Genomic DNA, 54723 nt, shown 5'->3' on the forward strand with positions numbered 1-54723 from the left:
TTTACCAGCGCATGGGTGCCGCACTGCCGCCGGCACCGGCGGAAAAAGCCTATACCGGCACCGTGGACGATGCCTACGGGGCATACCAGCGCGGAATGTATGTGACGGCGCTCGACAAGGCGCTGACCCGGGCCGGGGCCGGCGATGCGGCGGCGCAGACGCTGGTCGCGGAAATGATGACCAAGGGGCTTGGCATCAAGCGCGACGCCAAGACCGCGGCATTCTGGTATCAGAAGGCGGCGGAGGGCGGCGATCCGGCCGCCATGTTCCAATACGCGCTCTTGCTGATGACCGGGCGCGACGTGGCCCGCGACAAGACGAAGGCCGACGATTTCATGCGCAGGGCCGCCGAAGCGGGCAACGCCTCGGCGCAATTCAACTGGGCGCAGATCCTGGTCTCCGAAAATCCGGGCGACAAGGGCCTGCATCTGGCACTGCCCTTCTACGAGAAATCCGCACGGCAGGGCGTGGCCGACAGCCAATATGCGGTGGCGCAGCTCTATGTGACGCTGAAGGACCTGCCGGCGGACAAGAAGGCGCGGGCCCGCGAATGGCTGGAACGTGCCGCAGATGCCGGGTTCGACACCGCACAGCTCGACATGGGCCTCTGGCTTGTCAATGGCGTTGCGGGAGACCGCAACTACGAAAAGGGTTTCGAGTGGCTGCGGATCGCCGCCCATCGCGGCAATGTGGTGGCCCAGAACAAGCTAGCCCATCTCTATGTCAACGCGCTCGGCACTCGGCCTGATCCGGTAGAAGCGGCAAAGTGGTACGTGCTGTCGCGCCGCGCCGGCCTTCAGGACCCGGAGCTCGAGGATTTCTATCTCGGGATCAACGAGGATCAGCAGCGCCGCGCGATCGATGCGGCGAACAAATTCCGACGTGGGTGAGGCGCGGTCCGGCTCGGTTGCAGGGACCAGGAGGGGGCGGGCTTGGACCAGATCGAGTTTTTCGCACGTGTCGGGCTGGCGATCGCCATCGGTGCCGCCGTTGGCGTGGAGCGTCACTGGCGCGAACGGGACGAACCGCCGGGAGCTCGGGCGGCCGGCATCCGCACCTTCACGATGATCGGCATGCTCGGCGGCGTTGCCGGCTTGATCGAGCGGAGCCTCGCTCCGGCATCTGCCTATCCGGGCATCGTGACCGTCGGTTTTCTGATCGCCGTCACGGTCGTCCTGACCCTGTTCGAGCTGCACCAGGCGATCGCTGAGGAGAGTTTCAGCGCCACCTCGGTCATTACCGCCCTCCTCACATTCGGTCTTGGCGTGCTGGCCGTTACCCATGACATGGTGCTGGCTTCGGCGGCCGGAGCCACGCTTGTCTCGATCCTTGCAGGCCGCGAATTTCTGCACGGGGCGATCCGCCGCATGCAATGGGTGGAATTGCGTTCCGCCGTCATCCTGCTTGCCATGACTTTCGTGCTCCTGCCGATCATCCCGGCCGATCCGCTCGGTCCGTTCGGCGGCATCTCGCCGCGAAGCCTCGTCCTGCTGGTCATCACGCTCGCCTCGATCTCCTTTGCCGGTTATATCGCGGTCCGGTTGCTCGGGACCTCGCGAGGCGACGTGGTCGCCGGCGGGATCGGCGGCCTCGTTTCCTCGACCGGCACGACCATCACGTTTGCGAGGCGCAGCCGGGAAGGTGCGAACGAGACGTCGCTTGCCGCCGGCGCCATCGGCGCCGGTGCCGTGTCACTCCTGCGGGTCGCTTTCCTGATCGGAATGCTGGCGGCCAGCCTGCTGCCGACCCTGCTGCTGCCGCTCTGCGTCGGTGCTTTGGTCATGCTGGGTTACGCCGCATTCCTTGCTTTCGGGAAGCAGGCTGGGGTAGGCGAAAGCTTTCCCGGCAACCCGTTCGAACTTCCCGCGATTGCCAAGATGGCAGTCCTGCTTGCCGCCGTGGCATTTTTCGCCCGTGCCGCGACCCTCTATTTCGGTGATCGCGGTCTCCTTGCCGCCTCGGCGCTTTCCGCGCTTGCCGATGTCGATGCCGCGACCGTCACGGTGGCGGGCATGCTGCCGGGACTCGATGCAAACCTTGCCGTGCGCGCCATAGGCATCGGAGTGCTCGTCAACATGGTGGTCAAGGCGGTCTACTCGGTGATTTTTGGCACTCGCAGTTTTGCCATCCATCTGTGGTCGGCCACGCTGCTGTCGGTTGGCGCCGGACTTGCCGCGGATTGGCTGCAGGGTTGAGCGTCGGATGCTTCGCGGCCGAGAGAATAGCCGCTCTGCCGGCGCCATGACTTGAATTTCCCGCGGTTTTGTGGTCTTGAACCCGCCCATCAATAAAAACCGAAAAAAACGCCGTCCCGTCCAGACGACAAGTCAGGACAACCCCAAGGATTTCCCGCATGGCCCGCTCCGCCCTTCTCAACGTCATGGTTCAGGCTGCCCTCAAGGCAGGCAAGTCGCTTTCGCGAGATTTCGGCGAGGTGCAGAACCTGCAGGTTTCGGTGAAGGGCCCGAGCGATTTCGTCTCCCAGGCAGATCTGAAGGCGGAAAAGATCGTCCGCGACGAGCTGCTGAAATCGCGTCCGACCTATGGTTTCGTCGGCGAGGAAAGCGAAGAGCTGAAGGGTACCGACGGCGCGCATCGCTGGATCGTCGATCCGCTCGACGGCACCACCAACTTCCTGCACGGCATTCCGCAGTTCGCCGTCTCGATTGCGCTTGAGCGCAACGGCGAAGTGGTTGCCGGCGTCGTTTTCAATCCGGCGACGGACGAGCTGTTCACCGCCGAAAAGGGCGGCGGCGCGTTCATGAACGACCGCCGCATCCGGGTCGCCGCCCGCCGCGTGCTGTCCGACTGCGTGATCGGCTGTGGCATGCCGCATCTCGGCCGCGGCAATCACGGCAAATTCCTGGTCGAACTGCGCCACGTGATGGGTGAAGTCGCCGGCATGCGCCGGTTCGGCGCGGCTGCGCTCGACCTTGCCTATGTGGCTGCCGGCCGGCTCGACGGCTTCTGGGAAACCGACCTTATGCCCTGGGACATGGCGGCCGGCCTGATCCTGATCCGCGAGGCGGGCGGGTTCGTCTCCGACATGAAGGGCACGACCGACATCTTCGGCAGCGGCAATGTCGTTGCCGGCAACGAGCTCATTCAGAAGGCGCTGATCGAAGTCGTCAACCGGCCCATTCCGACCCGTTGACCGACCCGCTGAGGCATTTTTGCGCCACCGCCCGGCTTAGAGCTCAAGTACTGGATAGCTGACTGTTTTCCTAAGCTTCTGCACTTCAATTCGTCGCAATTTTCAACTAGCCTCCGGCGCGTAAGACTACCGGAGGCGAAGCATATTATGGCGAATGCGACAGTGGACGATTTGGACGCGTCTGAAACGGGCCGCGGCGGTTATGCCTACAAACTTTCCAATCCTGCCTCGTTTTTATGGACGATGCTGATCTTCCTGATCATCGTCGGTTTCGTCGCTTCCATCCTCTACCGCCAGGCCGCCCACGCCTTCCAGACCAATCCGGGCCTGAACGGCCTCATTCTCGGCGTTCTCCTGATCGGCGTGATCCTGGTTTTCAACCAGGTGATCGCCCTGATGCCGGAAGTGCGCTGGTTCAATTCCTTCCGCGCCGCCGGCAGCGCCGACAAGGTCGGCCGCGAACCGCGCCTGCTGGCGCCGATGCGCACCCTGATCGGCAGCCGCCGCAAGATGGCGCTGTCGACCAATGCCTTCCGTTCCATCCTCGACACGATCGGCACGCGCCTCGACGAATCACGCGACACGTCCCGCTATCTCATCGGCCTTCTCGTCTTTCTCGGCCTGCTCGGCACGTTCTGGGGCCTGATCCAAACCATCGGCTCGATCAGCAACGTGATTGGCGCGCTCGACCCGAATTCCGGCAGTTCCAACGACGTGCTGGCCGCCATCAAGAGCGGTCTTGCCCAGCCGCTCGCCGGCATGGGCACAGCGTTCTCGTCGTCGCTGCTCGGCCTCTCCGGCTCGCTGATATTGGGCTTTCTCGACCTGCAGGCCGGCCGCGCCCAGAACCGCTTCTATACGGAACTCGAAAACTGGCTGTCTTCGGTGACCGATCTCGGGTCGGACATGCCGCCTGCCATCGCCGAAACGATCGCGAGCGGTTCCTCCGAAGATTTGAGGGCGCTGACCGAACAGCTACGGGCGCTCGCCTCCGCCCAGACCAAGGGGCCGGTCGATGCTCATCAGAACGAGCGGTCTCTGTCGGCCATGGCCAATCTCGCCGAAGGCATCCAGGGTCTGGTCAAGAACATGCGCAACGAACAGCAGATGCTGCGCGACTGGATCGAGGCGCAGCAGGAAGAATCAAAGGCGCTCCGCCGAACGCTCGACCGGCTTTCCGACAAGATCGGGGGGAAGTAAGCGATGGCGCTTGGCAAGAGCCGCCGTCGCGAGCGGGGTGTCGATTATTGGCCGGGTTTCGTGGATGCGCTTTCCACGCTGCTGCTCGCCATCATGTTCCTGCTCACCGTCTTCGTGCTCGCGCAGTTCCTGCTCAGTCGCGAAATCACCGGCCGGGACGAGGTGCTGAACCGGCTGAACAGCCAGATCGCCGAACTGACGGAACTCTTGGCGCTCGAAAAGGGCAATACCCAGGATGTCGAGGACCAGCTTGCCAACCTGCAATCCTCGCTCGCGACTGCCGAGGCAGACCGCTCGCGCCTGCAGCAGTTGCTGAGCCAGGGGAGCGGCAGCAGCAGCGCCGCCAATGCCCGCATCGGCGACCTTACCAACCAGCTCAACCAGGAACAGCAGCTGAGTGCCCGCGCCGCAAGCCAGGTGGAGCTGCTCAACCAGCAGATCGCCGCGCTGCGTGCCCAGATCGCCGCCATCGAACAGGCGCTGCAGGCCTCGGAAGCCAAGGACGCTTCCTCGCAGGCGCAGATCTCCGATCTCGGCCGGCGCCTCAACGTGGCGCTGGCGCAGCGCGTCCAGGAATTGAACCGTTACCGCTCCGACTTCTTCGGCCGGCTGCGGGAGATCCTCTCGGACCGCGAGAACATCCGCATCGTCGGCGACCGTTTCGTGTTCCAGTCGGAAGTGCTCTTCCCCGTCGGCGGCAACGAGCTTGACCCGGCCGGACGGGTGGAGATGGACAAGCTTGCAGCGGCGCTTCTCGATCTCGCCAAGGAAATCCCGGCCGAGATCAACTGGGTGCTGCGCGTCGATGGGCATACGGACAATTCGCCGCTTTCCGGTTCCGGCCGTTACCGCGACAACTGGGAGCTTTCCTCGGCCCGCGCCACTTCGGTGGTCAAATACCTGATTTCCAAGGGCGTGCCGGCCAACCGACTCGTCGCTGCCGGCTTCGGCGAATTCCAGCCGATCGCGCAAGGCGATACGCCGGACGCCCGCTCCCAGAACCGCCGCATCGAGCTGAAACTCACCGAGCGGTAAGCCCGGCACTGTCCGTATTCATTAAAGGCCGTTAAGCCCAGGCGGCGGGGAAAAATTGAGTGATGGCCGGAGACAAGCCGGATATGGACGCCCTTATAAAGGCGGTCGCCGAAAGCCCCAAGCGCGACAACAGCGTCTATCACAAGGCTATCGCCGAGGCGCGCCAGGCCTTCGAAGACGCCGAAGCCGCTCTCGGCGGACCGGTCGAGGTGCGGACCAAGAGCAAGGTGAAGCGCAACGGCGACTACGTGGTGAAGTGGACGTTCAGGCGGTTGGAGTAGGCGTGTCCGCCGCGATGGAATGGGTGGTCGAGGTGAAGCCCAGCCGCTCCAGGCCGCGACGAACCTCAGGCGCATTCATGAACAGGCGCCACAGCAGGCCGGACCGAAAGTTTTCGATCATGGCGATGATCGGGCCCTGGTCGATCGCCAGATATGTGCCCGCCACCCAATCGGTTTTCGGCGCGAAGGAATCGGCAAAGCCGAATGGGCCGAGCAGTCTGCCATCCTCGTAGTGAAGCAATGCGCGCATGGCACTTTCCGCCTCGGCGGGCAGGAAGGGGAAGCTCGACAGGGCCGCCGTCGGGGCGATGACGCCGCGATCGAATGTCGGCGAATGGGCACCGTAACCCTGCGGTCCGTCGGATGCGCTGAGGCCCCAGACCCCGGCATTCGCATAGTCGGGCACGGTCATGCAGTAGTCGTGGTTGATGCGCGTATGCGCCACGGCCTGGTCATGGTAGTTGCCGCAATAGCGGTCGCTCAGGCCCCTGGGATCCAGCGCGCAGAACGAATAATGCGAGATGAACAGCGGGCCGCCAAAAGGCTCGCCGAGCGGGAGCTTGGTTCCGAGATAGATCTCGCCGTTCAGCATGGCGCCCGACCGCGCCCAGCCTGCATGATAGCTTACCGGCTTGATCGGATGGGTGTCGGAGCCGGCCGCCAGGACGTAACAGGACAAGGCTTCATTCCAGCCGCGGATCGGCAGGTTCATGGCCCACTCGTAGTTCGGGCTCCAGTGCCAGTAGAGAGCCTCATCCTTGCCGCGGGTGAACCAGTTCCATTCCACCTCGTCGAACAATCGCGTAATGTCTGCCCGCAATTTCTCTTCCCGGGCGGTCTCTCCGGCGAAATATTCCCGGGCGCAGATCAGGCCCTGCATCAGCAGCGTCGTTTCGACGAGGTCGCCGCCGTCGTCACGTCCGGAGAAGCGGATGACGTCGCTCGTTGCTCCGTCGATGAAATGCGCGAATGCCCCGTGGAATGTCGGCGAATGCCTCAGGCGATCGATGATGGTGGATATGCGCGCCAGTGCCTGCGAACGGGTGATCCACTGGCGTTCGCAGGCGACGATGATGGCGAGAACACCGAAGCCGACGCCGCTGACCGACACCATGTTCGGGGAAGGCGCGCCCGAGACGAAGCATTTGTCGAACGGCAGCCCCGATTCGGGATGGGCACCATCCCAGAAGAACCGGAAGGTCCGGGACTGTATCTTGTCCAGGCAATCATCGAGGGAGAGGCTGGGCGGCAGTTGACTGAAATTCATGGACCTCGAGCTTCTGGCGGCAATGGTATCTGCGATACTAGCAGGTCTGCGGTAAGTAGGCACTCGGCGCGCCCGGTTCACGTCCAGTTTAGACCAAGCGAAACACGTTGGCGTGAAGGATCACAGCGCGGTGGCGTTCTGCCGTTCGATGTCGTGGAACTGCAGCCGCGCGAGCTTGGCGTAGAGGCCGCCGTCAGCGATCAGGCTCTGGTGGGTGCCTTCCTCGACGATCCGCCCGTCTTCCAGCACGAGGATGCGGTCCGCCTTCAGCACGGTCGCCAGCCGATGGGCGATGACCAGCGTGGTGCGGTTCTTCATCAGCCCGTCGAGCGCCTTCTGGACCAGCGTTTCGCTTTCCGCATCGAGCGCCGAGGTCGCCTCGTCGAGCAGCAGGACCGGGGCGTCCTTGAGGATGGCGCGGGCGACCGCGATGCGCTGGCGCTGGCCGCCGGAGAGGGTGATGCCGCGCTCGCCGGCCATGGTGTCGTAGCCGTTATCAAGCTTCGAGATGAACTCGTCGGCCTGAGCGGCGATCGCCGCGGCGCGGACCGCCTCGCGGCTGGCATCCGGGACGCTGAAGGCGATGTTGTCGTGGATCGAGGCGGCGAAGATGGTGACGTCCTGGGGGACTATCGCCATACGGGAGCGCAGCTCGGCAAGCCTTGCCTGGCGCAGGTCGATGCCGTCGAGCTTTACCGAGCCGGCGGAGGGGTCGTAGAAGCGCAGCAGCAGCGAGAAGATCGTGCTCTTGCCGGCACCGGAGGGACCGACGATCGCCACTGTTTCCCCCGATCTCACCTTGAAGGAGAGCGAGTTCAGCGTGATGGCGCTGACCCGGGCGGGATAAGCGAAGGAGACGGTCTCGAACTCGACCTCGCCATGCGGCGGGGAGGGGAGGGCGACCGGGTTTTCGGCGTCGCGAATGGCCGGGACTTCGTGCAGCAGTTCGGTCAGCCGTTCGGCGGCACCGCCGGCTGCGGAAAGCTCGCCCCAGACTTCCGAGAGCTGGCCGAGCGAGCTCGCCGCGATCACTGAATAGAGCACGAACTGGCCGAGCGTACCGGCGGTCATCGTGCCGGCCAGCACGCTCTGGGCGCCGTACCACAGCACGCCGACGATGCTACCGAAAACGAGGAGGATGCCGAAGCCGGTCAGCAACGCGCGGGCCTTGATCGCTGCGCGGGCGGCGTCATAGGCGCTTTCCACCGTGCTGCCGTAGCGGCCGTTGGCGGTTTTTTCGCCGCCAAAGGCCTGGACGGTGCGGGTGGCGCCGATCACTTCGGAGGCGAAGGCCGAGGTCTGGGCAAGCGTATCCTGGGCGGCGCGGGAGCGTTTCCTGACCGAGCGCCCGAAACCGACCAGCGGAAAGACGATCAGCGGGATGGCGCCGAGCACCAGCGCGGAGAGCCGCGGGCTCGTATAGATCATCATGCCCATGGCGCCGAGACAGAGAATGGTGTTGCGCAAAGCCTGGGAGGCTGCGGAACCGAAGGCGGACTTGATCTGGGTCGTGTCGGCCGTCAGTCGCGAGACGATCTCACCCGACTGGTTGACGTCGAAGAAGGACGGCGACAGCGACGTCACATGCGAGAACACCTCGCGGCGCAGGTCGGCGACGACCCGCTCGCCGATGGTGATGACGTAGTAGTAGCGCATGGCGCTGGCGACGGCGAGCAGCGCTGCCAATGCCAGCAGCATTCCAAAATAGTTGTTGATGAAATGGCCGTCGGAAGAGGCAAAGCCATGGTCGACCATGCGGCGCACGGCCAGCGGCAGGGCGAGCGTCGTGGCTGCGGCGAGAACGAGGAAAACGATTGCCGCGGCGACCATCGAACGATAACGGGCAAGATAGGGAAGGAGCCTTGCGAGCGGTCTTAAGGCTTTGCCTCTCGGCTGGTTTTCTCGGGCGTCTGCCACGTCATCTCCATAGGCTCGAAAGGCTCAATTCTCGGCCTTACGGGTACTTGTACTTCCGGCGACCTTCCTGTATAGGCTCCGCATCGAATTGGGAAGCCGTGACCAGACCGGTCTGCGGCTTCATTTATTAAAGAGGCCTCTCGCTCGCAATTGCGACAAATGGACCTCGCAGAGCAGGAATATCGACATGAAGGCTGGCATCCATCCGCAGTATCACGTGATCAAAGTGGTCATGACCGACGGCACCGAATACGAAACCCGCTCGACCTGGGGTTCGGAAGGCGCGACCATGAACCTGGAAATCGACCCCAACTCGCATCCGGCCTGGACGGGCGGCAACCAGCAGCTCATGGACCGCGGCGGCCGCGTTTCCAAGTTCAACAAGCGTTTCGGCGGCCTCGGCCTCTAATACGCTTCTTGGCACACGAGTTACGAAGAGCCTGGCGGACGCCGGGCTTTTTTCGTTTTGCGGTGTTTGACGGGGAGGAGCCGTTGAAAGAGCAATCCGATATTCCAGCCGCATACCGGCGGATCGTGATCATGGGGAACGGCGGGTCCGGCAAGACCTGGCTGGCGCCAAGGCTGGCAGAGCCGCTTGGCTTGCCGCTCGTTCACCTCGACGACGTGCATTGGGAACCGGGTCGCTACGGGATTGCACGCGACAGGGCGGTCGTGCACGAGGATGTTCGGACGATAGCATCGGGTGAAACGTGGCTGATCGAAGGCGTCTATGGCCTCTACGTCGGCATCGCCCTGCCGAGGACAACGACGCTGATCTGGCTCGATCTGAGCGAGGACGAATGCGTGGCGAATATCATGCGCCGCGGCATCCAGGGCGGCGAGAGCCAGGAGTCATTCGACGGGCTGGTCAAATGGGTGTCGGAATACAGAGTTCGAAAGAACAACTGGAATTCGTTCGACGCTCACCTGAAGCTTTATGAAAGCTTCTCAGGCCAGAAGGCGCGGCTGACGAGCCGAAACGAGATCGACGCCTATATGGAGAGCTTCCTGCCGATGTCGGCCGATCAACATGATTGGCTGAAAGCGGCGGCGCAGCGGGCCCACTCCACGGCCGATGCGTTCAATGTCGCAATCGAGGCAGTGGAGCGCGCCGAGATGGACCCGGACTTTCGAAGGCGCTGACCAAAATGAAAAGGGCCGATGCTTGCGCACGGCCCTCTGGTTCGATCAGATGTATTTGCTTTGCGCTATGGCAATCAGTTGCCGAAGGCGGTGCGCAGCAGGTTGAGCTGGGCGCGGACGCTGTTTTCGTTGTCCGGCAGCACGGCGGGGTCGGCCGGGCGGTAGATCTCGCGGTCGAGAATGGCGACACGGTTCTGGAGGCGCAGCGAACGTTCGACGAGATCACGGAAACCCTCCGGCAGATCGAGCCAGCCCGGGGCATTGCGGTCGACGTTGAAGCCGTCGAGGCGGACCTTGCTCTTTTCCGACATGACCTGTTCGCGGCTCATCTCGCCATTGTTGACGGCGCGCTGCAGAAGCAGCCAGGAGGCCATCTGCATGAGGCGGGTGGTCAGCCGCATGGACTCGGCCGCATAAAGAACCGATGCCATGCGCGGCAGAACCTTCGAAGCGGCGCGGCCCGTACCGTCAAGATAGCTCGCGGTCTCCTCGACCAGCGACATACCTTCGGAGTAGAGCGCCTTGAACTGCGAAGAGGCAGCGGCACGGCCTGCAAAACTTACGGTATTCAATCCCTGTTCGGACATCGAAATCATCCTGCTCAACGCAATCACATTCAGGCAATGACAACGGCGGATAAAAGTTCCCATGCCGTTCTGACTGACCTGAACATGATACTTATAATGGAAATCCGCAAGACGTTTCTTAAGGAAAGGTTAATACCCACAAGAAGTGGTAAACAGCGGCCATGTTCCTGAAATGAGACGTATTTTGGCGTCCAATACAACAGTTTGTTTCTGTGGAAAAGCCGGCTGAAACCGTCGCCACGGCGGTGTCGAAGGCCAGGAGCCTGAGCGGGGTCGGTGCCGCCCTAAAAAGAAGAGCCGCGGAAAGGCGGCTCTCAAGGTAAAACAGGGAGAAATCAGACCATTCGCCGAATGGTGAAACTGTCTGAGTCCAGGAAGCCTGAACATCTCTATATTCTGCGTTAATGATTAATATAGTCTTAAATCTAAGCGGAAATACTTAGGATTCTTGCCGGAGCCCGACGTTCAGGAACGGAACAGACTGTCGGCCGCGCGCCGTCCTGCGGCCTTTGCCTCCTTCTCGGCCTCGAGCCGGGCGATCTCCTGCCTCAGCAGATCGATTCGCGATTCGAGCTCGTTGACCGAGAGCATGGAGAGGTCGCAGCCGAGTTCGTGGGTCTTCGGTTTCTTCGGCCGTTCGTCATCGAGAAAGCTCATGATGCCTCCTTTCTGGCATTCGTATCTGCTTTGGCATTCACATCCGGTGCCGAACCGGCGGTGCGGGAGCGCGGGTCGAGCGACAGGCTTTCCGGCGTCGAAAGCTGGGAGCTGCCGCCTGACGCCGTCGTATAGGCGTCGCGCTCGGCGACCGGTATCGGCGCCCGCTGGCGGATGCGGATGATCGCATAGGCGGTTACCAGAAGATGCGCGCACGCCGTCACCGCAAACAGGGCATGCGGGCCGGCCCAGCTCATCACAGGGCCACCGAGCGTCGGTCCGATGATCGTGCCGATACCATAGAGCAGAAGCAGGCCGCCGGAGACTTTGACGAAATCCTCCGGCGCGGCGAAGTCGTTGGCGTGGGCAACCGCGATCGGATAGAGCGCGTTGGCGGCGGCGCCGTAGATCGCTACCAGCACGACGATCTCATAGGTGCCGGTCGGGTGGATCACCAGGATTGCCAGGCCCGCAAGCGCTGCTGCGGCCGAGAGGCCGGCCAGCACATGGCGGCGGTCCATCCGGTCGGACAGCCGGCCCGCCGGAAACTGCATGATCGCGCCGGCAAAGATGGTGATGCTGACCATTGCCGCGACCGCGCCCTGGTCGAGGCCGGCGCGCGTGCCGAACACCGCGCCGAGCGTGCCATAGGCACCGTTGGCGACGCCGATCAGGAGGATGCCGATGCAGGAGATCGGCGAATTGCGGAAGAGGGCAGGCAGGTCGAGCCGCGCCCGTTTCAGCGGCTGCGGCGAGGCGGCCTTGGACAAGGTCGTCGGCAGGGCGGCGAGGCTGTAGAGGATGCCGCAGATCATGAACAATGTCGGCGTCGCGATATTCGCGAAAGGCACCATCAACTGGCCGCCGACGACACCGAAAAGGGTGATCGAGATATAGAGGGAAAAGATGGTTCCGCGGCTCTCGCTGGTGGCGCGCTCGTTGAGCCAGCTTTCGATGATCATCGAGGTGCCGGCGGTGCAGAAGCCGGTGATGGCGCGCAGAACCAGCCAGGTGTTCTGGTCGACCAGCAGCCCGGTCAAAAGCACGTTCAGGCAGATCAGCGACAGGAAGCCGGAAAAGGCGCGCACGTGGCCGATGCGACGCACTACGTTCGGCGCCACGAAGCAGCCGATGACGAAGCCGGAGGCCCAGGTGGTGCCGAGCAGGCCGAGCACTTCGTTGGAATAACCCTCCTGCGCACCGCGCACGGGCAGAAGCAGGCTCTGCAGGCCGTTGCCCAGGAAGAGGAGAAGCGTACCGCAAAGGAGGGCGAGGATTGGAAGGAGGTTTCGTCTCATCTTTGCTACTGTCAGCTCTTTGCGCGAATGCGATCAATCACGGCTTCGCCTGCAAGCATTGTTGCATGCCGATGAACCGGGCGTTAACGAAAGCGAAGCGGATTAGCTATTCCTCGAATCCCCTCCACATCTATCTGTGGTGGAGCGCAAAAATGTCCAGCCTGTGGCGGACGAGATCGGCAAAGCGTAGATGACAAAGACAATCGCGGTTCTTCTGATCTTCGCCATGCTGGTGCAGATCATCAAGCCGCTCGATCTTCCGGGCTTGCGGCGCCGGGGGGATTTCTGGAAGCTGGCGATCGTCGCCTTCGCGGTCTGGAGCGCCGCGCTGATCCTGCGCGAATTCACCACGCTGTAGAGTTTATATCGCTAGACGTCGATCGAGCCGCGCATGACGGGCACGCAGCGGCCGGTGATGGTGACGTCGGTGACGGTTCCGACCTTCTTCACCACATCGAGTTCGATGATGCTGCGGCGTCCCATCTCGACGCCCTGTTCGATCGTCACGTGGACCTCGGCATCCATTTCCGGGGCACGCGTCACCAGGAAGGCGGAGAGGGCGGCCGAGGCGCTGCCGGTCGCCGGATCCTCCATGATGTTGTCGAGCGGCGCGAACATGCGGGCACGTATGGCGAACGGGTTTTCCGGGCTACGCACGTAGAGGAAGATCGGAAAATCGCCGTCGGCGCCTTGGTGTTTTGCAGCTGCCTCCCGGAAGACCGTGATGTTCGGCCGGGCGGCGGCAAGTGCTTCGAGGCCATCGAGCTCGGCGATCGCAAAGGCGAGGCCGACCGAGGCGAAGACCGGGTCATGGGCTGTGGTACGGACGTGCTTCACGTCGATCGAAACGCAAGCGGCGATCAATCCGGGCTCGATTTCGGCACCGATCTCCAGCGGACGCGGTGCGCGGATCGTGGCGCCGATCACGCCGGCCGCCTCCCGCAGCAGCCTGATTTCCACCAGGCCGGCGACCTCCTCGAACCGGAGCGTGTCGGCGACGGGCTTGCCGAACAGATCCGCATGCTGGCCGAGCACATAGGCGGTGCCGACATTGGGATGGCCGGCAAAGGGGATTTCCATCGTCGGGGTAAAGATGCGCACCCGGGCGCTGTTTTCCGGATTTTCCGGCGGCAGGACGAAGGTGCTTTCAGCATAACCGAATTCGATGGCGATCCGCTGCATCTGCTGATCGGTCAAGTTCCGCGCATCCGGCACCACGGCGAGCGGGTTGCCGGCGAAACGTTCTGTCGTGAAAACATCGACGGTGACGAAATCGGCGGTCGGCATGGTGAAATTCTCCGGAAGCGATGCCGGATTTAAAAGCCTCATTGGCGGCCATTACCAGCCAATGTTTTTGATAGCGGTCATCAAAGGAATGAAAGCGGCCGGCATCATCGGCTCAGGCAAGACCGTGGTCACGCATCGCCTTCTCCTCGTCGCCGGTGATATAGGCGAAAATCCGGGGGTCGCCATCGGCGATCGTCACCAGATAGAAGTTGGTGAACCGGACATTGCCGGCCTCGCCCGCCTTGTTGACGTAGGAAAAATCCCATCCGACTTCCGCAAGCGCATGAAGATCGTTGAGGCAGGTGATCGTGACGCCGGTAATGTCCATCCGCTTGCCGCCGGCATCGCGATATCGGGCGAAGCCTTGCGGGATCACGTCCCGGAATGCCGCGTCATTGGCTCCGCCGAACACCGCCTGCGGCGTCGAGCCGACGAAATAGGGCGCGAAGAACGCCGCGACGCCGGAGACATTCACCGACGCCGCGTCCTTCAGGGCGTCATTGCTGGTTCGGCCGTATTCGTCGAAAAGCCTGCGGACCTTTTCTTCAATTTCCGTCATGGGCAAACCTCCATCATGCAATGAACGTCGTTTTGCCCGTTCGGTTCAAGGTCGCAGCAAACAGAAAGGCCGCTCCGTTGCCGGGGCGGCCTTCTTCCTCCTCCTTGAAAAGGCGCTCCTCAAGCGGCCTTTTCGAGATCCTTCTTCCAGCTTCCGTCGCATGCCGCCTGAAAACAGCGACACGCTCCACGGCCGATATCAGGATCGCATCAGGACTTATTGACGCTTGCGGCGTAGATCTGATCGATCGTTTCGGCCAGGCTCGCATTGAAGTCCGCGTCACTCATCGAAACGCGGAGGTTTTCCGCCAGAGCGCGCGAAAAACTGGCGATCATGCCGTGGTTATGGCTGAGCTTTTCGCAGGCGTCCGCAGTGCTGTAGCCGCCGGAAAGGGCGACGACGCGGACGACCGATTTGCGGGCGACCAGCGGAGCATAGAAATCGGCGACCGTCGGGATCGTCAATTTGAGCATGACCGTCTCGCCTGCGGGAAGCTTGTCGAGCTGCTGCGCGATCTCGTCGCGCAAGATCGCTTCAGCCTGTTCCTTTGTCGGGCTTTTGATGGAGACTTCAGGCTCGATGATCGGCATGAGGCCCTGGCCGATGATTTGACGTGCAACCTCGAACTGCTGCTTTACGACGGCAGCGATGCCGGCCTTGTCGGCATGGCCGATCACCGATCGCATCTTGGTCCCGAATATCCCCTTTTCGCGACCGCGGATCAGCAGAGCGTCCAGCTCGGGCATCGGCTTCATCGTCTGGACGCCGTTTTCCTCGGCATTCAGGCCCTTGTCGACTTTGAGAAAGGGCACGACTCCGCGCTTTTCCCAGAGATAGGACGGAACGGCCTCTCCCTCGACGTCGCCGTCCATGGTCCGTTCGAACAGGATAGCGCCGATAACCTTTTCGCCCGAAAAGGCGGGTGCGCTCATGATGCGGACGCGCATGGCATGCACCAGGCGAAACATCTCCTCATCACCCTGATAGTCGGTTTCGGAGACGCCATAAAGACGCAACGCTCCAGGTGTTGAACCACCGCTTTGATCCAGCGCCGCAATAAATCCGGGCGCAGAACTCATCTTGTTCAACATCTTGGCGTCCACCATACTACACTCCTGTCCCTAAGTTGGCGCGATACGCGCTCATTCTCCCTAAGTCGTCAGTCGCCGATAACAGAAGTTATTTTAAAGGGAAATCCACCCTTAAGCTATTGAAACGTTTGAATTCATTTCAATCGTTTAAAACATCTAAAATATTTTAAACCCGTTAACTTCAGAGCGCGCCGCCCTATATGCGCGCGCTCTGATTCCGAGAGATGACAGATCAGGCCGTCTTGATCAGCACCGAGACGCCCGGCAGTTCCTTGCCTTCCATCCATTCCAGGAACGCGCCGCCGGCGGTCGAGACATAGGAGAAGTCGTCGGCGGCGCCTGCGTGATTGAGGGCCGCGACCGTATCGCCGCCGCCTGCCACGGAGGTGAGCTTGCCGGCCTTGGTCTGCTCTGCCGCATGCTTGGCGGCAGCGACCGTCGCCTTGTCGAAGGGTTCGATCTCGAAGGCGCCGAGCGGGCCGTTCCAGACGAGCGTCGAGGCCCTGGAGATCCATTCGTTGACGGCTGCCACCGACTTCGGCCCGACGTCGAGCATCATGGCATCCGCCGGGATCGCGTTGATATCCACCACTTCATTGGCGGCACCGGCCTTGAACTCGCGGGCGACGACGCCATCGACCGGCAGCACGATGGCGCAATTGGACGCTTTCGCTTCCGCCATGATCTTGCGGGCGGTTTCGGCGAGGTCGTGCTCGCAGAGCGACTTGCCGACGTCGATGCCCTGTGCCGCGATGAAGGTGTTGGCCATGCCGCCGCCGATCACCAGCGCATCGACCCGTTTCACGAGGTTCTGCAGCAGGTCGATCTTGGTGGAAACCTTGGCGCCGCCGACGATGGCGACGACCGGGCGGGCCGGATTGCCGAGGCCCTTTTCGAGCGCTTCGAGTTCTTCCTGCATGGTGCGGCCGGCATAGGCGGGCAGGTGATGGGCCAGCCCTTCCGTCGAGGCATGGGCGCGGTGGGCGGCGGAGAAGGCGTCGTTGACGAAGATATCGCCGTTTTTGGCGAGCGCCTCGGTGAAGCCCGGATCGTTCTTTTCCTCACCCTTGTGGAAACGGGTGTTTTCGAGCAGCAGGATGTCGCCGTTCTTCATGTGGGCGATTGCCTGTTCGGCTTCCGGACCGATGCAATCGGAAGCGAAGAGGATCTTCTGGCCGAGCACCTGGTTGACGGCGGAGACGATCAGCGACAGCGACATGTCGGCGACCGGCTCACCCTTCGGGCGGCCGAAATGGGCAAGCAGGATGACCTTGGCGCCCTTCCTGGCAAGTTCCAGGATGGTCGGCGCGACGCGCTCGATGCGGGTCGCGTCGGTGACCTTGCCGTCGGCAACGGGAACGTTGAGATCGACGCGCACGAGCACGCGCTTGGCTGCGATATCGGTGAGGTCGTCAAGGGTTTTGAAGGCCGGCATGATGCTAATCCATTTACTCGGAAAGTTCGTAGCGGACCTTACTATGCCTGACCGGCGACGCAAGACGATTGGTTGCAGCGATCTCTATTCCGTCTGTCGCGGATACGCGGCATGCCAATTCTACTGCGATCATGCAGCGGGGGGAGGATTTTATTCGAGCTCTTGCCGACGAGGCCCGCAAAGGCTGCGGGCAGGAATGCCTGCGCTCCGGCTGAGCTTTCGTCACTCTATGCCGGACCTTCCGGCGGAACGGCACCCGGCTTCACCGGCACGTGCTTGCCACGGTATTTGCGCACCAGATCGCGGACGCGGTGGGCGATCTCGCGCATGTTGATGAAGATCGGCAGGTTGGTCGCCGGCTCCACCGGTTCCAGCGAGATGCCGATGCTGCGGACATGTTCGTGCTCGTCGAGTTCGCGCACGATCAGGATGATCGAGCCGAAGCGGATGCGGTCGGCATAATCCACCCGGCCGCCGAGCCGCGACGTCATGAGGTCGCCGACGGTCATGTTCTGCTCGTTGGCGGAGAGCAGGCCCGGCCCGTAGGCCGCGTCGAGTTCCTTGGCGGGCCTCGCCGGCGAGATCGCAAACGCGCCGAAAAATTCCGCGTCGTCCTCGTCGACCGGCACCTGGCTTGCGAAGATGCGGTCGAGCAGTTTCGAGTAGGCGGGCGAGATGAACAGGTAGACCTGGTCGTTTTCCTTCAGCCGGCCGGCATATTGGTAACGCATGCTGCGGCCGTCGCGGATGACCAGCGACGGCATCGCCCAGCGGGGGATGCGTTCGCCCTGCAGGATCGGGCTGTCCTTCATGACGCGGTAGGAGATCAGCTCATGATGGGCGGTGCCCGGCAGGTCGAGCTCGATCTTGTCGACGGCGCCGATGCGCGGCGGAATGATGAGGCCGAGCTTCTGGGCGACCGGCTTGATCGTCCAGCCCTGGACGAGGAGGGAGACCAGCACGATGATGAAGGTGACGTTGAAGAAGAGTTGCCCGTTCTCGACGCCGCTCAAGACCGGCATGATCGCCAGCAGGATGGAGACGGCGCCGCGCAGGCCGACCCAGGCGAGGAAGCTGGTTTCCTGCTGGGTGAAGTCATAGGGCAGCAGGCTCAGCCACACCGCGATCGGCCGGGCGACGAAGATCAGGAACAGCGCCAGCCCGATCGCCGGCAGAAGGATGGCCGGGAATTGCGAGGGCGTGGCGAGCAGGCCGAGCACCAGGAACATGATGATCTGCGCAAGCCAGGTCAGCCCCTCGTTGAAGCGGATGATCTGGGGTTTTGCGAACATCTTGCGGTTGCCGGAATAGATGCCGGCCACATAGACCGCCAGGAAGCCGCTGCCGCCCATGGCGCCCGTGAAGGAAAAGACGAGAAGCGCCAGCGTCAGCACGAAGATCGGCGCCAGGCCGCGGTCGGAGGTGAAGCGGTTCAGCACCCAGACGATCATCATGCCGCCCAACAGGCCGCAGATGACGCCGAGCCCCATTTCCTCGACGAACAGCAAAAGGAAGTGCAGGTCGAGGCCGGAAAGGCCCTGGCCGGTCGCCAGAAGTTCGGCGAGCGCGATCGTCAGGAAGATCGCCATCGGATCGTTGGTGCCGGACTCGACCTCGAGCGTCGAGCGCACCTTGTCGCGGATGTTGATGCCGCTGACGCGCAGCAGGAAGAAGACCGCCGCCGCGTCGGTCGAGGCGACGATCGATCCCAGCAGCAGGCCTTCCAGCCAGTTGAAGTTGAGGAGGATCATCGCGCCGACGGCGAAGATGCCGGTCGTCAGCAGCACCCCGACCGACGCAAGCGTGATCGCCGGCGCCGCGGCAAGGCGAAACGAGTGGATGGGGGTCATGAAGCCGGAATCGAACAGCACGATCGCCAGCGCCAGCGAGCCCAGCATGAAGGTGAAGGAATAGTTCTCGAACTGGATGCCGAGGCCGTCGACGCCGGCGAGCAGGCCGATCGACAGGAAGATCAGCAGGAGGGGAGCGCCGAAGCGGAAGGCGAGGAGGCTCGAAAGAGCAGCCGCCAGCACCAGGACCGTGCCGACCAGCAGGACGATATAAAAAGCCTCCACCTAAAGTCCCTTCCTTCGCACCTCTTGCCGACACCATCCCCGCCCGCAGCCCCGGAAACCGGAACTGTGCCACGCCGCAACACGGCCATGCAAGAATGGGGCAGATCCCGGCCGAGGGCCAGGCGAATCGACTGATCGATTAGGCGGGAACAATTCCGGCAAGAGAAGGGCAGGGCCGGAAAAAAGACGGACGCGTGCCTTGGTGCCGATGGCTTTTCACTTTCTGCCCAGCGTCTTGTCCCAAAACCGGTGCCCACTTTTGGGGACGCTGGATGATCGGAGAGCCCACACGAATGCGGAACCTCATAGTAAATAATAGTATGGCTCCGCATTCGCGTGGCCTTCGGCGTTTTCTCGGGGTGTCCTGCCCCTACAGGTGATCACCTCGCCTCGCTGCGTGGCTGTGTTCGCGGCTTCCTTTCGGGAAACCTTGCCACTTGCACGGCTCAACCGAACCCGGCCCGGCGGCCAGGGGGAGGCTTGATAGGGTTGGGGTTGCCCCTGACCCATGGCTTTCACCTCTTCCACCATCCCCGCACGTTACGGTTCCAATGAAAGCGCCGGCCCCCGCCTGCCCGCGAACGTCTCGCGAAACACTCCGGTGGTGGGAGCGAGGGGATTGTAGGCATGGGTTGGAGGGGTGGGGATGAGCGGAGGTGAAAATTTGTGGCGCGTGGTAGTCCAGAACGTTGCCTTGGTCCCTCGGAAGCGAAGGTATTCCGGGCGTGACGAAAAACAGGTGCCTAAAAGGGCATTGTCCTTTGTCTTGACTGTCCCGTTGCGAAATTAGAGCCTTGCGGCTGCAAAACTGCTGCAACAAATTACGTCCGCAAAGGTATACCCCTGCGGACAAGGTGCCCCCCCGCCTTATGTCCTTCCGGGCATGGCGAAGGCTGGCAAAGAGAGATCGTAGGCGTGCCGGATCAGAATTTTGACACACCAGACTAGCAGCACCCCATGGGGAAGGGGCCGCACGAAAGGTCTTAAATACTCCCTCGTATTTTTTTGGTTTCCTACCGCATTATGGCGGACAAACTGAAAGCCATGATAGCAGCGAATTAGGCCTGCGAGAGTGCTGTCGCTCCGCTTGAAAATGAAATGCAGCAATCCGCTGCCGTACATATGAGCACCATGGAAACAGGCGCAATAGAGTGCTTGAAATAGAGGGGCGCACTCATATTTGCATATCCAGTCTGGCACACGCTAGGCAATATAGCATTCAGCCACACTCATTATGAGATCCATCGCGATGGAAAGACAGGATTCGAAAAGTGTTGTTCCTTAATCAATTTCGTGCATTGACGAAGAAATCGCGACGCAGATAGGGTTTCCGCAAACCTAGGAGGTTTTCATGCAAACCGATCCGAGATTAGAGACCATAGACTTTCCTTCTTTAGCACTCGATGCCGCAATCCAATTGGATCACCTCGAAAAGCACAAAGATGCCGATCTTGAGGTCATATCGACGTTTGGAAAGTATTTGGCATCACCATCAGGCAATGCTCCGACGGCAGGATTATTTGCGCTAAGTGAAAATCCTGTAAATGTAGAAATACTAAACTCTGCATTTTACAGCGTCGAAGGTACGGCATCGACAAATATGAAGGAACTCGAAGGCAAGCTGAAAACTCTCGTCAAGAGTGTAAGTGACGTTGGGTCTGGCGCAAGCGCAGACGAAAGCGTTGTAGCAGCACTTAAGAGGTTTTGTCTGTCTCTTCATAGAGTTCTCTTAGACGACTTGGCACCCGCTGCGGATGATGAATGGATGCCGATCCACGATGCCCGTTTCGCTTGACCTCGATTTAGTTAAGCAAAAGCTGCATGCTGTGCTCGAACAGATAAAGCAGCTGCAGTCGTCCGAGTTTCCCTACGAAGAGCCTAAGGCCGCTCTAGGGTTGCTGACAGAGATCTATAAGTCTGACCTTGGCAGACTGTCGAAGATGGACGCAACAACCGATATACAAATCCGGCAACAGGCGTGTGCTCACGCCAACGCTCACATTGCGCGTTACTACTCTGTACTCGGGTTTATCCTGCGATCAACGAACGTCAGAAACGCGTTCGAGATGTACGATCCACTTTTGCAATTGTGCCTGAAGATCTATGGCGGCGATGCAAAGCTAATAATTAGCTCCGAATGGCAATTCTCGCCTTTCACTTATCCCGCTGTTACGGATGATTTGCCGCATCTCATGTTTATAGGCCTCCCCTCCACTGAGGCGAGTAACCCGTTGATCATTCCGTTGGCAGGGCACGAAATTGGACATTCAATTTGGCGAAAAAAGAAGGGGAGAAGCACCGCGCTCGGCGGCCTAGATATGAAGCTTCAGCAGAAACTTGTTGAAGCCTACACAAATAACTGGAAAGACTTTCAGAGAATATTCAATATATCAAATAGCCACGCTGACCTTTTGTCGGACTTATTTCTTCGGAATATCTGGACACAATCTTATAAGCTTGCCATTCGGCAGGTTGAGGAGATATTTTGCGATCTGATTGGCCTGAGAATATTTGGGGAAAGTTTTCTTTATTCATTCATATACTTAATCGCCCCCAATATTGGTGATCGCGCACCCCATTATCCGACCCTTGCGGCGCGTGTAAGTGCCCTAGAGGCAGCATGCGCAAGCTATTTAGTCGAGTTGCCACCCGGCTTCACTTCCTTCTTTCTTGATCCGCCTAAGAGAATACCCACTGCTGACGAATTTGTGCTGAAGATGGCTGATTCGGCGTCTGAGGCATTAACAGCCGACCTCATTGACGCTGTTCGAGTTCATATTCAATCGAGTGGGTTATCCCTACCATCTGATGCTGAGAGAGACAGGATCATACAGCATTTTTGCGCACTCTCTCCAGCTTCAGGAATAAAATCTTTAGGTGACATGATCAATGCTGGCTGGAAGGTGCGTTTAGACTGGAGGCTGTGGGGGGCTTTCAACTTTAGCGAACAGACCAGACTAGAAGTTTTGAACGATCTTGTCTTCAAAACCATGGAGGTACTTGAGTACGAAACCAAGACGCAAGGGGTGAAAAATGCTTAGCAGTACGGGTCTGTCAGCTAGACTTAATCTTGCCGCAACTGCTGATGCGGGAATGCTGTCAATCGTCCCGGCTCCTGACCTTAAACGGCTCTCCAACACTGGAGCAGCTTCTATCGACTTGCGTCTCGGACGTTGGTTTAGGACAATGCGACACGCACGGACAGAAGTCCTCAAGGTTAGTGGCGTTGAGGACGAACCCGTTCCAACTAAAGAACATTTCGTCAGGTTCGGCGAACGCTTCATACTACATCCACGAAACTTCGTGTTAGGTATCACTCTTGAATGGCTTCGCCTTCCCTCTGACTTGGCAGGATATGTCACCGGAAAATCTTCTTTAGGAAGACGAGGATTGATTATCGAAACGGCCGCTGGAATACAGCCTGGATTCGCAGGATGTTTAGCACTCGAATTGAGCAACGTTGGTGAAGTACCGATAGCTCTTCTACCGGGCATGGAGGTTTGTCAGATCTTCCTGCACGAGGTTGGGCCTGATCCAAAGTTCGCTCAAAGCCAGTTCACGGGAAGGCGTAAGCCGGTGCTAGGGTCTGTTAGGACAGACAACATCTTAAATAGCCTGAGCAAGAAGTAAGCCATAAACTCAACAGTACAAAGCTTATGCGCATTGCATCACTAACGGCATGAAGGCCCCTTGAGATGTTGCATGGCGAATTGCGTTGTGCGATGCATAGACACAAAAGGGGGACATCGTGTCCCCCTAGGCATCCCTGAAAGCCCGGCATCTAAGGCTTTTGAGTGATGGTGGGCGCTCCCTCCGGGCCTACTCAATTTCATATCGCCCCTAAAGCCGACGTGGAAATCTGCCTCCGTTTTCGGTTAAAGCGGCTGTGAGTGCTTAACGGCTGTCGGCGTTTGCCGTGGACGCAAAGCCAGCATCTCCTCGCCGACCCTCCTCGACAAACAAAAAACCCCTCCCTTGCGGGAGGGGGCAACACCCTGCCGATACCGCCCGAAGGCAGCCTCAACAATCCTCAGATCAGCTTCGAGAACGCCACGGCCGTGTCGGCCATGCGGTTCGAGAAGCCCCATTCGTTGTCGTACCAGGTGAGGATGCGGACGAAATTGCCTTCGAGCACCTTGGTCTGGTCGATCGCGAAGATCGAGGAATGGCTGTCGTGGTTGAAGTCGCGGGAGACGAGCGGCTCTTCGGTGTAACCGAGGATGCCCTTCAGCGCGCCGTTGGACGCGGCCTTGATCGCGTCGTTGACTTCGGCGACCGTGGTCGTCTTCTTGGCGACGAACTTGAAGTCGACGACCGAGACGTTCGGGGTCGGCACGCGGATCGAGGTGCCGTCGAGCTTGCCCTTGAGGTGCGGCAGGACCAGGCCGACGGCCTTGGCCGCACCCGTCGAGGTCGGGATCATCGAGAGCGCTGCAGCGCGGGCGCGATAAAGGTCCTTGTGCATCGTGTCGAGGGTCGGCTGGTCGCCCGTGTAGGAGTGGATCGTGGTCATGAAGCCATGATCGATGCCGATCGCGTCGTCGAGGACCTTGACCACCGGGACCAGGCAGTTGGTGGTGCAGGACGCGTTGGAGATGACCAGGTGTTCCCGGGTCAGCTGATCGTGGTTGACGCCGAAGACGACGGTGAGGTCTGCGCCGTCGGCAGGCGCCGAGACGATGACGCGCTTGGCGCCGGCGGTCAGGTGGAGGGCCGCCTTGTCACGGGCGGTGAAGATGCCCGTGCATTCGAGCGCGATATCGACGCCGAGTTCGCCATGCGGCAGGGTCGCCGGGTCCTTGATCGCGGTCACCTTGATCGGCTTGCCGCCGCCGACGGCAATCGTGTCGCCCTCGACCTTCACTTCGGCCGGGAATTTGCCGTGGATGGAATCGTAGCGGAGCAGATGGGCATTGGTCTCGACCGGGCCGAGGTCGTTGATGGCGACGACTTCGATGTCGGTGCGGCCGGATTCGACGATTGCGCGCAGGACGTTGCGGCCGATGCGGCCAAAGCCGTTGATGGCAACTTTTACAGTCATGTCATTCTCCCGAAAATGTGCGGTCTGTCTTGGCGGGGCGCGCTAGACGCGCCCCTTTCACGGTCTGTCTTTGCTCAGGCGAGCTGTTTTTCGGCTGCGGCTACAACCGCCTCCGCAGTGATGCCGAAGTGCTTGAAGAGGTCCTTGGCGGGGCCCGAGGCGCCGAAGGACTTCATGCCGATGAAGGTGCCGTTCGGGCCGATGAAGTGATCCCATCCTTCGCGCACCGCCGCTTCGACGGCGATCTTGACCGGCGAATTGCCGATGACCGCGGTCTGGTAGGATTCCGGCTGTTCGAAGAAGAGCTCGACGCAGGGGACGGAAACGACGCGGGTCGCGATGCCCTTGCCGTCCAGCGTCGCCTGCGCCTTCAGCGCCAGTTCGACTTCGGAGCCCGACGCGAAGATCGTCACCTTGGCGTCGGCCGCCGAGACCAGTTCGTAGGCGCCCTGGGCGCAGAGGTTCTTCTCTTCATAGGTCTTGCGAGCAGGCGCCAGGTTCTGGCGGGTCAGCGCCAGGCCGGACGGGCGGTGCTTTTCCTTGAGCGCCAGCTGCCAGCATTCGGCCGTCTCGGTCTCGTCGGCCGGGCGGAACATCAAGAGGTTCGGAATGGCGCGAAGTGCCGCGATCTGCTCGACCGGCTGGTGGGTCGGGCCGTCTTCGCCGACGCCGATCGAATCATGCGTCCAGACGTGCACGACGCGGATGCCCATCAGGGCTGCGAGGCGGACGGACGGACGGCAGTAATCCGAGAAGATCAGGAAGCCGCCGGAATAGGGGATCAGGCCGCCATGCAGCGAGATGCCGTTCATGGCAGCGGCCATCGCGTGCTCGCGGATGCCCCAGTGCATGTAGCGGCCGGAGAAATCGGTCGGGGTGATCGACTTCATCTGGCTGGTCTTGGTGTTGTTCGACGGCGTCAGGTCAGCCGAGCCGCCGAGCGTTTCGATGACGATGCCGTTGATGACTTCGAGCGCATCCTCGGACGCCTTGCGGGTGGCGACCGTCGGGTTGTTCTCGGCGATCCTCTTCTTGAAGGCGTCGATGGCGCTGTCGAAATTGCCCGGCAGGTCGCCGGCGAAGCGGCGCACGAATTCGGCCTTCTTGCCGGTTTCGGTTGCAGCGAGGCGCTCTTCCCAGTCCTTGCGGGTCTTGGTCGAGCGCAGGCCGGCAAGGCGCCAGGCGTCGAGAACGTCGGCCGGAACGGTGAAGGCTTCCGCCTCCCAGTTCAGCGCCTGCCGAGCGGCGGCGATTTCCTCGGCGCCAAGAGGCGAACCGTGGACCTTGTGGGTGCCCTGCTTGTTGGGGGCGCCGAAGCCGATGATGGTTTTGCAGGCGATGAAGGTCGGGCGGTCGGACTTCTGGGCGGCTTCGATGGCGGAGGCGATCTGGTCGACGTCGTGGCCGTCGATCTCGATCGTGTTCCAGTGGGCGGACTTGAAGCGCATCACCTGGTCGGTCGAGTCCGACAGCGACACGGCGCCGTCGATGGTGATCGAATTGTTGTCCCAGAAGAGCACGAGCTTGTTGAGCTTCAGGTGGCCGGCAAGCGCGATCGCTTCCTGGCTGATGCCTTCCATCAGGCAGCCGTCGCCGCACAGCGCGTAGGTGAAATGGTTCTGCAGGTCGGAGCCGAATTCCTCTTCCAGTTTGCGCTCGGCGATCGCCATGCCGACGGCATTGGCGATGCCCTGGCCGAGCGGGCCGGTGGTGGTCTCGATGCCCGAGGCATGGCCGTATTCCGGATGGCCGGCGGTCTTGGAGCCGAGCTGGCGGAACTGCTTCAAATCCTCCATCGTCATGTCCTCGTAGCCGGTGAGGAACAGCAGCGAATAAAGCAGCATGGAACCGTGGCCGGCCGACAGCACGAAACGGTCGCGGTCCGGCCAGAGCGGGTTCTTCGGATCGAATTTCAGAAAGCGGGTGAACAGGACGGTCGCGATGTCGGCAGCGCCCATCGGCAGGCCGGGATGGCCGGAATTGGCCTTCTCTACAGCATCCATGGCAAGGAATCGGATCGCGTTCGCCATCCGGTTATGTTTGTCGAGAGAGGTCATGGCTAATCCGCTTTTTACGGGTGTCGGTCACGGTCCGCGCGGGACCACTTGAGGGGTGGCCCGGGGACCACCTGAGAGCGGCTGATCCTTAGCAGGTGCAACGCGCAAGTCAACAAAAGCGCCGCCTTTGCGAAGGGGTGATGACGAACTTTCCTGCAGCCTGCCTGAATTGTAAGCAGCAGGTGGCAGCCTGTGTCGAGCGACAGAAACATGGGGGACGATCCACAGTTAGGACACTTTTGAAGGACCTGGATTGATTGACCGGCTTGCGGGCGGTGAATAGTCTTCGGCCCGTGTTGGAGAGGCCGGTCGCATCGATTCGGCGCATTTCGCGTATCGACAGGAAGCTTCGGATGCCGTCGGAAAAGACGATCGACATGGTGATTTCGGAACTCAGGGCGGCGATCGGCGGTCTGGAGAGCGCCGTCGATGCGCGCATCGAGCGTCAGCGGGAAACCCAAGACGTGGAAGGCGAGGTTCGCCGCGTGCACGCGGACCGGGCACGTCTGGCGCAGGAACTCGACCAGTCGCAATTCCGCGCCAATCGGCTGGAAGAAGTCAACCGGGAAGTCTCGCGGCGCCTGGTGACGGCGATGGAAACCATCCGCGCCGTGCTCGATCGCTGACGCGCCAAGATCAAAAGGGAATGCCATGGCCCAGGTAACGGTGATGATCGACGGCAAGGCCTATCGCATGGCCTGCGAGGAAGGGCAGGAAGATCACCTGACCGAACTCGCCGACCGGTTCGACCGTTATGTCGGACATCTCAAAGGCCAGTTCGGCGAGATCGGCGATCTGCGCATCACCGTGATGGCCGGCATCATGATCATGGACGAGCTTTCGGAGATGACCCGCAAGCTTGGCCTGCTCGAGGCAGAGGTCGCGTCGCTCAAGTCCAATCGCGACGGGGCGCTCGAAAACCAGCAACGCAACGAGCAACTCGTGGTCTCGGCGCTCGGCGAGCTCGCTTCGCGACTGGATGGCCTGACCGCCAAGCTCAACGGCCGCGCGTCGGCGCAGGTGAACTGATCCGAAGTCGATAATAAAGGCTTTCCGCCACTGGTGCGGACTGGCAATCGCACATATATTGGCGGCGCGGTCTGCGCCTCACGACAGGAACCACAATCCCTGGGGCCATACTCGATCCAAAGGGAGCTGTCCCTGGCCAGGCCCGTGGGCTTGGACACACGGCGCCCACCTACGTTTGTAGGCACCCAGGATCGTAAACATCCATCGGTTGCCGTGGATCGCACTTATTCTTCCTCCGATCTCAGGCGTTTCCCCCGACCGACCGGCTTCGCGCGGGCGGATGATCGGGCTGCCCGCGCCGTTTCCGTGACGGTCGAAGCCCTTCATTTTGTTCCCGCCATTGCAATGCCCGCATGGCGACCTTATGATTTCCGGATGCGCGTGAAGGTGCATAGCTCCGAGAACCAGCCCGGTTTTCTGAACTGTGCGCGAAACGTCGCGGACGAAGCGCCTTTGGCGCGGTCGGATGGATGCGGGCGCTCCTCGGAGCGGCACATCCGTTTCGCGTGCAGGCATATTGTTCCAATCAAAGAGCTTCTCTTGTTAACCGAAATACTCATCGTCATTGCCCTCACCGTCCTGAACGGTGTCCTCGCGATGTCGGAACTTGCCGTCGTCTCCTCCCGTCCGGTGCGGCTCCGGATCATGGCCGAGCAGGGCAATCGCGGCGCGGCAACCGCCATACGGCTCGCCGAAGACCCCGGCCGCTTCCTTTCCTCCGTCCAGATCGGCATCACGCTGGTCGGCGTGCTGTCCGGCGCATTCTCGGGCGCCACGCTCGGCGCGCGGCTGACCACCTGGTTCGAAGCGCAGGGCATGGCGGGCAACCTCGCCGACTGGCTGGGCGTCGGCACCGTCGTCGTTTTCATCACCTACCTGTCGCTGATCGTCGGCGAACTGGTGCCGAAGCAGATAGCGCTACGCGCGCCGGAGGCGGTAGCCGCCCGTGTAGCACCCGCCATGAAAATGCTGGCGACGGTCGGCGCGCCGATCGTCTGGTTGCTCGATGTCTCCGGCCGGCTCGTCCTGAGCCTGCTCGGCCAGCGGGGCGAGCAGGGCGACCGCGTCACCGACGAGGAAATCCGCACCGTGCTTGCCGAGGCCCAGAGCGCCGGCGTTATCGAGACGGAGGAATCGGCAATGATCTCCGGCGTCATGCGGCTTGCCGACCGCACCGCGCGCGGCCTGATGACGCCGCGCCGCGATGTCGAGGTCATCGATATCGAAGACGGCCCGGACGAAATCCGCGAGCAGCTTCGCGCCACCCAGCGATCCCGCCTGCCGATCCGCAACGGCAGTTCGGACGAGATCATGGGTACGCTTTTTGTCAAGGACGCCTATGACTTCATCGCCGGCGGAAAGACGCTCGACATCCGCGGCATCATGCGCGAGGCGCCCGTCGTCTCCGACCTGACCGGCGCGCTCGACGTCATCCAGGCGCTTCGCCGGGCGCCCGCCCATATGGTGCTGGTCTATGACGAATACGGCCATTTCGAAGGCATCATCACGTCAGGCGACATCCTCGAGGCGATTACCGGCGTCTTCCAGGAGGAAGAGGACGAAGAACCTGCGATCGTCGCCCGCGACGACGGTTCGTTCCTGATCGCCGGCTGGATGCCCGTCGATGAATTCGCCGACCAGATGGGGTTTTCGCTCGGCGACGATCCGGGTTACGAGACGGTCGCGGGCTTCGTGCTCGACGAGATGAAGCGCCTGCCGGAACTCGGCGAGAGCTTCACCAAGAACGGCTGGACCTTCGAGGTCATCGACCTCGACGGCCGCCGCATCGACAAACTGCTGGTCAGGCGGACCGACAAGGTATGATGGACGTCTTGAAGACCAAGGCGGAGCTTCGTGCCGGGCGGCTCGCCGCACGGGACGGCATTGCGCCGGTCGAGCGCATCGAGAAGAGCCTGGCCATCGCGTCGCTTGGGGCAGAGGCAATCAGCCTCGACGCCGGCACGATCGTTTCGGGTTTCCTGCCGATCCGGTCGGAAGTCGATCTGCGGCCGCTGATGGCGCATCTCAGAGACCGCAGCGCGCGGCTCTGCGTGCCTGTCATCCTCGACAAGCAGACGATCGTTTTTCGCGAGCTGGTGCGCGGTGCCGAGCTGGTGCCGGGCGTGTTCGGCACGTTCGGGCCGGGGCCCGACGCGGCGGAGCTTGAGCCGCAGGTGATGCTGGTGCCGCTCTCCGCCTTCGATGCCGCGGGGCACCGGATCGGCTACGGCGGCGGTTATTATGACCGGGCGATCCATCGCCTGCAGCAAAAAGGCCTGAACCCGAGGCTGATCGGGATTGCCTTCGACTGCCAGGAAGTGGCATCTGTTCCCGCTGAACCTCACGATATCAGACTAAACGCTGTCCTGACGGAGAGCGGTTACCGGCCCTTCGAAGATATGGGCCGCGCACAGATTGGATAAGAATGCGCCTTTTGTTCCTGGGTGACATGGTGGGCAAGACCGGCCGCGTGGCGGTGTGGGAAAAGCTGCCCGGCCTCGTCGCCGACCTGAAGCTCGATTTCGTCATCGTCAACGGCGAGAATGCCGCCGGCGGCTTCGGCATTACCGAGGATATCTTTCTCGAGACGATCAATGCCGGCGCCGACGTGGTGACGACCGGCAACCATGTCTGGGACCAGAAGGAGGCCGTCAGCTTCGCCGGCCGCCACGAGCAGTTCCTGCGTCCCGCCAACTATCCCGCCGGCACGCCGGGCAAGGGATCCGGCATTTTTTACGCCCGCAACGGCGCACGTATTCTGGTCGCCAACATCATGGGGCGGGTGTTCATGCATCCCGAGCTCGACGATCCCTTCAAGAGCGCCGAGACGATCCTCGCCGCAGCTCCCCTGAAGGAACAGGCGGACGCGATCATCTTCGACTTCCACGCGGAAGCGACCAGCGAAAAGCAGTGCTTCGGGCATTTCGTCGACGGCCGCGCCAGCCTGGTGGTCGGCACCCACACGCATGTGCCGACCGCCGATTGCCAGATCCTCAACGGCGGCACCGGCTACATGTCGGATGCCGGCATGTGCGGCGACTACGATAGTTCGCTCGGCATGGACAAGGAAGAACCGCTCAACCGCTTCATCTCGAAAATGCCGAAGGGCCGTTTCGAGGCGGCGACCGGACCCGCGACCATCTGCGGCCTCGGCATCGAGATTTCCGATGTGACAGGCCTTGCGGAAAAGATCGAGCCGCTCCGGATAGGGCCGCGGCTTGCGGAGACGATTCCGTCGTTCTGGCGGTGACAGAAGGACGGCTATCTTGGGCCGCCGGATAGGGGTGAACATCTCAGCATACGATCACTTCGAGATATTCGGGTGAGGCGAGATCCAGCATGACGGTATCGCGCGTTATGATGGGGACGTTCTTGATCCGTGCGGTGGCGATCAGGTAGCAATCGCCCGGATCCTTATGCCCGGTATCCATCACCACGGCGGCTGCCTCGCAGGCGATGCGCTGCTTGATTGGAACAATTTTCGTCCCGGTTGCTGCGACGGCCTTCGAAAACCATTGGGCCGGCGACTTTGCATCGAGATTTGGCGGGTCCCTGTGTGCCGGCTTGCGGGAAGCGATTGTCAACTCCCAGGCCGTAATTGGTGACACGTAGAGCGTCCCCGCAGTCTGGTTGTCGGCGATCGCGATGAGCGCTTCTTCCGACAGCGTCTCGACGGCCGTTACCAGCCAGTAAAACGTATGGGTATCGAGCAGCGCGCCCGGCAAGATCAGTTCTTCACGGAGAACTTACGCGACCTGATGGGTCGTCTTCAAGGGCCTGTTCGGCAATCGGCTTCGTGAGATCGACGCTCTTCTTGAGAGGGAGCTGCGACGACTTCATCGAATCGGCACCGCGCACTTCGACAAAGCGGCCGCTTTTTGAATCGCGTACCACCCACTTGCCAGTCGGCTCTCGTTTGAGTTCTGCCTTTGCCATAACCTTTATATAGCGCGCAATCGTCGTTAGTGCGAGTCCGGTAGATGTTTTGATTGCAGGTCCTGATTGCATTACGTGGAGGCTGTGCCACCCTTCCGGCGTTCTGCTAACGTTTCTGCTAACGCAAAAGCCATCCTTCGAACTCCGCAGTTGTTTTCACCTCTCCATCCAACACGGCCTCGTAGACGAGCGCGCTCGGGGCCGGCTTGCCGCCCTTCGGCGCATTGGCTGCGAGTTCGGCCTTGATCATGAGGATCGTTTCCCGCCCCGTGTCGGTCAAGCGGGGCAGGAGCGTTTTCAGGTGTCTGAGGTCGGGCTGGCGGTCCGGCTCGTCGATGAACCAGATGTCGAGATTCCAGTCCTCGCCCGTCTCCGTCCGGTAGGTGAGGCCAAGATAGAGGCCGTCCGGGTAGTTTTGCGGGTCGACATTCCAGACGCCGCTGTCGTTGCGGTAGCGTAGCGCGCCGACCCGCCTGTCGAGCATCAGTTCGCCGGCGATCTCGGCGACGGTTCGGCGGGTGGCGGGGTCCAGCCTTTCGCAGATGACGGTGATGTCGATGTCGCGGCGGACCATGAGGCCGAGCGCGGAGCTTCCGACGCGCACCGGATTTCCGGCCAGACGCAAGGCATCCTCGAGGCCGAGGGCGCTGACGATCGCATCCGCTTGCGCTTGCAGTTCGGCCTGCTTTTCGAAAATGCCGGACATGGCCTTCTCCGCTCGATTTCCCCAACGGACGATTTACGTCAGATATTAAGCTTATGGCGTCAAGAGCAGCCCTGACCGTCGCCCCACACGGACATGCGCTTTGACATTTGCCCTGCAAATAAGTAGGAACGGCCCAAGTTCGGCTGCGAGTGTTGCGGCCACAGCGCTTTGTGCGCGACAATCCGAAAGACAGATTTAGATGACCGACTACAACGGCGCCGTTCCGGCGATCGCCAAGGCATTGGCGAAACGGGGCTATGTTACGCTGACCCCCGTCCAGAAATCCATGCTCGATCCGGCTCTCATCCTCTCCGATGCGCTGGTTTCAGCGCAGACCGGTTCGGGCAAGACCGTCGCCTTCGGGCTTGCGATCGCACCGACACTGCTCGGCGACGCGGAGAAGTTCGGCCCGGCGCGGCAGCCTCTGGCCTTGGTCATTGCGCCCACCCGCGAACTGGCGATGCAGGTCACCCGCGAGCTTGAATGGCTCTACGAGATGACCGGGGCGGTGATCACCAGCTGCGTCGGCGGCATGGATATCCGCAGCGAACGGCGCGCGCTCGAGCGCGGCGCCCACATCGTCGTCGGTACGCCCGGCCGTCTCTGCGACCATATCCGCCGCAACGCGCTCGACATGTCGGCGCTCAAGGTCGCCGTGCTCGACGAGGCGGACGAGATGCTCGACCTCGGTTTCCGCGAGGACCTGGAATTCATCCTGGAATCGGCGCCCGCCGAGCGGCGCACGCTGATGTTCTCGGCAACCGTGCCGGCCGCGATCGCCAAGCTCGCCAAGAGCTACCAGCGCGATGCGGTGCGGATCGCGACCTCGGCCGAGGAAAAGCAGCATGTCGATATCGAATATCGCGCGCTCACTGTGGCATCCGCCGACCGTGAGAATGCGATCATCAACGTGCTTCGGTATTACGAAGCGACCAATGCGATCGTGTTCTGCTCGACCCGCGCTGCCGTCAATCACCTGACCGCCCGGTTCAACAACCGCAATTTCGCGGTCGTGGCGCTCTCCGGCGAGCTCACCCAGAACGAGCGGACTCATGCCCTGCAGGCGATGCGCGATGGCCGTGCACGCGTCTGCATCGCGACCGACGTCGCCGCCCGCGGCATCGACCTGCCGGGTCTCGACCTCGTCATCCATGCCGACCTGCCGAGCAATCCGGAAACGCTGCTCCACCGGAGCGGCCGCACCGGCCGCGCCGGCCGCAAGGGCATCAGCGCCCTGATCGTGCCGGTCAATGCCCGCCGCAAGGCGGAGCGGCTGCTCGGCGGCGCCGGCATTTCGGCGACCTGGGCCCGTCCCCCGTCGGCCGAAGAAGTGACGCGCCGCGACGACGAGCGTTTGCTGGCCGATCCGATCTTCAGCGAAAAGCCGCGCGAGGAAGAGCAGGATCTCGTCGCCAAGCTGGTCGAGAGCCATGGTGCGGAAAAGCTGGCAGCCGCGTTCGTCAGTCTCTACCGCACCAAATATTCCGCGCCGGAGGATCTGATCGAGATCTCCGTGCAGCAGGATGCCCGCAAGCCGCGCGAGCGCGCCGGCGGCGAGGGCGATTTCCCGATGACCCCGCGCCCGTCGCGCGACGAATTCGGCCCGGCCGTGTGGTTCTCGCTGTCGGTCGGCCGCAAGCAGAATGCCGAGCCGCGCTGGCTGATCCCGATGCTCTGCCGCAACGGCAACGTCACCAAGCGCGAAATCGGCGCGATCAAGATGCAGCAGGACGAAACCTTCGTCGAGATCGCCGCCGATCACGCCGATGCCTTCATGCAGGCGGTCGGCAAGGAGAAGGCACTGGAACGCGGCATCCGCGTCACTCGGCTGACCAGCGCGCCGGACCTCAGCCGCCCCGCGCCGGCCAAACCCTATGCCAAGAAGTCCTATGACGACCGTCCGAAGGAACCTCACGGCGACGACTGGGCGAAGGGCAAGCCGAGGAAGAACACGTCCAACGCGGCGGGCCCGGGTGGCCCCAGGGCGGCCGAGGCACGCGACGGGAAGCCGTTCAGCAAGGAAGGCAAGCCTTTCAACAAGGATGCCAAGCCGCTCCGCAAGGACGCCCAGCCTTTCAAGAAAGACGACAAGCCTTTCAAGAAGAAGGACAAGCCGAAATTGGCCAACAGCAGCAATTTCGAGCGCCGGAAGTAAGCCTGGCACAGCGTTGCCAACCGGAATTGCGAGATTTCAATGAGATCAGGGGCGGCCCGAAGCCGCCCCTTTGTCGTTTCGGAGGGGTCGTTCAGAGGGTCTCTTCGAACAGCGTCAGCAGGCGCTTGAAGTGGCGTTCGGAACCGTCCTTGTTGTAGACGCTGTGGTCCGGCACCGCCCAGCCATGCCCCATGCCGACATAGTTCTCGATGATATGGTCGACACCGCCGGTGCGAAATGCTTCGGCGAAGCGGGCGGATTGTTCCGGCGGAAAGCTGTTGTCGATGCCGGCGACGCCGATATAGACGCGCGCCTTGATCCTGTCCGCCAGCCTATGGGGGCTGTCCTGCGCCTCGCTTGCGAGATTGCCGCCGTGGAAACTCGCCGCCGCCTTGATGCGCTCCGGATAGTGGGCCGCGGCGGTGATCGCGCGGGCGCCGCCCATGCAGTAACCGACCGTTCCGATCGCACCGGTGACGCCTTCGGCTTCCAGCGCTTCGATGAAGGCGGCGCCGTCCTGCGCCGTCAGCGCCTGGGTGGCTGCCTGCATCATTGCCCTGATCTGGTTTTTTGAACTTTCCTCGCTGAAGGCGGTCCGGGCGTTGAACGGACCATATTCGCCGGAGCGGTAATAGAGATCGGGAACGAGCACGGTGTAACCGGCATCGGCGATCCGCTGGCCCATCCGGTAGAGCGCTTCGCGCGGTCCGAAGGCATCCATGTAGAGGATGACGCCCTTGGTCGTCGCCGCACCGTCTTCCGGCTTGATGACGGCAGCCTTGGCGGTGCCGTCCTGGGTCTTGATCGCAATGTCGTGCTTCATGAAAAATCCTCCTGCTCTTCCGATCCGGCTGCTGGCGGGCGCTGCCGATAGTTTTCAATAGTCAATTCCATGGCCTCGACCAATGACAGAATTGTGAGACGGGGCACGGCGATTGCGGCTGGACCGGCCTTTCGCATTGCCGCATGTTTTCGTCGGGAATGAGCATGAACGCAGTTCTTTGGGATCAGCATGATGCTACGGGCTCTCGCACTCGGTCTTTCCGGCCTCCTCCTGTCGGCTTTCGCAGCGCTCGCCCAGGACGGCCTGCCCATCAGCCAATGCCAGGCGATCGCGCAAAAGCTGCCCGGCGTTACCTTTGCGAGCTTCAATCCCTCGGGCCTGCAGTTCGCCCAGGCGAAGAAGAACCTGGCGCTGGCCGAGAGGGAAGAGGTGAAGATCACCTTTGTCGGCCATTCCACCTATTTCATCGAGACACCTGAAGGGATCGGCATCGCCACCGACTATAGCGGCGCCTACCGACCGTCGCGGCTTCCTGATGTCGCGACCATGAACAAGGCGCATAACACCCATTTTACGCTCAGCCCCGATCCCGGGATCAAGCATGTCCTGCACGGCTGGAGCGATGTCCCGGGCGAGAAGGCGCAGCACCGCGTCATAGTGGGGGATGTCTATGTCCGCAACGTCGTGTCGGATATCCGCAATTGGGGCGGCGGCATCGAGGAGAACGGCAACTCGATCTTCATCTTCGAGGTGGCGGGCCTTTGCATCGGCCATCTCGGCCATCTGCATTTCGAGCTGAACGAGGCGCAGTATACGGAGATCGGCCGCCTCGACATCCTGATGGTGCCGGTCGACGGTGGCCTGACGATGGGGGCGGACAGCATGAGCCGGGTGGTGCAGCGGCTGCGTTCGTCGCTGATCCTGCCGATGCATCGCTGGGGGCCGCCGCTCGACAATTTCATCGCCATGTTCGACGCCAAGTTCAACATCGCCTATGCCAAGGAGCCGACGATCCGGGTGTCGATGCGCAGCCTGCCGAAAAAGCCGACGATACTGGTACCGCAGGGGCTGTGATTGCCCCTGCGGCCTTTTTCCCGTTCAGTGAAACTGCGGGAAGGCGAGGTGCTGCTTGACGCCGACGTCGGGCATCTTCTCGTCATGCAGATTGGCCTTGGCGATCTCCCAGCCGAATTTCAGCGTGCTGTCGGTGGAGGCCCAGATTTCCGCATCATCGACCCGGAAGGCGAGCAGGGTCAGCAGCGGGTCTTCCTTGCCGCGCTCGTACCAGGCTGAGGTCACCGCGCTCCAGTATTCGTCGATCTTGGCGCGATCGTTGCGGATTTCCAGCGCGCCTGACAGGCAGGCGTGGTAGTCGTGGTTCTTGCCGATCACCACGAAATGGGCGCGGCTGCCGGCGCGGATTGCCCGTACCAGATCGGTATCGGCCTTGGTGAAGAACCAGATGGTGCTTGATTTCGGATCGGCATTCGGCGCCATCGGCTGAAAATGCATGTGCGAGCCCTCGATGCCGAGCATGCCGGCATGGATGTCGTTGATCTCGTCCCAGAGCTGACGTTCGGGCGCTTCGCGGGCTTCGGTAATGCTTGCCATGGATTGTCTCCTTTGCTGTTCGTCTCGGTGAACAAACGGCAAGGCTTTGGCTTTGTTCCTGGTCCTGTTCGGCAGTGCAGCGTCAGGAAAAGCCTTGCCTTACCCTGGAATGCCCTTGAACGGCTCAGGCTTCGAAATTATAAGGCGCCATTCCAGAACGAGTTCCAGAACAAGCTAAAGTGTCAGGGGTGCCATGGCTGGCCATTCACAGTTCAAAAACATCATGCACCGCAAGGGCAAGCAGGATTCGATCCGGTCGAAGATGTTTTCCAAGCTTGCGCGCGAAATTACCGTCGCCGCCAAGACGGGTCTGCCTGATCCGACCATGAACGCGGCATTGCGGCTGGCGATCCAGAACGCCAAGGCGCAGTCCATGCCCAAGGACAATATCGACCGGGCGATCAAGAAGGCTGCCGGCGCGGATGCGGAAAACTATGATTCCGTCCGTTACGAAGGTTACGGCCCGGGCGGCACTGCCGTCATCGTCGAGGCGCTGACCGACAACCGCAACCGCACGGCATCCAACGTCCGCTCGATCTTCACCAAGGCCGGCGGCGTGCTTGGCGAAACCGGTTCGGTTTCCTTCTCCTTCGATCACGTCGGCGAAATCACCTACAAGGCGAGCGTCGGCGATGCGGACAAGGTGATGGAAGCGGCGATCGAGGCCGGTGCCGACGACGTGACCACCGACGAGGACGGCCACACGATCATCTGCGCTTTCGAAAGCCTTGGCGAAGTCTCGAAGGCGCTCGAAGCGACGCTCGGCCAGGCCGAGACGGTCAAGGTGATCTGGCGGCCGCAGAACACGATCGAGGTGGACGAGGAGAAGGCGCAGTCGCTGCTGAAGCTCATCGACAACCTGGAAGACGACGACGACGTGCAGAGCGTCTATTCGAACTTCGAGGTTTCCGAAGAGGTCATGGCCAAGCTTTCGGCTTGATCCGTTCTCGACCTCACGATTTTACCGGGCGGGCTGGCATGACCAGCCCGCCTTTGTTTCAGGCTCTCACCTTTTCCATCATCGGCAGCGTCGCGAACAGTTCGACGGACCGCAACCGTGCATCGACATCGTGGATCGGCATGGAGATGATCAACTCGTCGGCGCCGGTTTCATCGAGGAACTCCCTGAGCTTTGCCTCGACGGTCGGGACCGAGCCGACCGCTGCGTAACGCAGCGTGTGCTCGACATTCATCTTCTCCATCGGCGTCCAGAGCCCTTCCATGCTGTCGACCGGCTTCGGGAAGCGGGTGCGGACGTTCTTGCGCAGATTGACGAACTGCTGCTGCGACGACGTGAAGTGACGCTGCGCCTCCGCATCCGTTTCGGCCGCGACGCCCATGACGCCGACCATCATGTACGGCTTTTCGAGTCCGAGCGACGGCTGGAAACGGTCGCGGTAGATCGAGATCGCTTCCATCAGCATGTCGGGCGCGAAATGCGAGGCAAACGCATAGGGCAGGCCGAGGGCGGCCGCGAGATGGGCGCTGTAGACGCTCGATCCGAGCAGCCAGATAGGCACATGCGAATCCATGCCCGGGGTGGCGAGCAGGCCCTGGTCCTTTTCCGGCGTGCCGAGCAGGCGCTGCAGTTCGAGAATGTCGTGCGGAAAACTCTCGGCGCCGGCATCGAGATTGCGGCGTAGCGCGCTGGCGGTGCGCATGTCGGTCCCGGGCGCCCGGCCGAGGCCGAGATCGACGCGGCCGGGCAACAGCGCTTCCAGCGTGCCGAACTGTTCGGCGATGACGAGCGGCGAATGGTTGGGCAGCATGATGCCGCCGGAGCCGACGCGGATGGTCTTGGTGGCCGCCCCCACATGGGCGATGACGATCGCGGTCGCGGCGCTCGCAATGCCCGGCATGCCGTGATGCTCGGCGAGCCAGAGACGTTTGTAACCCTGCTCCTCGGCTTTGATCGCCAGGCGGCGGGACTGGTCGAGCGCGTCGCTCACGGAATATCCTTCACCGACGGGTGAAAGATCGAGAATGGAAAAAGGGATCATCGGCACGTCCTGAAGGCGGAATAACTGACAGAGTGTTCCACTTATCTAGGCAGTCACGTCCAGAAATACGACCCTGCGGCCGACAGAAAAACAGGCGCCCAAAAGGGGCGGCATGCGGGGCCCTCCAGCTTCATGACTTGACCAGGCGCAGGTGCGAACCGGGCTTCGCGGGTTTGAGGCTTTCCGGGACCGTCACCCCTCCCGCGTTGAGGATCGTGACGGGCGTGAATCGTCCTGCATGATGGTCGATCGCAGCGATATCGCGGTTCATGCGGCCGAGCTTTGCCGTCAGCGCATCCAGGGCGCCGATCTGGTCGCGGCTCGCCTTGGCAAGCGTCGTCATCGTGGTTCTGGTGGCTGCGACGGCTTCGATCTCGGTGCCAGAGCTTGCCGCGAGTGCCGTCACGTGACCATGCAAGGCATCCGCATAGATCGTCATCGCATCCAGTTCTTGGCCCGCCTTCTCGACGGACTTGCCGCCGAGTTCGGCCGCTTCCGCCGACCTCCGGGACAGACCTGAGATTTCCTTGGCTGCCTCGGCAGCCCGCTCGGCAAGCCCGCGGATTTCCTCGGCCACGGTCTTGAGATCGATCTCGGCCTCACCCGAACGAGCCGCTTCGAGACCGGTATTAAGGGCGAGCATGTTGGCCTGGAAGGCGATCTCCCGGATCGTCGCTGTGGCGGGCTCGATCTTGAGCGATGCCTTGCGGATCGCCTCCATCGCCTCCGTTGCGCCTTCTATCATCTCCTTCGGCGGGCGCATGTCGAGCCGGGCATTGTTGGCGATTTCGGCTGCGTGCTGGACCTGCATCTTTCGCACTCTCAGCGTCTCGGCAAGCTTGCCGACATCCGCGGCTGTTCTGGCGATGGTTGCCGTCAACCGGCCGCCGGCCTCGGCGGTCTTCGTCATTTCGTCGCGAGCCTCGGCGCAGTCCGTGTGAAGGTCGTGGGCGCAGCTGCCGATCATTGCGAGCACGTCCTCCAGGATCGTCAGGGCGTGATTGAAATCGGCGCGCAGGCCCTCGTATCGTTCGGGGAACGGCATATCGATCCGCACGGTCAGATCGCCGACCGCCAGGCGCCGCAGGCCGCCGTCGAGCGCTTCGACCACTGTTCTCAGGTCGCGTGCCTCCTCTCTGGCGGCCGCAAGATCGCGCATGCGCGCTTGCGCCTCCTCCTCCTCTTCCTCCTGCCGCTCGCGCGCTTCTTCGTCCCTGACGAGCCGGGTGAGATGGTTGCGGCAAAGCCGCTCCAGCGCCCGGGAGATCGAGCCGATTTCATCGGTGCGCGCCAGGTGTTCGGGTGGCACCTCCGCATGGCCGGCGGCGATTTCCGACACGGTTCCGGCGACCTTGCGCAATGGAGCGGTGAGCGTGCCGGCCATAGTGACGGTGACGAGGGTCAGGGCGATCAACGACGCCGCGATGCCCAGCATCTCGAAAGGCGTCAGTTCATCGGCAACATAAAAGAGGAGCCCCGCAAGAATCCCATTCTGCGCCAGCACAAGCCCGATCACCTTGACGGATAGGGAATGATGTCTGCCTATCATGGCTGCCTCCTCACATTGCGTACAAGCCGCGATCTGCAACGCGCGAGCCGCTGGGGCGTTGCCGACCGGCGACCCGAAAGGGGGCAAACCTTCCCGACATGGTTACCAGAGGGTAAACCGTTCTCCATTCGCGTTTTCGGTTTGTTCACATTCTCGTGGCACTGGTTAGGGCATCAGGATAAGGTATGGGCATGACAGGCACGATTCGCATCATCGGCATCGACCCGGGGCTTCGGCGCACCGGCTGGGGCATTATCGAGACGCTCGGCAACAGCCTGAAATTCGTCGCCTCGGGCACCGTCACTTCCGACGGCGACATGGACCTCGCCTCCCGCCTCTGCCAGTTGCACGACGGGCTGGCGGAAGTGGTGCATGCCTACCAGCCGCACGAGGCGGCCGTGGAGCAGACCTTCGTCAACAAGGATGCAGTCGCCACGCTGAAGCTCGGCCAGGCGAGGGGCGTCGTCATGCTGGTGCCGGCGCGCGCCGGGCTGCCGGTCGCCGAATATGCGCCGAACGCGGTCAAGAAATCGGTGATCGGCGTCGGCCACGGCGAAAAGCAGCAGATTCACATGATGCTGAAAATCCTGATGCCGAAGGCGGAGTTCAAGGGCAACGACGCCGCCGACGCGCTGGCGATCGCTATCTGCCACGCTCATAATCGGGGCGGCCAGCGCATGCGCGCGGCACTTGCGGGATAGTTTGTTCTTGACTTGTTCTGGGTGGGTGGATAAGTAATACCTCAGAGGTATTACCATGCGTGTCACCGAAAAAGGCCAGGTTACGATCCCGAAAAATGTCCGCTCCAATCTGGGGATTGAACCGGGCAGCGAGGTGGAATTTGTTCTTCGCGAGGGTGAAGCCGTGCTTCGCCGTGTTGAGCCGTCTCGTGAGGAAGCCGAACGCAATGTTCGCATGCTCATGGATCACCTCAGGCGGCATCAAGGGTCCATGTCTCTCGGCGATATGAGTGGCGAGGAATTTTATCGTCTTCTGAGAGACTGATCGCATGGCGACCCTTGTCGATACCAATGTCCTGATCGACGTGTTCCACACGCGGAGCGCCTTCACCGAATGGTCGACCGAACAATTGGCGGCTGCCCAGACAAACGGGCCGCTGCTGATCAATCCGTTGATCTATGCGGAAATGGCCGCGGGTTACGCGACGAGCGAGGAACTGGAATCGGCACTTGCGTCCAGTCTTTTCCGGCGGGAGGATCTCCCTTGGGAGGCGGCCTATGCGGCAGGCCACGCCTTTTTGCAGTACCGTCGCCTGGGCGGGGACAAACGTTCGCCGCTTCCCGATTTCTACATTGGTGCCCATGCGATGGTCAAAGGCTACAGGCTGCTCAGCCGGGATGTCGCGAAGTACCGGACCTATTTTCCGCTGATCTCCATCATCTCCCCCGAAACCCATCCCTGACGGACATCCTTCATGATCGGCAAGCTCAAAGGCACTATCGATGAAATCGGCGACGACTATGTACTCGTCGATGTCCATGGCGTTTGCTACGAGGTGTTCTGTTCGTCGCGGGTGCTGTCGAAGATGGGTTCGGTCGGCGAAGCGGTGGTGCTGTTCATCGAAACCTATGTCCGTGAGGACCAGTTCAAGCTTTTCGGCTTCCTGACGGCGTTGGAACGGGAATGGTTCAACCTGTTGCAAAGCGTGCAGGGCGTCGGCGCCAAGGTGGCGCTCGCGGTGCTCTCCACCCTGACACCGTCCGAACTCGCCAATGCGATCGCGCTGCAGGACAAGACGACAGTCTCGCGGGCGCCCGGCGTCGGGCCGAAGGTCGCGGTGCGCATCGTCACCGAACTCAAGAACAAGGCGCCCGCCTTTGCCGGCGAGGCTTCGGGCAATATCGGCCTCAAGCAGGAGCTTGGCGAAGGTGTGGCCGCTGCACCGGTCGCGGATGCCGTCTCGGCGCTCACCAACCTCGGCTATTCCCGCGATCAGGCCGCGAACGCGGTTGCGGCGGCGCTCAAGAACGGCGGCGAGGGGGGCGACAGCGCCAAGCTCATCCGGCTGGGGCTGAAGGAACTGGCTCGGTGATTCCTTGCCTTTTGTGGAATCCTTACTACAATAAAAATGTAAGGAATGGAGCTGCTTATGGGCTACGGCGCGAAATTGACCTCTAAAGGTCAGACGACGATTCCGATAGAAATCAGGAAATATCTCAATCTTAGCCCAGGCGATCAGATGGACTTCATCATTGAAAATGGTGACGTCAAATTGAGGGCCAAGACGCGGAGCATCATGGAGTTTGCGGGTATTCTCGGCCATGCTCCCAACGGTGTCCGTTTGACCATCGAAGAAATGAGCGAAGCCGTGGCTCAAGCGGCGGCAGATGATGATCGGAGAATCGTGCGTGATTGGCATCGACACAAACGTACTTCTCAGGTTTCTGATGACGGACGATCCGAAGCAGTACGAAAGCGCAGTTGAGTTCTTCCGTTCAAGATCGGCAGAAAATCCGGCGTATATCTCGCTCTTCGTTTTTGCCGAAGCTTGTTGGGTCATGCGGAAGAGTTACGGCTACAAAAATCAGGAGATTGCGTCGCTGTTTCGGGGATTGTTGGAAAGCCGAGAGCTTGTCTTCGAGGATTCGGATCTTATAGGGAGCATGTTTCTGACCAATGGTTTCGGCAGGTTTGACGTTGCAGATTACCTCATCGCTGAGCTGGCAAAGAGAGTTGGCTGTTCAAAAACGGTGACTTTCGACAAAACTGCCGCGCGACATATACCCGGAATGGAACTTCTCGCATGAGTGAACCCGCCCGCCTGATAACGCCGGAAAAGCGGGGCGAAGACCTGGATACGACGCTGCGCCCGCAGTCGCTGGACGAGTTCACCGGCCAGGCGGAGGCGCGCGCCAACCTGAAGGTGTTCATCGAGGCGGCGAAGAACCGCGGCGAGGCGCTGGACCACGTGCTGTTCGTCGGCCCGCCTGGCCTCGGCAAGACGACGCTGGCGCAGATCATGGCGAAGGAACTCGGCGTCAATTTCCGCTCGACATCCGGCCCGGTCATCGCCAAGGCAGGCGACCTTGCAGCCCTGCTCACCAATCTCGAAGAGCGCGACGTGCTCTTTATCGACGAAATCCACAGGCTCAATCCGGCTGTCGAGGAAATCCTTTATCCTGCGATGGAGGATTTCCAACTGGACCTGATCATCGGCGAAGGACCGGCGGCGCGGTCGGTGAAGATCGATCTGTCGAAGTTCACGCTGGTCGCGGCCACCACCCGTCTTGGCCTGCTCACCACGCCGCTGCGCGATCGCTTCGGCATCCCCGTGCGGCTTGCCTTCTACACGGTCGAGGAACTGGAACTGATCGTCCGGCGCGGCGCGCGGCTGATGGGCCTGCCGATGACCGACGACGGCGCCCGGGAGATTGCAAGGCGCGCCCGCGGCACGCCGCGCATCGCAGGGCGGCTGTTGCGCCGGGTGCGCGATTTCGCCGAGGTGGCGAGGGCCGAGGCTGTGACGAGGGAGATCGCCGACGAGGCGCTGACCCGTCTTCTGGTCGACAATATGGGCCTCGACCAGCTCGACAAACGTTACCTCAACATGATCGCCGTCAATTTCGGCGGCGGGCCGGTCGGTATCGAGACGATCGCTGCGGGCCTGTCTGAACCGCGCGATGCGATCGAGGACATCATCGAGCCGTACATGATCCAGCAGGGGTTCATCCAGCGCACGCCGCGAGGCCGCGTTTTGACCGCAAACGCGTGGAAACATCTGGGAATGCAGCCGCCGAAGGATCTCGAGGCCGCACAGTTCCGGATGTTCACCGAGGATGACTGAGTGCTCACAAGGCGGACTTTGCTCAAGGCCTTTGCCGGAGGAGTTGCGGCCCTGTTCGCTCTGGCCGCCTATCCTTTCGTGGAGGTGATGGCACGGCCGCGGCTGACGCAATATGCCGTCACGCCCAGGCGATGGACGCCGGGACTGAAGCTTCGCGTCGTCGTCCTGGCGGATTTTCACGCCTGCGAACCCTGGATGAGCCTCGACCGCATCGGATCGATCTGTTCGGCGGCCAATGCGCTGAACGGGGATGTCATCCTGCTGCTCGGCGATTACGTGTCGGGAATGAACCTGCTGACCGAACATATTCCGTCGGCGGATTGGTCACGGGCGCTCTCGGTGTTGAAGGCGCCGCTCGGCGTTCATGCGGTGCTCGGCAATCATGATCATTATGAGGATTTGTTCTTCCAGAGAAATCCCTTCACTGAGAATATCGCGGCGGCTGCACTGAGGGCTGTTGGAATACCGACCTACATCAACGAGGCCGTCAGACTAGAGAAAGACGGACAATCGTTCTGGCTGGCGGGTCTCGGCGACCAGATGGCTCCGCGCCCCGGCAAAGACCTCAAGCAGATGAGGTTAAGGGGCATCGACGATCTTCCGGGAACGCTCGCGCAGATTGACGACGACTCGCCGGTGCTGCTCATGGCACATGAGCCGGACATATTTCCGCAGGTGAGCGAGAGGGTCAGTCTGACGCTTTCGGGTCACACGCATGGCGGCCAGATCAATATCCTGGGCTGGCAGCCCGCCGCGGCATCGCAGGGCTCGCGGCGTTATCCGGCCGGACATTATCGTGAGGGGGAGCGTGATCTCATCGTGTCCCGGGGGCTGGGCTGTTCCATCCTGCCGGTGAGAGTGGGCTCGAGGCCGGAAATCGTCGTGATCGAACTGGGGTAAACCGCATGGCAGGGCGCACTCGCATCCGTATCAAGACCAAGAGCAAGCGTATCTTCCAGATGCGGATTGCCGGGCTAGGCTTCCGGGATGGTCATGTGTTGGTGCACCGGGCTATGGACGAGGCTTTCTGGACCTTTCCGGGCGGACGGGCGGAGATCGGCGAAACATCGGAAGAAACACTCAGACGCGAGATGGTCGAGGAAATCGGCGTCGAGGTGACGGTCGGTCGGCTGCTCTGGTCGGTCGAGAATTTCTTCCACTATGAAGACCGCGACTGGCATGAACTCGGTTATTACTATCTGATGGACATCCCGGAGACGTTTCCCTTCCATCCGACGGACATCGTCCACCGGATCAAAGACGAACACGATCTGGAATTCAAATGGGTTCCGGCGACGACCGCGGCGCTGAGGGCGCTCGACATCCCGCCCTACTTCATCGCCGAGGAGATCGAGAACCTGCCGGCCAGTCCGCGCCACCTCGTATGGCGCGACGGCGATCTCGACCTGAAATCCTAAGTTCGCTCCTTTTCGGCCCTTCGGCCGGACCTGAAAGCTTGCCATCTCCGATCGTCGGCGCGGGCGGGTCAGCGCCCTTTCCGCCCGCGCCTTTTGGTCTGCGCGCATTCCGGCTGGAACATCTGCGCATCGCTTGCCGTTTCTCCCCCGAAAGGAGAACGCCATGCAGAAGATCGAGATCGGAAACGAGGTCGCGTGGACCTGGGGGCGATCCGAGGCCGAGGGCAGGGTTACCCGGAAATTCACCAGCGACGTGGAGCGCCGGATCAAGGGCAAGACGATCAAGCGCAAGGCGGATGCCGATGGGCCTGCGTTCCTCATTCGCCAGGGAGACCGTGACCGCGTTCTCAAAAGCCAGTCCGAACTGAGGAAGACCCATGGATAGCGAGATCCCCGATCACATTCCGCCCGCCGAAGTGGCGGAGGCGGCAGAGAAAGGCTTGAAACTGCGTTCGCAGTATCGTCGCGGCGGCACGATGGTCGGAGTGGCGCGAGCCCGCGACCTCAAGAACCGAAGATCGCTCTCGGAAAAGACGGTGCGGCGGATGGTGAGCTATTTTTCCCGCCACAAGGCGGACAAGCGGGCCGAGAATTTCGGCGACGACGAAAATCCGTCGACCGGGTATATCGCCTGGCTGCTCTGGGGTGGCGATGCGGGCCAGAAATGGGCCGAGGAGCACAAGCGGGCGATCGAAAAGGCAAAGAACGAGGCAAAGATGCGGCGCTTCACGCAGTCGCATTGAGAGCGGCCGCAAGCTCCGCGATCGTTTGCCGCAAGAGCGGCGCGCCGCCCGGCAGCCAGCCGAGCGCCCTCAGCTTGTCCGTCGACATCACGTTGACGGCGCTACGATCTGCCGGCGACGGCAGGTTGCGACGGTGACCTGCCAGATAGCCGAGGATTTCGGCGGTGTCGGTCAGAATATCCGACGCGTTGAAAACCTGGCCGGCGATCTTGCCGGTTTCCGTTTCCAGCATGAGACGAACGGCGGCCGCGACATCGCGGCCGTGGATTTCCGTGCCCGCACGCGACGGAACCGGCCGGCCTGCCAGGTAATCCGAAAAGAGAGCGTCCCATTTGTTGGGGCGAAGATTGCCGCAGACGCCGGTAAGCCTGAGAGAGGATGTCGCAAAGCCCGGGGCCGACAGGTGTGACAATGCCCGCTCGGCGGAGAGCTTGATCTCGCCGTAGAGGCTGCCGGGCTCCAAGACCATATCTTCGTCAAGCAGCGTTCCGGCCGGTTGTCCGTCATAGACGGCCCTGCTCGAGAGGAAGACCGCCCGGCGGGTGCCGGCCTTCCTGGCGGTCTCGAACAGCTTGACGGTGCCATCGAGGTTCAGCCGGCGGAAGCGATCTGGATCGTCGCCTTCGCCGCCGCGGTATTTTCCGGGCAGATGGTCGAAGGCGGCATGCACGAAGAAATAGGCCTCGTCGAAAGCCTCGGTCTGGTCGAGGGCGGGATCGAGCGAGAGGGGCGCGAATTCGACGGGTTTGGAAAAGAAGTCAGGCGCCGGCGGCGTGCGGCCGCCGACAATTACCCGATATCCGGCATCGAGCAGGCTTTCGACGATGTAACGCCCGACCAGGCCGGTTCCGCCGGAGACCAGAACCTTCATGGCGTCTCTCCCGGTTTCGGCAGGGTGGAGAGGGCGGGGATCTCGCGGCCCTCGTAAAACGCCTGCCAGAGGTCGATCAGCGGCCGCAGCCGGTCCGCCTTCGGGTGATCCCTCTCCCACGGCTTCTCATACTGGTAATGTAGTACCCCGATGCTTTCCCAGTCCCAGAGATCGGGCATGTTGAACCAGACATATTGCAGCATGTTCGTGAACACTGGCAGTCCATGCCAGTCGGGGAAGAAGGTCTCCAGAAACGTCTGGTCCGTCCGTCGCCAGAAGGCGTTCGGCTGGTCGAGCGCCGCAAGCATCCTGTCAAAAGTCTCCGCCGATGGTTTGGCGACGAAGACGCCGGAGTTCAGGCGATGGAAGTCCGCGAGGCTTTCATAGACGTTGGGGGCGGCGGAGAATTCCGGATAAGAAAACAGCTTGTCGATCGGTTTCAGCACCAGGGCATCTGCATCGATGAACACGCAGGTCTCGTAGTCGGTGAGCTGCCAGAGGCGGAGCTTGCAGAAATTGTCGAGTGGCGTGTGGAAATCCGGCTTGCGGCCCCTGGTGAAGGGGGCGGCGCCATGCAGGTTTTTTCGCTGATGCCGCTCGTTGAAGGCGTCGGAAAGGGGCAGATGGCCGACCTCGACCATGCGGCAATCAAGGGTCTCGAGCGCGGCGAGGGCAGGGCGCTCGACGCCGCCGGTATGGAGGACGACGATATCGGCCTCAGTGCCGGTGCGGCGGATGGAACGGGCCAGCGCGGTGGCGCCCATGGCGTAGTCGGCATTGGTGACGAGGGTGACGAAGGCGTTTGTCATGAGGTTGGCATCCAAAGGATCAAGGTCATTGTTCCGCAGGGGCCCCCATCCGCCTGCCGGTACCTTCTCCCCGAGGGGAGAAGAGATTTGTGGTTGCGTCGCGATCCTATGCGCCGTCGCATTTGATTCGAGGATATGCATGCGGCAGATTTCTTCTCCCTAGCGGGGAGAAGGTGCCGGCAGGCGGATGAGGGGCCCATGCGGCACAACCTCGCCACTGTCTGTCGCGGCGCAGGCCTCATGTCTTCACGACACCGACTTCAACCTCACACCCTCCGGATCATGCTCCACCTTCGCGGCAATGTCCCTCGTCCAGGCGGAGACGGCCGGAACGCGTGATCTGTCAACGCGATAGGCATATTTCTTCGCAACTTCGACGATCTCTTCGAGCAGTCCTTCGCCGAGTGTCGTCGGGTCGAGACCGAGACCGAGGAATTTTTCGTTTCTTACCGTCAGCTCGTTTTCCGGTGCTTCCTTGCGGGGGTTCGGCAGCCAGGCGATCTTTGAGCCGGTCATTTTCGAGATCATCTCGGCAAGGTCGCGCACCCGATGGGTCTCCGTCATCTGGTTGAAGATCTCGACCCGACCACCGCGGGCGGGCGGGTTGTTCAGCGCGATCTCGATGCAGCGAACCGAATCCTGGATGTGGATGAAGGCGCGGGTCTGGCCGCCGGTGCCGTGGACGGTGAGCGGGTAACCGATCGCCGCCTGGATGAGAAAACGATTCAAGACCGTCCCGTAATCCCCGTCATAATCGAATCTATTGATCAATTGCGGGTGGCGGCGGGTCTGTTCCGTATGGGTGCCCCAGACGATGCCCTGATGCAGGTCGGTGATCCGCAATCCGTCGTTCTTCGCGTAGAACTGGAAGAGCTGCTGATCGAGGCATTTTGTCATGTGGTAGATGGAGCCGGGATTGCTCGGATAGAGGATTTCCTGGGAAACGGTGCGGCCGTCGGCCGTTTCAATGCCGACCGGGAGATATCCTTCCGGGATCGCGGCGCCGACTGTCGAATAACCGTAGACACCCATCGTGCCGAGATGCACGAGATGCGCGTCGAGATCGAGTTCGACCAGCGCATTCAAGAGGTTGTGGGTGGCGTTTACATTGTTGCTGACGGTGTAGTTCTTGTGCCGGTCGCTCTTCATCGAATAGGGCGCGGCCCGCTGTTCGGCGAAATGGATGATGGCGTCCGGGCGGTGTTTTGCCAGCCAGCCCTTCAGGAGTTCGTAGTCTTTCGCAAGATCGATCAGGTGGAAATGGATGCGGCGGCCGGTCTCGGCATGCCAGATGCGGGTGCGTTCCTGGATGCTGTCCATCGGCGTCAGCGACTGGACGCCGAGCTCGGTATCGATCCAGCGGCGGGAGAGGTTGTCGAGGATGTGAATGTCGTGGCCGGCGTCGGACAGGTGAAGCGATGTCGGCCACCCGACGAAACCGTCGCCGCCCAGGACTGCAATCTTCATGAGTTGGTCTCCGCTGGTTTTCGATTGATTTCCTGATAGGGAGGATATGTGACAGGACGTCAAAACTGGGGCGGCATTGCGCGCTTATCCAGTGGAGTGGCTAGAATTTCCAAGGCAAGACCATGAAGGAACACAATTTTTTGTTATCGGGCGAATTGTTGGAGAGCGGCCATCGCCTGGCCCAGCGCGTCTATTATGAAGACACGGATTTTTCCGGCCTCGTCTATCACGCACGCTATCTGCATTTCCTGGAGCGCGGCCGCACCGACTATCTGCGCTGCCTCGGTTGCGAGCAGAGCGCGCTGCTTTCCGCCGACGAAGAAGGCCTGGTCTTCGTCGTCCACCGGATGGAGATCGACTTCAAACAGCCGGCCCGCATGGACGATATCCTGATCATCCAGACGATCACCGAAAAAGCGGGCGGCGCCAAGATGGTGCTCAACCAGGAAATCCGTCGTGGAGACACGCTGCTGATCGCCGCGAAAGTGGTGATCGCGGTCATCAACAGGCACGGGCGTCCGCGCCGGCTGCCGGAAAGCGTGGCGGAAAAGTTTCTCGGGCGCCCCACGGAACAGGTCAACCCGGTTTAGGACGGGACCTACAGGCCGCCGCAGGCATGCTGCGAGTCGGCCATTGCCCAGCTCTGCCCGGTGCGCGCGTTGGTGACGAAATATTCGCGGCCCCGTTCGTCGCCCTGCGGGCAGCGTTTGGGGATGGAAATCAGGCACATGGTTACCTTGTCGCCGGGCTTGGAGGCGATCAGCGCCTCCTCGCGGGCATAGGAAACCTGATAGCCCTCATTGGCGTATTCGATACCGGTTCCGGCGTCGTAATCCTCGTCCTTGACGGGATCCTGGCCGACCCGCGGATGGACCGCCGTGACGTTGGTGACGGAGCATTGGCCGATCTTTGCGGGCAATGTGGGGGAGGGCTTGGCCCGCCCGCCGGCGATCGTGCTGGCGGTGATGTCAGCGGGAATGCTCTTGGGCCCGCCGAGCTCTCCAAGGACAGCAATATACGTGCTCAGAACGCAGGATCGGTCGGAGCCGCAGGATGACCGGCTGCTCGTGAAATCGCGCAGAACCTGGCGGGTCTCGGCCTTTTTCTCCCGTTCAGCTTTTTCCTGGACCCGCGGAAGCAGCGTGTCCAGCGCCGAAAGGAGGGGATCGTTGCAGACGATCCGTTCATCGGGCGAGGGGACACCCTTGCAGTCGACCGAGGCGGCATAGGCCGGCGCCGCAATCAACATCGTCAAGGCTATCATCATTGCGCGCCACATGGTGTGTCCCCGAGAATCCGATTCTCAGAGTGTCATAACCCGTGAATGAGAAAAAACTAAGTTCGAAGTCACCGGCTTTCCTTGCTCCAACTTCAAGTGATCTGGGAACTCGCGATTGCAAGGCCTGCCTAAACCTTTCGTTAACGATAATGGTGTCTTACTGAGACATGAGGAATTTGTGCAACGCACGCCTTCCTTTGACCAAAATTGAAAGCGAGAAGCCAAGCTTGAAGCTCAGGGTATCTTGGGGTTAGGGCTAAGCGCTTCCGGCGATCAAAGACATACTCGCGAGAGCGCGCTTTTGAACCGCCCGGTCCTTAAAGCCGGGCGTTTGGATTCGGGGATAGTAGATGGAACAGGTAGGTTTGGCGGCAGCGGCGAGCGAAGTGAGCCTCTGGTCGCTGTTCATGCAGGCCGGTCTGGTCGTCAAGCTGGTGATGATCGGCCTTATCGGCGCATCGGTCTGGACCTGGGCGATCGTGATCGACAAATATATCAGCTTCGGCAAGGCCAAGCGCCAGTTCGACCAGTTCGAGCAGGTCTTCTGGTCCGGTCAGTCGCTTGAAGAACTTTACCGCACGCTGTCGGAGCGGACCAATACTGGTCTTGCGGCGATCTTCGTCGCCGCCATGCGCGAGTGGAAGAAGAGCTTCGAGCGCGGCGCGCGCTCGCCGATCGGCCTGCAGATGCGTATCGACCGGGCGATGGACGTCACCATGTCGCGCGAAGCGGAGACCTATGAGGGCCGCCTCGGCTCGCTTGCGACGATCGGCTCCGCCGGTCCCTTCATCGGTCTGTTCGGTACCGTCGTCGGCATCATGACCTCGTTCCAGGCGATCGCCGGTTCGAAGTCCACCAATCTCGCGGTCGTCGCGCCCGGTATCGCCGAAGCGCTGCTCGCCACTGCGATCGGCCTCGTCGCGGCTATCCCCGCGGTCATCGCCTACAACAAGTTCACCGCCGATGCCGGCAAGCTCTCCGCTCGCATGGAAGGCTTCGCGGACGAGTTCTCCGCCATCCTGTCGCGCCAGATCGACGAGAAGCTGCAGCCGCGCCAGGCGGCGCAGTAAAAGCCTTTCGGGCTCAAGGAGTAACGTCTCATGGGTATGTCGGCCGGAGGAGCAAAGTCATCGGGTGGCGGTCGTCGCAGGCGCGGCGGACGTCGCGGGGGAGCGATCAGCGAAATCAACGTGACGCCGCTCGTCGACGTCATGCTCGTGCTGCTCATCATCTTCATGGTGGCGGCACCGATGATGACCGTCGGCGTGCCGATCGACCTGCCGGAAACGCAGGCGAAGGCGATGAACGCCGATACCCAGCCGATCACCGTCTCGGTCAATCCGAAGGGCGATATCTATCTGCAGGAAACGCCGATCGCCCTCGACGAGATCGTGCCGAAGCTGCAGGCGATCGCGACGACCGGTTATAACGAACGCATCTATGTGCGCGGCGATACGACCGCCGCCTACGGCGTCGTGATGAAGGTCATGGCCCGCATTTCCGCCGCCGGTTACAAGAATATCGGCCTCGTCACGCTTCAAGAACAGGCGAAGTGATCGAACCACCATGAAGGTCAGTCTCGGCACATCGCTGGTTCTGCATACGGTGGTGCTAGGCTTAGCCCTGGTCTCGCTCAGCGCTCCTGCGTCCTTCGAGGTGGCCGACGTCGAGGCGCTGCCCGTCGATATCGTGCCGGTGGAATCGATCACCCAGACCCAGCAGGGTGACAAGAAGGCGCCGCCTGCCGCGAAACCTTCGCCGAAGGAAACCAAGAACCAGAAGATCGTCGACAACGCCCAGAACGCCGGCGAGAACGATGTCGATCTGAAGACACCTCCGACGCCGGTGACGAAGCCGCAGCCGACCGAAACCACGGCGGCTCCCAAGCCGGTGGAACGGCCGACCCCGACCCCGACGCCGGAACAGAACCAGGTCAAGGACATCGTCAAGGAAGAGACGGCTCCGAAGCCGACGGAGATGGCTGCCCTGCCGCAACCCAAGCCGGAAATCACGCCGCCGAAGCCGGAACCCACTCCGCCAAAACCCGAGCCAACGCCGCCAAAGCCGGAGGCCGCCAAGCCGACGCCCGCGCCGGTGCAGGCCGAGAATACGTCAGAAACGGGAGAGTTGCCGCAGGCGGTTCCGACGCCTGCCTCCAGACCGCAGCCGCCGAAGCCCGAACCGCCGAAGGAGCAGGCCAAGCCCGTCGAGAAACCGGCTGAAAAGCCGGCCGAGACGAAGCCGGATACGGCCAAGGCGGCCGAAACCGCCAAGACCGACAACAAGGCGACCGCATCCGTCAAGCCGTCCGACAAGAAGGAAGGCAAGCAGCAGGAAACCGCCAAGTCGTCGTCTTCCATGGCGAGCGATTTCAACGCCGACCAGATCGCCGCTATGCTCAATAAGCAAGAGGCAGCCGGCGGTGGTGCCAAGCGTTCGACGCAGGTCGCCAGCCGCGGCGATACCAAGACGATCGGCACCGGCCTCAGCTCCAGCGAGATCGACAACGTCAAGGGACAGATCCAGGGCAACTGGTCGCTCGTCGGCGGGCTGACTGGCGTTTCCGAAGTGCGTGTGAAGATCCGAGTCCAGCTCGATCAGTCCGGCAATATCGTCGGCGAGCCGGAGGTGACGGCGACCGGTGGACCGGAAGGAACCCGGCGTGCGGTCGAGGGCAGCACGCGCCGCGCCCTTCTGAAATCCGCGCCGCTCAAGAATTTGCCCGCCGCAAAATATGAAGGCGAAAAAGGTTGGAACGTTTTGGTGCTGAACTTCGATCCGTCGGAGTTCGCATTGTGAGCCGGCAGGTATGGAACCGATGACACGGAACCTGCCCCGAAACTCTGGTGTTAAGCTGAAAGGCTTGTGTAAATGATCAAGAGCTCTTTTTTCCGCGCCGTGATGGTGGCCGCGGGGATGTTGACGGCCTTCATGGCCGCCACCCCGGCCAACGCTGTCGTCGAGATCAACATCAACAAGGGTAATGTTCAGCCGCTGCCGATCGCGGTGACGGATTTCCTGTCGAACAACGAGCTCGGCCCGCAGATCTCCCAGGTGATCGCCGCGGACCTGCAGCGCTCCGGGCTGTTTGCGCCGATCAACAAGAGCGCCTTCATCGAAAAGATCGCCGATCCCAACAAGGCGCCGCGCTTCGAGGACTGGAAGGTCATCAATGCGCAGGCGCTGGTGACGGGCCGTATCACCCGCGAAGGCGACGGGCGCCTGCGGGCCGAGTTCCGCCTCTGGGATACGTTTGCCGGCAGCCAGATGACCGGCCAGCAGTTCTTCACCCAGCCGGAAAACTGGCGCCGCGTCGCGCATATCATCGCCGATGCGATCTACAAGCAGATCACCGGCGAGAACGGCTATTTCGACACCCGCGTCGTGTTCGTTTCCGAAAGCGGACCGAAGACCGCCCGCCAGCGGCAGCTGGCGATCATGGACCAGGACGGCTTCAACGTCCGCATGCTGACCAACACCAAGGATATCGTGCTGACGCCGCGCTTCTCGCCGAGCCGGCAGGAAGTCACCTACATGTCGTTTGAGGGCAACCAGCCGCGGGTCTATCTGCTGCAGCTGGAGACCGGGCAGCGCGAAGTGGTTGGCAATTTTCCGGGCATGACGTTCTCGCCGCGGTTCTCTCCGGATGGCCAGAAGGTCATCATGAGCCTGCAGCAGGAAGGCAATTCCAACATCTATACGATGGACCTGCGCTCGCGTACCACGACGCGGCTCACCTCGACGGCCGCGATCGACACGTCGCCTTCCTATGCGCCGGACGGTGGACGCATCGCGTTCGAAAGCGACCGCGGCGGCCGGCCGCAGATCTACGTGATGAATGCCGACGGCTCCGGCCAGACCCGCATCTCCTTCGGCGACGGTTCCTATTCGACGCCGGTCTGGTCGCCGCGCGGCGATCTGATCGCCTTCACCAAGCAGTCGGGCGGCAAGTTCTCGATCGGCGTGATGAAGCCGGACGGCTCGGGCGAACGCATCCTGACCAGCGGCTTCCACAACGAAGGTCCGACCTGGGCGCCGAACGGTCGCGTGCTGATGTTCTTCCGCCAGAATGCCGGCGCCGGTGGCCCGCAGCTCTATTCCATCGACTTGACTGGCTATAACGAACTCCAGGTCAAGACGCCGTCCTACGGTTCGGACCCCGCGTGGTCGCCGCTGCTCGAATAGGGCATTTGGGCAAAAGAGGCGGTTTTGCGCCTCTTTCCCGCCTCAATCTGCTGAAAATGAACGAAAAGGGACATCGGGAATATTTTGTTAACCATAAGAATTTGATCATGGTTAACCCAACCCGGTTAGAATCTGGAAACTCTGAAAGTTACTGATCAAGGAGAGACCGGCCATGAGCCGCATCGATACTTCGGCGATGAGCCGCATGCAGATCCTCGCCCGCAATCCTGCCGTCATCGCGCTGACGCTGGCGCTTGCGCTCGCCGGCTGCGCCAACAAGAAGAACCTGCCG

The 54723-nt window shown here is 61.6% G+C and carries 59 protein-coding genes, 1 other RNA gene and 1 pseudogene (2 of these 61 running past the window's edge); 39 read left to right on the top strand and 22 right to left on the bottom strand.

Features of this window, described 5'->3' with window-relative positions; translation table 11 throughout:
- The 6 genes from ABCW43_RS11235 to ABCW43_RS11260 all read left to right on the top strand — a co-directional run.
- Nucleotides 1-890, top strand: partial view of a tetratricopeptide repeat protein gene (locus ABCW43_RS11235; protein WP_445738927.1) — the 3' portion only. The gene continues 256 nt to the left of window position 1, outside the view; the window shows 890 of its 1146 coding nt (coding positions 257-1146); the start codon falls outside the window, past its left edge; the stop codon is at nucleotides 888-890.
- A gap of 42 nt (nucleotides 891-932) precedes the next feature.
- Nucleotides 933-2195, top strand: a complete 1263-nt coding sequence (locus ABCW43_RS11240) for an MgtC/SapB family protein (protein ID WP_345924275.1) — start codon at nucleotides 933-935, stop codon at nucleotides 2193-2195.
- 158 nt (nucleotides 2196-2353) lie between these two features.
- A complete protein-coding gene (locus tag ABCW43_RS11245) occupies nucleotides 2354-3154 on the top strand; it encodes an inositol monophosphatase family protein (protein ID WP_345924276.1) in 801 nt (266 codons plus the stop codon).
- 147 nt (nucleotides 3155-3301) lie between these two features.
- Nucleotides 3302-4354: a flagellar motor protein MotA gene (locus ABCW43_RS11250; protein WP_345924277.1), complete on the top strand. Its 1053-nt coding sequence runs from the start codon at nucleotides 3302-3304 to the stop codon at nucleotides 4352-4354.
- Nucleotides 4355-4357: 3 nt separating this feature from the next.
- Nucleotides 4358-5389 carry a peptidoglycan -binding protein gene (locus ABCW43_RS11255; protein ID WP_345924279.1) on the top strand — a complete coding sequence of 344 codons (1032 nt, stop codon included), beginning with the start codon at nucleotides 4358-4360 and terminating at the stop codon, nucleotides 5387-5389.
- Between the two features lie 83 nt (nucleotides 5390-5472).
- A complete protein-coding gene (locus ABCW43_RS11260; protein ID WP_345924280.1) occupies nucleotides 5473-5670 on the top strand; it encodes a hypothetical protein in 198 nt (65 codons plus the stop codon).
- Here the strand turns inward: ABCW43_RS11260 and ABCW43_RS11265 are convergent.
- Together ABCW43_RS11265 and ABCW43_RS11270 are read right to left on the bottom strand one after the other, a co-directional pair.
- Nucleotides 5654-6937 carry a glucoamylase family protein gene (locus tag ABCW43_RS11265; protein ID WP_345924282.1) on the bottom strand — a complete coding sequence of 428 codons (1284 nt, stop codon included), beginning with the start codon at nucleotides 6935-6937 and terminating at the stop codon, nucleotides 5654-5656. The genes ABCW43_RS11260 and ABCW43_RS11265 overlap by 17 nt on opposite strands.
- A 120-nt stretch (nucleotides 6938-7057) precedes the next feature.
- Nucleotides 7058-8854, bottom strand: a complete 1797-nt coding sequence (locus ABCW43_RS11270; protein ID WP_345924284.1) for an ABC transporter transmembrane domain-containing protein — start codon at nucleotides 8852-8854, stop codon at nucleotides 7058-7060.
- Nucleotides 8855-9041: 187 nt separating this feature from the next.
- Between ABCW43_RS11270 and rpmE the strand changes: the two genes are divergently transcribed.
- Together rpmE and ABCW43_RS11280 are read left to right on the top strand one after the other, a co-directional pair.
- On the top strand, nucleotides 9042-9263 hold the full coding sequence (gene rpmE / locus ABCW43_RS11275; protein WP_345924286.1) for a 50S ribosomal protein L31: 222 nt from the start codon (nucleotides 9042-9044) through the stop codon (nucleotides 9261-9263).
- 83 nt (nucleotides 9264-9346) lie between these two features.
- On the top strand, nucleotides 9347-9997 hold the full coding sequence (locus tag ABCW43_RS11280; protein ID WP_345924288.1) for a P-loop NTPase family protein: 651 nt from the start codon (nucleotides 9347-9349) through the stop codon (nucleotides 9995-9997).
- A gap of 74 nt (nucleotides 9998-10071) precedes the next feature.
- On the opposite strand, the gene rcdA is transcribed toward ABCW43_RS11280, so the two are convergent.
- The 3 genes from rcdA to ABCW43_RS11295 all read right to left on the bottom strand — a co-directional run bounded on the left by rcdA (nucleotide 10072) and on the right by ABCW43_RS11295 (nucleotide 12539).
- Nucleotides 10072-10584 carry a protease adaptor protein RcdA gene (gene rcdA / locus ABCW43_RS11285; protein ID WP_037077074.1) on the bottom strand — a complete coding sequence of 171 codons (513 nt, stop codon included), beginning with the start codon at nucleotides 10582-10584 and terminating at the stop codon, nucleotides 10072-10074.
- A 465-nt stretch (nucleotides 10585-11049) separates the two neighbouring features.
- Complete coding sequence (locus tag ABCW43_RS11290) at nucleotides 11050-11241, bottom strand: DUF1192 domain-containing protein (RefSeq protein ID WP_345924292.1); 192 nt, start codon at nucleotides 11239-11241, stop codon at nucleotides 11050-11052.
- Complete coding sequence (locus tag ABCW43_RS11295; protein WP_345924293.1) at nucleotides 11238-12539, bottom strand: MFS transporter; 1302 nt, start codon at nucleotides 12537-12539, stop codon at nucleotides 11238-11240. The genes ABCW43_RS11290 and ABCW43_RS11295 overlap by 4 nt, the downstream gene beginning before the upstream one ends.
- A 132-nt stretch (nucleotides 12540-12671) precedes the next feature.
- Here ABCW43_RS11295 and ABCW43_RS28825 point away from each other — a divergent pair.
- Nucleotides 12672-12722 (top strand): annotated as a pseudogene (locus tag ABCW43_RS28825) (hypothetical protein); the annotation flags it as partial.
- A 7-nt stretch (nucleotides 12723-12729) separates the two neighbouring features.
- The gene (locus ABCW43_RS11300; protein WP_345924295.1) at nucleotides 12730-12897 is read left to right on the top strand and encodes a hypothetical protein; all 168 of its coding nucleotides are present in this window, start codon (nucleotides 12730-12732) and stop codon (nucleotides 12895-12897) included.
- 11 nt (nucleotides 12898-12908) lie between these two features.
- Here ABCW43_RS11300 and ABCW43_RS11305 read toward each other — a convergent pair whose 3' ends face one another.
- From ABCW43_RS11305 to ABCW43_RS11325, 5 genes are all read right to left on the bottom strand, one after another.
- Nucleotides 12909-13826: a PhzF family protein gene (locus ABCW43_RS11305; protein WP_345924297.1), complete on the bottom strand. Its 918-nt coding sequence runs from the start codon at nucleotides 13824-13826 to the stop codon at nucleotides 12909-12911.
- A gap of 112 nt (nucleotides 13827-13938) precedes the next feature.
- Nucleotides 13939-14385 (bottom strand): DUF6841 family protein, encoded by a 447-nt coding sequence (locus ABCW43_RS11310; RefSeq protein WP_345924299.1) that lies wholly within the window; start codon nucleotides 14383-14385, stop codon nucleotides 13939-13941.
- Between the two features lie 209 nt (nucleotides 14386-14594).
- A complete protein-coding gene (locus tag ABCW43_RS11315) occupies nucleotides 14595-15491 on the bottom strand; it encodes a fructose bisphosphate aldolase (protein WP_345924301.1) in 897 nt (298 codons plus the stop codon).
- 217 nt (nucleotides 15492-15708) lie between these two features.
- On the bottom strand, nucleotides 15709-16911 hold the full coding sequence (locus tag ABCW43_RS11320; protein ID WP_345924303.1) for a phosphoglycerate kinase: 1203 nt from the start codon (nucleotides 16909-16911) through the stop codon (nucleotides 15709-15711).
- 227 nt (nucleotides 16912-17138) lie between these two features.
- The gene (locus tag ABCW43_RS11325) at nucleotides 17139-18986 is read right to left on the bottom strand and encodes a potassium/proton antiporter (RefSeq protein WP_345924305.1); all 1848 of its coding nucleotides are present in this window, start codon (nucleotides 18984-18986) and stop codon (nucleotides 17139-17141) included.
- A 1351-nt stretch (nucleotides 18987-20337) separates the two neighbouring features.
- On the opposite strand from ABCW43_RS11325, the gene ABCW43_RS11330 reads away from it, so the two are divergent.
- From ABCW43_RS11330 to dcd, 3 genes are read left to right on the top strand one after another with little or no spacing between them, the layout of a single operon-like run.
- Nucleotides 20338-20781: a hypothetical protein gene (locus ABCW43_RS11330; RefSeq protein ID WP_345924307.1), complete on the top strand. Its 444-nt coding sequence runs from the start codon at nucleotides 20338-20340 to the stop codon at nucleotides 20779-20781.
- Nucleotides 20765-22027, top strand: a complete 1263-nt coding sequence (locus ABCW43_RS11335) for a hypothetical protein (RefSeq protein ID WP_345924309.1) — start codon at nucleotides 20765-20767, stop codon at nucleotides 22025-22027. The genes ABCW43_RS11330 and ABCW43_RS11335 overlap by 17 nt, the downstream gene beginning before the upstream one ends.
- Nucleotides 22020-22616, top strand: coding sequence for a dCTP deaminase (gene dcd, locus ABCW43_RS11340; protein ID WP_345924311.1), 597 nt, complete (start codon nucleotides 22020-22022; stop codon nucleotides 22614-22616). The genes ABCW43_RS11335 and dcd overlap by 8 nt, the downstream gene beginning before the upstream one ends.
- Before the next feature lie 400 nt (nucleotides 22617-23016).
- On the opposite strand, the gene gap is transcribed toward dcd, so the two are convergent.
- Together gap and tkt are read right to left on the bottom strand one after the other, a co-directional pair.
- A complete protein-coding gene (gap, locus tag ABCW43_RS11345) occupies nucleotides 23017-24027 on the bottom strand; it encodes a type I glyceraldehyde-3-phosphate dehydrogenase (protein ID WP_046640891.1) in 1011 nt (336 codons plus the stop codon).
- Between the two features lie 74 nt (nucleotides 24028-24101).
- Entirely contained in the window at nucleotides 24102-26084 is a 1983-nt protein-coding gene (gene tkt / locus ABCW43_RS11350) for a transketolase (RefSeq protein ID WP_345924314.1), read from the bottom strand.
- Between the two features lie 353 nt (nucleotides 26085-26437).
- Here tkt and ABCW43_RS11355 point away from each other — a divergent pair, with 353 nt between their 5' ends.
- The 6 genes from ABCW43_RS11355 to ABCW43_RS11380 all read left to right on the top strand — a co-directional run bounded on the left by ABCW43_RS11355 (nucleotide 26438) and on the right by ABCW43_RS11380 (nucleotide 30363).
- Nucleotides 26438-26710 (top strand): DUF4164 domain-containing protein, encoded by a 273-nt coding sequence (locus ABCW43_RS11355; RefSeq protein WP_038589375.1) that lies wholly within the window; start codon nucleotides 26438-26440, stop codon nucleotides 26708-26710.
- 25 nt (nucleotides 26711-26735) lie between these two features.
- Nucleotides 26736-27113: a cell division protein ZapA gene (locus tag ABCW43_RS11360; RefSeq protein WP_345924318.1), complete on the top strand. Its 378-nt coding sequence runs from the start codon at nucleotides 26736-26738 to the stop codon at nucleotides 27111-27113.
- Nucleotides 27114-27178: 65 nt separating this feature from the next.
- Nucleotides 27179-27337, top strand: a non-coding RNA gene (ssrS, locus tag ABCW43_RS11365) — 6S RNA.
- Nucleotides 27338-27653: 316 nt separating this feature from the next.
- Nucleotides 27654-28937 (top strand): hemolysin family protein, encoded by a 1284-nt coding sequence (locus ABCW43_RS11370; RefSeq protein ID WP_345924320.1) that lies wholly within the window; start codon nucleotides 27654-27656, stop codon nucleotides 28935-28937.
- Nucleotides 28937-29536 (top strand): 5-formyltetrahydrofolate cyclo-ligase, encoded by a 600-nt coding sequence (locus ABCW43_RS11375; protein WP_345925431.1) that lies wholly within the window; start codon nucleotides 28937-28939, stop codon nucleotides 29534-29536. The genes ABCW43_RS11370 and ABCW43_RS11375 overlap by 1 nt, the downstream gene beginning before the upstream one ends.
- A gap of 2 nt (nucleotides 29537-29538) precedes the next feature.
- Nucleotides 29539-30363: a TIGR00282 family metallophosphoesterase gene (locus ABCW43_RS11380; protein ID WP_038589350.1), complete on the top strand. Its 825-nt coding sequence runs from the start codon at nucleotides 29539-29541 to the stop codon at nucleotides 30361-30363.
- A gap of 43 nt (nucleotides 30364-30406) precedes the next feature.
- On the opposite strand, the gene ABCW43_RS11385 is transcribed toward ABCW43_RS11380, so the two are convergent.
- Both ABCW43_RS11385 and ABCW43_RS11390 read right to left on the bottom strand, forming a co-directional pair.
- Entirely contained in the window at nucleotides 30407-30838 is a 432-nt protein-coding gene (locus ABCW43_RS11385; RefSeq protein WP_345924322.1) for a type II toxin-antitoxin system VapC family toxin, read from the bottom strand.
- Between the two features lie 329 nt (nucleotides 30839-31167).
- Nucleotides 31168-31755: a hypothetical protein gene (locus ABCW43_RS11390; protein ID WP_345924324.1), complete on the bottom strand. Its 588-nt coding sequence runs from the start codon at nucleotides 31753-31755 to the stop codon at nucleotides 31168-31170.
- A 199-nt stretch (nucleotides 31756-31954) separates the two neighbouring features.
- Between ABCW43_RS11390 and ABCW43_RS11395 the strand changes: the two genes are divergently transcribed.
- Nucleotides 31955-33910 carry a DEAD/DEAH box helicase gene (locus ABCW43_RS11395; RefSeq protein WP_345924326.1) on the top strand — a complete coding sequence of 652 codons (1956 nt, stop codon included), beginning with the start codon at nucleotides 31955-31957 and terminating at the stop codon, nucleotides 33908-33910.
- 91 nt (nucleotides 33911-34001) lie between these two features.
- Here ABCW43_RS11395 and ABCW43_RS11400 read toward each other — a convergent pair whose 3' ends face one another.
- Entirely contained in the window at nucleotides 34002-34733 is a 732-nt protein-coding gene (locus tag ABCW43_RS11400; protein WP_345924328.1) for a dienelactone hydrolase family protein, read from the bottom strand.
- Between the two features lie 189 nt (nucleotides 34734-34922).
- On the opposite strand from ABCW43_RS11400, the gene ABCW43_RS11405 reads away from it, so the two are divergent.
- Nucleotides 34923-35768 (top strand): MBL fold metallo-hydrolase, encoded by an 846-nt coding sequence (locus tag ABCW43_RS11405; RefSeq protein WP_345924330.1) that lies wholly within the window; start codon nucleotides 34923-34925, stop codon nucleotides 35766-35768.
- Between the two features lie 24 nt (nucleotides 35769-35792).
- On the opposite strand, the gene ABCW43_RS11410 is transcribed toward ABCW43_RS11405, so the two are convergent.
- Complete coding sequence (locus tag ABCW43_RS11410) at nucleotides 35793-36305, bottom strand: pyridoxamine 5'-phosphate oxidase family protein (protein ID WP_345924332.1); 513 nt, start codon at nucleotides 36303-36305, stop codon at nucleotides 35793-35795.
- Between the two features lie 193 nt (nucleotides 36306-36498).
- Between ABCW43_RS11410 and ABCW43_RS11415 the strand changes: the two genes are divergently transcribed.
- Nucleotides 36499-37245 carry a YebC/PmpR family DNA-binding transcriptional regulator gene (locus ABCW43_RS11415; protein ID WP_105400236.1) on the top strand — a complete coding sequence of 249 codons (747 nt, stop codon included), beginning with the start codon at nucleotides 36499-36501 and terminating at the stop codon, nucleotides 37243-37245.
- Between the two features lie 58 nt (nucleotides 37246-37303).
- Here ABCW43_RS11415 and ABCW43_RS11420 read toward each other — a convergent pair whose 3' ends face one another.
- Both ABCW43_RS11420 and ABCW43_RS11425 read right to left on the bottom strand, forming a co-directional pair.
- Nucleotides 37304-38305, bottom strand: coding sequence for an LLM class flavin-dependent oxidoreductase (locus tag ABCW43_RS11420; RefSeq protein ID WP_345924334.1), 1002 nt, complete (start codon nucleotides 38303-38305; stop codon nucleotides 37304-37306).
- Between the two features lie 130 nt (nucleotides 38306-38435).
- On the bottom strand, nucleotides 38436-39854 hold the full coding sequence (locus ABCW43_RS11425) for a methyl-accepting chemotaxis protein (RefSeq protein ID WP_345924336.1): 1419 nt from the start codon (nucleotides 39852-39854) through the stop codon (nucleotides 38436-38438).
- Nucleotides 39855-40045: 191 nt separating this feature from the next.
- Between ABCW43_RS11425 and ruvC the strand changes: the two genes are divergently transcribed.
- The 11 genes from ruvC (at nucleotide 40046) to ABCW43_RS11480 (ending at nucleotide 45820) form a co-directional block, all read left to right on the top strand.
- Entirely contained in the window at nucleotides 40046-40555 is a 510-nt protein-coding gene (gene ruvC / locus ABCW43_RS11430) for a crossover junction endodeoxyribonuclease RuvC (RefSeq protein WP_113126741.1), read from the top strand.
- 55 nt (nucleotides 40556-40610) lie between these two features.
- Entirely contained in the window at nucleotides 40611-40859 is a 249-nt protein-coding gene (locus ABCW43_RS11435; RefSeq protein ID WP_046632082.1) for an AbrB/MazE/SpoVT family DNA-binding domain-containing protein, read from the top strand.
- Between the two features lie 4 nt (nucleotides 40860-40863).
- Nucleotides 40864-41277, top strand: a complete 414-nt coding sequence (locus ABCW43_RS11440; RefSeq protein WP_345924341.1) for a type II toxin-antitoxin system VapC family toxin — start codon at nucleotides 40864-40866, stop codon at nucleotides 41275-41277.
- A 12-nt stretch (nucleotides 41278-41289) separates the two neighbouring features.
- Nucleotides 41290-41907: a Holliday junction branch migration protein RuvA gene (gene ruvA / locus ABCW43_RS11445; protein WP_345924343.1), complete on the top strand. Its 618-nt coding sequence runs from the start codon at nucleotides 41290-41292 to the stop codon at nucleotides 41905-41907.
- 45 nt (nucleotides 41908-41952) lie between these two features.
- Complete coding sequence (locus tag ABCW43_RS11450; protein WP_345924345.1) at nucleotides 41953-42300, top strand: AbrB/MazE/SpoVT family DNA-binding domain-containing protein; 348 nt, start codon at nucleotides 41953-41955, stop codon at nucleotides 42298-42300.
- The gene (locus ABCW43_RS11455; RefSeq protein WP_345924347.1) at nucleotides 42263-42622 is read left to right on the top strand and encodes a type II toxin-antitoxin system VapC family toxin; all 360 of its coding nucleotides are present in this window, start codon (nucleotides 42263-42265) and stop codon (nucleotides 42620-42622) included. Before ABCW43_RS11450 ends, ABCW43_RS11455 begins: the two co-directional genes overlap by 38 nt.
- Nucleotides 42619-43659, top strand: a complete 1041-nt coding sequence (gene ruvB, locus ABCW43_RS11460) for a Holliday junction branch migration DNA helicase RuvB (RefSeq protein ID WP_345924349.1) — start codon at nucleotides 42619-42621, stop codon at nucleotides 43657-43659. Before ABCW43_RS11455 ends, ruvB begins: the two co-directional genes overlap by 4 nt.
- The gene (locus tag ABCW43_RS11465) at nucleotides 43660-44559 is read left to right on the top strand and encodes a metallophosphoesterase (protein ID WP_345924351.1); all 900 of its coding nucleotides are present in this window, start codon (nucleotides 43660-43662) and stop codon (nucleotides 44557-44559) included.
- A 5-nt stretch (nucleotides 44560-44564) separates the two neighbouring features.
- Nucleotides 44565-45077, top strand: coding sequence for an NUDIX hydrolase (locus tag ABCW43_RS11470; protein ID WP_345924353.1), 513 nt, complete (start codon nucleotides 44565-44567; stop codon nucleotides 45075-45077).
- 163 nt (nucleotides 45078-45240) lie between these two features.
- On the top strand, nucleotides 45241-45462 hold the full coding sequence (locus ABCW43_RS11475; RefSeq protein ID WP_345924355.1) for a hypervirulence associated TUDOR domain-containing protein: 222 nt from the start codon (nucleotides 45241-45243) through the stop codon (nucleotides 45460-45462).
- Nucleotides 45455-45820, top strand: coding sequence for a hypothetical protein (locus ABCW43_RS11480; protein ID WP_345924357.1), 366 nt, complete (start codon nucleotides 45455-45457; stop codon nucleotides 45818-45820). The genes ABCW43_RS11475 and ABCW43_RS11480 overlap by 8 nt, the downstream gene beginning before the upstream one ends.
- Here the strand turns inward: ABCW43_RS11480 and ABCW43_RS11485 are convergent.
- The 3 genes from ABCW43_RS11485 to ABCW43_RS11495 form a co-directional block, all read right to left on the bottom strand.
- Nucleotides 45804-46691 carry an NAD-dependent epimerase/dehydratase family protein gene (locus tag ABCW43_RS11485; protein WP_345924359.1) on the bottom strand — a complete coding sequence of 296 codons (888 nt, stop codon included), beginning with the start codon at nucleotides 46689-46691 and terminating at the stop codon, nucleotides 45804-45806. The two genes, ABCW43_RS11480 and ABCW43_RS11485, sit on opposite strands and share 17 nt — an antisense overlap.
- Entirely contained in the window at nucleotides 46688-47500 is an 813-nt protein-coding gene (locus tag ABCW43_RS11490) for a glycosyltransferase (RefSeq protein WP_345924361.1), read from the bottom strand. The genes ABCW43_RS11485 and ABCW43_RS11490 overlap by 4 nt, the downstream gene beginning before the upstream one ends.
- A gap of 246 nt (nucleotides 47501-47746) precedes the next feature.
- A complete protein-coding gene (locus ABCW43_RS11495) occupies nucleotides 47747-48967 on the bottom strand; it encodes an NAD-dependent epimerase/dehydratase family protein (RefSeq protein ID WP_345924363.1) in 1221 nt (406 codons plus the stop codon).
- Nucleotides 48968-49089: 122 nt separating this feature from the next.
- Here ABCW43_RS11495 and ybgC point away from each other — a divergent pair, with 122 nt between their 5' ends.
- Nucleotides 49090-49557 carry a tol-pal system-associated acyl-CoA thioesterase gene (gene ybgC, locus ABCW43_RS11500; RefSeq protein WP_345924365.1) on the top strand — a complete coding sequence of 156 codons (468 nt, stop codon included), beginning with the start codon at nucleotides 49090-49092 and terminating at the stop codon, nucleotides 49555-49557.
- An 8-nt stretch (nucleotides 49558-49565) separates the two neighbouring features.
- On the opposite strand, the gene ABCW43_RS11505 is transcribed toward ybgC, so the two are convergent.
- A complete protein-coding gene (locus tag ABCW43_RS11505) occupies nucleotides 49566-50222 on the bottom strand; it encodes a lysozyme inhibitor LprI family protein (RefSeq protein ID WP_345924367.1) in 657 nt (218 codons plus the stop codon).
- Between the two features lie 374 nt (nucleotides 50223-50596).
- Here ABCW43_RS11505 and tolQ point away from each other — a divergent pair, with 374 nt between their 5' ends.
- The 5 genes from tolQ to pal form a co-directional block, all read left to right on the top strand.
- Nucleotides 50597-51316 carry a protein TolQ gene (gene tolQ, locus ABCW43_RS11510; protein WP_345924369.1) on the top strand — a complete coding sequence of 240 codons (720 nt, stop codon included), beginning with the start codon at nucleotides 50597-50599 and terminating at the stop codon, nucleotides 51314-51316.
- A gap of 30 nt (nucleotides 51317-51346) precedes the next feature.
- Nucleotides 51347-51802, top strand: coding sequence for a protein TolR (gene tolR, locus ABCW43_RS11515; protein WP_113126461.1), 456 nt, complete (start codon nucleotides 51347-51349; stop codon nucleotides 51800-51802).
- 10 nt (nucleotides 51803-51812) lie between these two features.
- Nucleotides 51813-53045, top strand: a complete 1233-nt coding sequence (gene tolA, locus ABCW43_RS11520; protein ID WP_345924373.1) for a cell envelope integrity protein TolA — start codon at nucleotides 51813-51815, stop codon at nucleotides 53043-53045.
- Between the two features lie 72 nt (nucleotides 53046-53117).
- Nucleotides 53118-54431, top strand: coding sequence for a Tol-Pal system beta propeller repeat protein TolB (gene tolB / locus ABCW43_RS11525; RefSeq protein WP_345924375.1), 1314 nt, complete (start codon nucleotides 53118-53120; stop codon nucleotides 54429-54431).
- Between the two features lie 172 nt (nucleotides 54432-54603).
- Nucleotides 54604-54723: the start of a peptidoglycan-associated lipoprotein Pal gene (gene pal / locus ABCW43_RS11530; protein WP_024164010.1), read on the top strand. The gene runs 414 nt beyond the window's last position; only the first 120 of its 534 coding nucleotides appear in the window; it begins with the start codon at nucleotides 54604-54606; its stop codon lies off the right edge, out of view.

The sequence above is a fragment of the Neorhizobium tunisiense genome, assembly GCF_039631515.1.
In the GTDB taxonomy this organism is placed as follows: domain Bacteria; phylum Pseudomonadota; class Alphaproteobacteria; order Rhizobiales; family Rhizobiaceae; genus Neorhizobium.

Bases quoted from the DNA above. Each gene is read 5' to 3' on its own strand.
- ABCW43_RS11245 (WP_345924276.1), top strand. From the start codon at position 2,354: ATGGCCCGCTCCGCCCTTCTCAACGTCATGGTTCAGGCTGCCCTCAAG.
- ABCW43_RS11250 (WP_345924277.1), top strand. From the start codon at position 3,302: ATGGCGAATGCGACAGTGGACGATTTGGACGCGTCTGAAACGGGCCGC.
- ABCW43_RS11255 (WP_345924279.1), top strand. From the start codon at position 4,358: ATGGCGCTTGGCAAGAGCCGCCGTCGCGAGCGGGGTGTCGATTATTGG.
- ABCW43_RS11260 (WP_345924280.1), top strand. From the start codon at position 5,473: ATGGACGCCCTTATAAAGGCGGTCGCCGAAAGCCCCAAGCGCGACAAC.
- ABCW43_RS11265 (WP_345924282.1), bottom strand. From the start codon at position 6,937: ATGAATTTCAGTCAACTGCCGCCCAGCCTCTCCCTCGATGATTGCCTG.
- rpmE (WP_345924286.1), top strand. From the start codon at position 9,042: ATGAAGGCTGGCATCCATCCGCAGTATCACGTGATCAAAGTGGTCATG.
- rcdA (WP_037077074.1), bottom strand. From the start codon at position 10,584: ATGTCCGAACAGGGATTGAATACCGTAAGTTTTGCAGGCCGTGCCGCT.
- ABCW43_RS11290 (WP_345924292.1), bottom strand. From the start codon at position 11,241: ATGAGCTTTCTCGATGACGAACGGCCGAAGAAACCGAAGACCCACGAA.
- ABCW43_RS11295 (WP_345924293.1), bottom strand. From the start codon at position 12,539: ATGAGACGAAACCTCCTTCCAATCCTCGCCCTCCTTTGCGGTACGCTT.
- ABCW43_RS11300 (WP_345924295.1), top strand. From the start codon at position 12,730: ATGACAAAGACAATCGCGGTTCTTCTGATCTTCGCCATGCTGGTGCAG.
- ABCW43_RS11305 (WP_345924297.1), bottom strand. From the start codon at position 13,826: ATGCCGACCGCCGATTTCGTCACCGTCGATGTTTTCACGACAGAACGT.
- ABCW43_RS11310 (WP_345924299.1), bottom strand. From the start codon at position 14,385: ATGACGGAAATTGAAGAAAAGGTCCGCAGGCTTTTCGACGAATACGGC.
- ABCW43_RS11315 (WP_345924301.1), bottom strand. From the start codon at position 15,491: ATGGTGGACGCCAAGATGTTGAACAAGATGAGTTCTGCGCCCGGATTT.
- ABCW43_RS11320 (WP_345924303.1), bottom strand. From the start codon at position 16,911: ATGCCGGCCTTCAAAACCCTTGACGACCTCACCGATATCGCAGCCAAG.
- ABCW43_RS11330 (WP_345924307.1), top strand. From the start codon at position 20,338: ATGCAAACCGATCCGAGATTAGAGACCATAGACTTTCCTTCTTTAGCA.
- ABCW43_RS11335 (WP_345924309.1), top strand. From the start codon at position 20,765: ATGCCCGTTTCGCTTGACCTCGATTTAGTTAAGCAAAAGCTGCATGCT.
- dcd (WP_345924311.1), top strand. From the start codon at position 22,020: ATGCTTAGCAGTACGGGTCTGTCAGCTAGACTTAATCTTGCCGCAACT.
- gap (WP_046640891.1), bottom strand. From the start codon at position 24,027: ATGACTGTAAAAGTTGCCATCAACGGCTTTGGCCGCATCGGCCGCAAC.
- tkt (WP_345924314.1), bottom strand. From the start codon at position 26,084: ATGACCTCTCTCGACAAACATAACCGGATGGCGAACGCGATCCGATTC.
- ABCW43_RS11355 (WP_038589375.1), top strand. From the start codon at position 26,438: ATGCCGTCGGAAAAGACGATCGACATGGTGATTTCGGAACTCAGGGCG.
- ABCW43_RS11360 (WP_345924318.1), top strand. From the start codon at position 26,736: ATGGCCCAGGTAACGGTGATGATCGACGGCAAGGCCTATCGCATGGCC.
- ABCW43_RS11375 (WP_345925431.1), top strand. From the start codon at position 28,937: ATGGACGTCTTGAAGACCAAGGCGGAGCTTCGTGCCGGGCGGCTCGCC.
- ABCW43_RS11380 (WP_038589350.1), top strand. From the start codon at position 29,539: ATGCGCCTTTTGTTCCTGGGTGACATGGTGGGCAAGACCGGCCGCGTG.
- ABCW43_RS11390 (WP_345924324.1), bottom strand. From the start codon at position 31,755: ATGTCCGGCATTTTCGAAAAGCAGGCCGAACTGCAAGCGCAAGCGGAT.
- ABCW43_RS11395 (WP_345924326.1), top strand. From the start codon at position 31,955: ATGACCGACTACAACGGCGCCGTTCCGGCGATCGCCAAGGCATTGGCG.
- ABCW43_RS11400 (WP_345924328.1), bottom strand. From the start codon at position 34,733: ATGAAGCACGACATTGCGATCAAGACCCAGGACGGCACCGCCAAGGCT.
- ABCW43_RS11405 (WP_345924330.1), top strand. From the start codon at position 34,923: ATGATGCTACGGGCTCTCGCACTCGGTCTTTCCGGCCTCCTCCTGTCG.
- ABCW43_RS11410 (WP_345924332.1), bottom strand. From the start codon at position 36,305: ATGGCAAGCATTACCGAAGCCCGCGAAGCGCCCGAACGTCAGCTCTGG.
- ABCW43_RS11415 (WP_105400236.1), top strand. From the start codon at position 36,499: ATGGCTGGCCATTCACAGTTCAAAAACATCATGCACCGCAAGGGCAAG.
- ABCW43_RS11420 (WP_345924334.1), bottom strand. From the start codon at position 38,305: ATGATCCCTTTTTCCATTCTCGATCTTTCACCCGTCGGTGAAGGATAT.
- ABCW43_RS11425 (WP_345924336.1), bottom strand. From the start codon at position 39,854: ATGATAGGCAGACATCATTCCCTATCCGTCAAGGTGATCGGGCTTGTG.
- ruvC (WP_113126741.1), top strand. From the start codon at position 40,046: ATGACAGGCACGATTCGCATCATCGGCATCGACCCGGGGCTTCGGCGC.
- ABCW43_RS11435 (WP_046632082.1), top strand. From the start codon at position 40,611: ATGCGTGTCACCGAAAAAGGCCAGGTTACGATCCCGAAAAATGTCCGC.
- ABCW43_RS11440 (WP_345924341.1), top strand. From the start codon at position 40,864: ATGGCGACCCTTGTCGATACCAATGTCCTGATCGACGTGTTCCACACG.
- ruvA (WP_345924343.1), top strand. From the start codon at position 41,290: ATGATCGGCAAGCTCAAAGGCACTATCGATGAAATCGGCGACGACTAT.
- ABCW43_RS11450 (WP_345924345.1), top strand. From the start codon at position 41,953: ATGGAGCTGCTTATGGGCTACGGCGCGAAATTGACCTCTAAAGGTCAG.
- ABCW43_RS11455 (WP_345924347.1), top strand. From the start codon at position 42,263: ATGACGGACGATCCGAAGCAGTACGAAAGCGCAGTTGAGTTCTTCCGT.
- ruvB (WP_345924349.1), top strand. From the start codon at position 42,619: ATGAGTGAACCCGCCCGCCTGATAACGCCGGAAAAGCGGGGCGAAGAC.
- ABCW43_RS11470 (WP_345924353.1), top strand. From the start codon at position 44,565: ATGGCAGGGCGCACTCGCATCCGTATCAAGACCAAGAGCAAGCGTATC.
- ABCW43_RS11475 (WP_345924355.1), top strand. From the start codon at position 45,241: ATGCAGAAGATCGAGATCGGAAACGAGGTCGCGTGGACCTGGGGGCGA.
- ABCW43_RS11480 (WP_345924357.1), top strand. From the start codon at position 45,455: ATGGATAGCGAGATCCCCGATCACATTCCGCCCGCCGAAGTGGCGGAG.
- ABCW43_RS11485 (WP_345924359.1), bottom strand. From the start codon at position 46,691: ATGAAGGTTCTGGTCTCCGGCGGAACCGGCCTGGTCGGGCGTTACATC.
- ABCW43_RS11490 (WP_345924361.1), bottom strand. From the start codon at position 47,500: ATGACAAACGCCTTCGTCACCCTCGTCACCAATGCCGACTACGCCATG.
- ABCW43_RS11495 (WP_345924363.1), bottom strand. From the start codon at position 48,967: ATGAAGATTGCAGTCCTGGGCGGCGACGGTTTCGTCGGGTGGCCGACA.
- ybgC (WP_345924365.1), top strand. From the start codon at position 49,090: ATGAAGGAACACAATTTTTTGTTATCGGGCGAATTGTTGGAGAGCGGC.
- tolQ (WP_345924369.1), top strand. From the start codon at position 50,597: ATGGAACAGGTAGGTTTGGCGGCAGCGGCGAGCGAAGTGAGCCTCTGG.
- tolR (WP_113126461.1), top strand. From the start codon at position 51,347: ATGGGTATGTCGGCCGGAGGAGCAAAGTCATCGGGTGGCGGTCGTCGC.
- tolA (WP_345924373.1), top strand. From the start codon at position 51,813: ATGAAGGTCAGTCTCGGCACATCGCTGGTTCTGCATACGGTGGTGCTA.
- tolB (WP_345924375.1), top strand. From the start codon at position 53,118: ATGATCAAGAGCTCTTTTTTCCGCGCCGTGATGGTGGCCGCGGGGATG.